At 40.0% G+C, this 57,671-nt stretch carries 51 protein-coding genes, 1 tRNA gene and 2 pseudogenes (1 of these 54 running past the window's edge); 8 read left to right on the forward strand and 46 right to left on the reverse strand.

What is annotated here, in order from left to right; translation table 11 throughout:
* Window positions 1-133: 133 nt before the first annotated feature.
* Both ANG_RS00005 and ANG_RS00010 read left to right on the forward strand, forming a co-directional pair.
* Entirely contained in the window at window positions 134-373 is a 240-nt protein-coding gene (locus tag ANG_RS00005) for a hypothetical protein (RefSeq protein WP_025271517.1), read from the forward strand.
* A 25-nt stretch (window positions 374-398) separates the two neighbouring features.
* Window positions 399-469, forward strand: a tRNA-Cys gene (locus ANG_RS00010).
* A 217-nt stretch (window positions 470-686) separates the two neighbouring features.
* Here ANG_RS00010 and nusG read toward each other — a convergent pair.
* The 4 genes from nusG to pbp2a all read right to left on the reverse strand — a co-directional run bounded on the left by nusG (window position 687) and on the right by pbp2a (window position 3,981).
* Window positions 687-1,223, reverse strand: a complete 537-nt coding sequence (gene nusG / locus ANG_RS00015) for a transcription termination/antitermination protein NusG (protein ID WP_003027329.1) — start codon at window positions 1,221-1,223, stop codon at window positions 687-689.
* Between the two features lie 150 nt (window positions 1,224-1,373).
* Window positions 1,374-1,550 carry a preprotein translocase subunit SecE gene (gene secE, locus ANG_RS00020; protein WP_003027327.1) on the reverse strand — a complete coding sequence of 59 codons (177 nt, stop codon included), beginning with the start codon at window positions 1,548-1,550 and terminating at the stop codon, window positions 1,374-1,376.
* A 9-nt stretch (window positions 1,551-1,559) separates the two neighbouring features.
* The gene (gene rpmG, locus ANG_RS10750; RefSeq protein WP_003027324.1) at window positions 1,560-1,712 is read right to left on the reverse strand and encodes a 50S ribosomal protein L33; all 153 of its coding nucleotides are present in this window, start codon (window positions 1,710-1,712) and stop codon (window positions 1,560-1,562) included.
* Between the two features lie 49 nt (window positions 1,713-1,761).
* Window positions 1,762-3,981 carry a penicillin-binding protein PBP2A gene (pbp2a, locus tag ANG_RS00025; RefSeq protein WP_003036962.1) on the reverse strand — a complete coding sequence of 740 codons (2,220 nt, stop codon included), beginning with the start codon at window positions 3,979-3,981 and terminating at the stop codon, window positions 1,762-1,764.
* Between the two features lie 137 nt (window positions 3,982-4,118).
* Here pbp2a and ANG_RS00030 point away from each other — a divergent pair, with 137 nt between their 5' ends.
* Window positions 4,119-4,979 carry an RluA family pseudouridine synthase gene (locus ANG_RS00030; protein ID WP_003037046.1) on the forward strand — a complete coding sequence of 287 codons (861 nt, stop codon included), beginning with the start codon at window positions 4,119-4,121 and terminating at the stop codon, window positions 4,977-4,979.
* Window positions 4,980-5,252: 273 nt separating this feature from the next.
* Here ANG_RS00030 and ANG_RS00035 read toward each other — a convergent pair whose 3' ends face one another.
* From ANG_RS00035 to ANG_RS10645, 8 genes and pseudogenes are all read right to left on the reverse strand, one after another.
* A complete protein-coding gene (locus tag ANG_RS00035) occupies window positions 5,253-5,462 on the reverse strand; it encodes a heavy-metal-associated domain-containing protein (RefSeq protein WP_003027316.1) in 210 nt (69 codons plus the stop codon).
* Window positions 5,463-5,474: 12 nt separating this feature from the next.
* Complete coding sequence (locus tag ANG_RS00040; protein ID WP_003037036.1) at window positions 5,475-7,727, reverse strand: heavy metal translocating P-type ATPase; 2,253 nt, start codon at window positions 7,725-7,727, stop codon at window positions 5,475-5,477.
* Window positions 7,728-7,730: 3 nt separating this feature from the next.
* A complete protein-coding gene (locus ANG_RS00045) occupies window positions 7,731-8,198 on the reverse strand; it encodes a CopY/TcrY family copper transport repressor (RefSeq protein WP_003036942.1) in 468 nt (155 codons plus the stop codon).
* A gap of 141 nt (window positions 8,199-8,339) precedes the next feature.
* Window positions 8,340-9,842, reverse strand: a complete 1,503-nt coding sequence (locus tag ANG_RS00050; protein ID WP_025271518.1) for a zinc ABC transporter substrate-binding protein AdcA — start codon at window positions 9,840-9,842, stop codon at window positions 8,340-8,342.
* 9 nt (window positions 9,843-9,851) lie between these two features.
* Window positions 9,852-10,658: a metal ABC transporter permease gene (locus ANG_RS00055; RefSeq protein ID WP_025271519.1), complete on the reverse strand. Its 807-nt coding sequence runs from the start codon at window positions 10,656-10,658 to the stop codon at window positions 9,852-9,854.
* Window positions 10,651-11,355 (reverse strand): metal ABC transporter ATP-binding protein, encoded by a 705-nt coding sequence (locus tag ANG_RS00060; protein WP_025271520.1) that lies wholly within the window; start codon window positions 11,353-11,355, stop codon window positions 10,651-10,653. Before ANG_RS00060 ends, ANG_RS00055 begins: the two co-directional genes overlap by 8 nt.
* Complete coding sequence (locus tag ANG_RS00065; protein WP_003037039.1) at window positions 11,352-11,795, reverse strand: zinc-dependent MarR family transcriptional regulator; 444 nt, start codon at window positions 11,793-11,795, stop codon at window positions 11,352-11,354. The genes ANG_RS00060 and ANG_RS00065 overlap by 4 nt, the downstream gene beginning before the upstream one ends.
* A gap of 291 nt (window positions 11,796-12,086) precedes the next feature.
* A pseudogene (locus ANG_RS10645) lies at window positions 12,087-17,941 on the reverse strand (Spy0128 family protein).
* 265 nt (window positions 17,942-18,206) lie between these two features.
* Here ANG_RS10645 and ANG_RS00080 point away from each other — a divergent pair.
* Window positions 18,207-18,833 (forward strand): TetR/AcrR family transcriptional regulator, encoded by a 627-nt coding sequence (locus ANG_RS00080; protein ID WP_003037023.1) that lies wholly within the window; start codon window positions 18,207-18,209, stop codon window positions 18,831-18,833.
* A gap of 185 nt (window positions 18,834-19,018) precedes the next feature.
* Here the strand turns inward: ANG_RS00080 and ANG_RS00085 are convergent, their stop codons facing one another.
* The 19 genes from ANG_RS00085 to ANG_RS00175 all read right to left on the reverse strand — a co-directional run bounded on the left by ANG_RS00085 (window position 19,019) and on the right by ANG_RS00175 (window position 37,798).
* Window positions 19,019-20,596, reverse strand: a complete 1,578-nt coding sequence (locus tag ANG_RS00085) for an ABC1 kinase family protein (RefSeq protein WP_025271521.1) — start codon at window positions 20,594-20,596, stop codon at window positions 19,019-19,021.
* Between the two features lie 109 nt (window positions 20,597-20,705).
* Entirely contained in the window at window positions 20,706-20,984 is a 279-nt protein-coding gene (locus tag ANG_RS00090; RefSeq protein ID WP_006269134.1) for a phasin family protein, read from the reverse strand.
* Between the two features lie 92 nt (window positions 20,985-21,076).
* The gene (locus ANG_RS00095) at window positions 21,077-22,411 is read right to left on the reverse strand and encodes an Nramp family divalent metal transporter (RefSeq protein ID WP_003036944.1); all 1,335 of its coding nucleotides are present in this window, start codon (window positions 22,409-22,411) and stop codon (window positions 21,077-21,079) included.
* A 101-nt stretch (window positions 22,412-22,512) separates the two neighbouring features.
* Window positions 22,513-22,875, reverse strand: a complete 363-nt coding sequence (locus ANG_RS00100) for a DUF1304 domain-containing protein (protein ID WP_003037071.1) — start codon at window positions 22,873-22,875, stop codon at window positions 22,513-22,515.
* A 12-nt stretch (window positions 22,876-22,887) separates the two neighbouring features.
* On the reverse strand, window positions 22,888-23,322 hold the full coding sequence (locus tag ANG_RS00105) for a MarR family winged helix-turn-helix transcriptional regulator (protein WP_003037022.1): 435 nt from the start codon (window positions 23,320-23,322) through the stop codon (window positions 22,888-22,890).
* Window positions 23,323-23,414: 92 nt separating this feature from the next.
* The gene (locus ANG_RS00110) at window positions 23,415-24,026 is read right to left on the reverse strand and encodes an HAD-IA family hydrolase (protein WP_003037044.1); all 612 of its coding nucleotides are present in this window, start codon (window positions 24,024-24,026) and stop codon (window positions 23,415-23,417) included.
* On the reverse strand, window positions 24,023-25,300 hold the full coding sequence (locus ANG_RS00115) for an MATE family efflux transporter (RefSeq protein WP_003036984.1): 1,278 nt from the start codon (window positions 25,298-25,300) through the stop codon (window positions 24,023-24,025). Before ANG_RS00115 ends, ANG_RS00110 begins: the two co-directional genes overlap by 4 nt.
* 135 nt (window positions 25,301-25,435) lie before the next feature.
* Entirely contained in the window at window positions 25,436-26,920 is a 1,485-nt protein-coding gene (gene thrC / locus ANG_RS00120; RefSeq protein WP_003037028.1) for a threonine synthase, read from the reverse strand.
* A 171-nt stretch (window positions 26,921-27,091) separates the two neighbouring features.
* Window positions 27,092-27,715 carry a V-type ATP synthase subunit D gene (locus ANG_RS00125; RefSeq protein WP_020999427.1) on the reverse strand — a complete coding sequence of 208 codons (624 nt, stop codon included), beginning with the start codon at window positions 27,713-27,715 and terminating at the stop codon, window positions 27,092-27,094.
* 13 nt (window positions 27,716-27,728) lie between these two features.
* Window positions 27,729-29,120 (reverse strand): V-type ATP synthase subunit B, encoded by a 1,392-nt coding sequence (locus ANG_RS00130; RefSeq protein WP_025271523.1) that lies wholly within the window; start codon window positions 29,118-29,120, stop codon window positions 27,729-27,731.
* Window positions 29,107-30,897, reverse strand: coding sequence for a V-type ATP synthase subunit A (locus ANG_RS00135; RefSeq protein ID WP_025271524.1), 1,791 nt, complete (start codon window positions 30,895-30,897; stop codon window positions 29,107-29,109). The genes ANG_RS00130 and ANG_RS00135 overlap by 14 nt, the downstream gene beginning before the upstream one ends.
* Before the next feature lie 104 nt (window positions 30,898-31,001).
* Window positions 31,002-31,697, reverse strand: a complete 696-nt coding sequence (locus ANG_RS00140) for a GNAT family N-acetyltransferase (RefSeq protein ID WP_003037064.1) — start codon at window positions 31,695-31,697, stop codon at window positions 31,002-31,004.
* Window positions 31,698-31,704: 7 nt separating this feature from the next.
* Window positions 31,705-32,025, reverse strand: coding sequence for a V-type ATP synthase subunit F (locus ANG_RS00145; protein WP_003036936.1), 321 nt, complete (start codon window positions 32,023-32,025; stop codon window positions 31,705-31,707).
* Window positions 32,015-33,025: a V-type ATPase subunit gene (locus ANG_RS00150; protein WP_003036933.1), complete on the reverse strand. Its 1,011-nt coding sequence runs from the start codon at window positions 33,023-33,025 to the stop codon at window positions 32,015-32,017. Before ANG_RS00150 ends, ANG_RS00145 begins: the two co-directional genes overlap by 11 nt.
* A gap of 11 nt (window positions 33,026-33,036) precedes the next feature.
* A complete protein-coding gene (locus ANG_RS00155; protein ID WP_003037007.1) occupies window positions 33,037-33,627 on the reverse strand; it encodes a V-type ATP synthase subunit E family protein in 591 nt (196 codons plus the stop codon).
* Window positions 33,628-33,673: 46 nt separating this feature from the next.
* A complete protein-coding gene (locus ANG_RS00160) occupies window positions 33,674-34,153 on the reverse strand; it encodes a V-type ATP synthase subunit K (protein ID WP_003027244.1) in 480 nt (159 codons plus the stop codon).
* Between the two features lie 96 nt (window positions 34,154-34,249).
* Complete coding sequence (locus ANG_RS00165) at window positions 34,250-36,208, reverse strand: V-type ATP synthase subunit I (RefSeq protein WP_003036912.1); 1,959 nt, start codon at window positions 36,206-36,208, stop codon at window positions 34,250-34,252.
* Window positions 36,198-36,521: a hypothetical protein gene (locus ANG_RS00170; RefSeq protein ID WP_003036914.1), complete on the reverse strand. Its 324-nt coding sequence runs from the start codon at window positions 36,519-36,521 to the stop codon at window positions 36,198-36,200. Before ANG_RS00170 ends, ANG_RS00165 begins: the two co-directional genes overlap by 11 nt.
* Before the next feature lie 452 nt (window positions 36,522-36,973).
* Window positions 36,974-37,798, reverse strand: a complete 825-nt coding sequence (locus ANG_RS00175) for a MurR/RpiR family transcriptional regulator (protein WP_003037052.1) — start codon at window positions 37,796-37,798, stop codon at window positions 36,974-36,976.
* 118 nt (window positions 37,799-37,916) lie between these two features.
* Between ANG_RS00175 and murQ the strand changes: the two genes are divergently transcribed.
* From murQ to ANG_RS00195, 4 genes are all read left to right on the forward strand, one after another.
* Window positions 37,917-38,843: an N-acetylmuramic acid 6-phosphate etherase gene (gene murQ, locus ANG_RS00180; RefSeq protein WP_003037041.1), complete on the forward strand. Its 927-nt coding sequence runs from the start codon at window positions 37,917-37,919 to the stop codon at window positions 38,841-38,843.
* Window positions 38,833-40,242 (forward strand): PTS transporter subunit EIIC, encoded by a 1,410-nt coding sequence (locus tag ANG_RS00185; protein ID WP_003037038.1) that lies wholly within the window; start codon window positions 38,833-38,835, stop codon window positions 40,240-40,242. The genes murQ and ANG_RS00185 overlap by 11 nt, the downstream gene beginning before the upstream one ends.
* A complete protein-coding gene (locus ANG_RS00190) occupies window positions 40,226-41,281 on the forward strand; it encodes a MupG family TIM beta-alpha barrel fold protein (protein WP_003036992.1) in 1,056 nt (351 codons plus the stop codon). Before ANG_RS00185 ends, ANG_RS00190 begins: the two co-directional genes overlap by 17 nt.
* 231 nt (window positions 41,282-41,512) lie before the next feature.
* Window positions 41,513-42,358, forward strand: a complete 846-nt coding sequence (locus ANG_RS00195) for a MurR/RpiR family transcriptional regulator (protein WP_003036926.1) — start codon at window positions 41,513-41,515, stop codon at window positions 42,356-42,358.
* A gap of 67 nt (window positions 42,359-42,425) precedes the next feature.
* On the opposite strand, the gene ANG_RS00200 is transcribed toward ANG_RS00195, so the two are convergent.
* The 15 genes and pseudogenes from ANG_RS00200 to ANG_RS10755 all read right to left on the reverse strand — a co-directional run.
* On the reverse strand, window positions 42,426-43,310 hold the full coding sequence (locus tag ANG_RS00200) for an ROK family protein (RefSeq protein ID WP_003036920.1): 885 nt from the start codon (window positions 43,308-43,310) through the stop codon (window positions 42,426-42,428).
* Window positions 43,311-43,328: 18 nt separating this feature from the next.
* On the reverse strand, window positions 43,329-44,246 hold the full coding sequence (locus tag ANG_RS00205; RefSeq protein ID WP_003036904.1) for a dihydrodipicolinate synthase family protein: 918 nt from the start codon (window positions 44,244-44,246) through the stop codon (window positions 43,329-43,331).
* A 25-nt stretch (window positions 44,247-44,271) separates the two neighbouring features.
* The gene (locus ANG_RS00210; RefSeq protein ID WP_003037025.1) at window positions 44,272-44,919 is read right to left on the reverse strand and encodes a YesL family protein; all 648 of its coding nucleotides are present in this window, start codon (window positions 44,917-44,919) and stop codon (window positions 44,272-44,274) included.
* A gap of 24 nt (window positions 44,920-44,943) precedes the next feature.
* Window positions 44,944-45,346, reverse strand: a pseudogene (locus ANG_RS00215) (YhcH/YjgK/YiaL family protein).
* Window positions 45,347-45,413: 67 nt separating this feature from the next.
* Complete coding sequence (locus ANG_RS00220; RefSeq protein ID WP_003036967.1) at window positions 45,414-46,244, reverse strand: carbohydrate ABC transporter permease; 831 nt, start codon at window positions 46,242-46,244, stop codon at window positions 45,414-45,416.
* 16 nt (window positions 46,245-46,260) lie between these two features.
* Window positions 46,261-47,148 carry a carbohydrate ABC transporter permease gene (locus ANG_RS00225; protein WP_025271525.1) on the reverse strand — a complete coding sequence of 296 codons (888 nt, stop codon included), beginning with the start codon at window positions 47,146-47,148 and terminating at the stop codon, window positions 46,261-46,263.
* Window positions 47,149-47,259: 111 nt separating this feature from the next.
* Window positions 47,260-48,585 carry an ABC transporter substrate-binding protein gene (locus ANG_RS00230; protein WP_003037061.1) on the reverse strand — a complete coding sequence of 442 codons (1,326 nt, stop codon included), beginning with the start codon at window positions 48,583-48,585 and terminating at the stop codon, window positions 47,260-47,262.
* 46 nt (window positions 48,586-48,631) lie between these two features.
* The gene (locus ANG_RS00235) at window positions 48,632-49,336 is read right to left on the reverse strand and encodes an N-acetylmannosamine-6-phosphate 2-epimerase (RefSeq protein WP_025271526.1); all 705 of its coding nucleotides are present in this window, start codon (window positions 49,334-49,336) and stop codon (window positions 48,632-48,634) included.
* 292 nt (window positions 49,337-49,628) lie between these two features.
* Window positions 49,629-52,280 carry a bifunctional acetaldehyde-CoA/alcohol dehydrogenase gene (gene adhE, locus ANG_RS00240; RefSeq protein WP_003036946.1) on the reverse strand — a complete coding sequence of 884 codons (2,652 nt, stop codon included), beginning with the start codon at window positions 52,278-52,280 and terminating at the stop codon, window positions 49,629-49,631.
* A 371-nt stretch (window positions 52,281-52,651) separates the two neighbouring features.
* Window positions 52,652-54,469 carry an acyltransferase family protein gene (locus tag ANG_RS00245; protein ID WP_003037015.1) on the reverse strand — a complete coding sequence of 606 codons (1,818 nt, stop codon included), beginning with the start codon at window positions 54,467-54,469 and terminating at the stop codon, window positions 52,652-52,654.
* Window positions 54,459-54,872, reverse strand: a complete 414-nt coding sequence (locus ANG_RS00250) for an MORN repeat-containing protein (RefSeq protein WP_003036952.1) — start codon at window positions 54,870-54,872, stop codon at window positions 54,459-54,461. Before ANG_RS00250 ends, ANG_RS00245 begins: the two co-directional genes overlap by 11 nt.
* 8 nt (window positions 54,873-54,880) lie before the next feature.
* Window positions 54,881-55,309 (reverse strand): low molecular weight protein-tyrosine-phosphatase, encoded by a 429-nt coding sequence (locus ANG_RS00255; RefSeq protein ID WP_003036965.1) that lies wholly within the window; start codon window positions 55,307-55,309, stop codon window positions 54,881-54,883.
* Between the two features lie 238 nt (window positions 55,310-55,547).
* Window positions 55,548-56,111: a nucleotidyltransferase family protein gene (locus tag ANG_RS00260; RefSeq protein WP_003036923.1), complete on the reverse strand. Its 564-nt coding sequence runs from the start codon at window positions 56,109-56,111 to the stop codon at window positions 55,548-55,550.
* Between the two features lies 1 nt (window position 56,112).
* A complete protein-coding gene (ruvB, locus tag ANG_RS00265; RefSeq protein WP_003036959.1) occupies window positions 56,113-57,111 on the reverse strand; it encodes a Holliday junction branch migration DNA helicase RuvB in 999 nt (332 codons plus the stop codon).
* 162 nt (window positions 57,112-57,273) lie between these two features.
* Window positions 57,274-57,671, reverse strand: a protein-coding gene (locus ANG_RS10755; protein WP_100207890.1) for an IS3 family transposase (it continues 954 nt past the right edge of the window). Within the gene, window positions 57,274-57,671 belong to an annotated coding region that runs on past the window's edge; the region does not span the whole gene.

Raw genomic sequence — 57,671 nt, forward strand, 5'->3', positions numbered from 1 at the left:
TGATAGCTGGCAACATTTATTTGTTTTTGTTAAAGAAGTTCCCATAGCCAAAAATACAAACATTTAATTTTAGAAATGTCATATGAATGGATACAATTATTAAAAAAGGAAGCAAGTAACGGGAAATTAACTTATGATTTCTTTACTTTTAGGAAGATGGTGGCTGATATTTTTGAAGTCAGTTGGTTCAGCTAAACAAGTTTATCTTATTGTTACCTTATCTAAAACAAGAAAAACTATCAATCCAACCTTTTCTTCGGCTTATCAAAATGATAATTTCACCACTTTAATGACTAAATTTAATCGGAAAACACTAAAATTTTACAAAGAGAAACCAATCTATACTCTTGACGAAAACGATTTTTTAGGATAAAATAATAAACGTTAATAAACGTTGTGGCGGTATAGCCAAGTGGTAAGGCACGGCTCTGCAAAAGCTTGATCGTCGGTTCAAATCCGTCTACCGCCTTTCAGTACCTAATTTAACAGGAATTAACCGAATGAAAAGCCCGTAAAATCGGGCTTTTTTTGTTTTTTTGTTCGGTTAAATCAAGCAAACTTTAAAAATATTTTGGGGCGAATTTGGGGCAAGTAGTTTTAAAATGAATTTATTATTTTTGATAAAAAAACACAAAAAATGAGCTAAAACCAATAACTATAAAAATTGATTTCTAGCTCACTTTTTATTATAATTCAGCAATTTGGTTTAGATTCACTTCGGCAACTGTATCATTCCCGAATAGCGAAATAATCATTTTAACTTTGTTGTTGTCAATTTCGGTGATTTTACCCGTATAATCTGCAAAAGCGCCGTCAATGATACGTACGGTATCGCCAACTTTCACATCAATATCAAATTCTTGAACGGTTTGTCCCATTGAAATCAAGATTTGGCGAATTTCCTCTTCCAAAAGTGGTGTTGGTTTAGAGCGGTTTCCATGTGAGCCGACAAAGCCTGTTACGTTTGGTGTGTTCCGTACGACAAACCATGCTTCGTCTGTCATCACCATTTCTACCAAGACATAACCTGGGAAACGATTTTCTTCAACTTCTTTGGTTTTCCCGTTTTTCTCCACTTGCACCGTTTGCGTTGGGATTTCCACGCGCAAAATATTTTCCAACATATTATAGGTTTGTGCACGTTGTAAAAGATTTTCTTTTACTTTATTTTCATACCCTGAGTATGTCTGCAAGACAAACCAGCCTTTATCAAAACTGTCCATCGTTCTTCCTTTCCTAAATAAAAAAGCCTGAGGGCTTCGATTTCTTTCTAGCCCTATTATACCACAAAAATAGCAAATGCAATCTTTTTACTGCTATTTTTATAATAAAAGATAAAAGCCTACTTGATAAAACAACAAGCAGGCTAAAATTTAAAAGATATTTAACAATCGTACCAAACCTCTTGTGACAAGTAAGTCAAAAAGATAAATAATGACGACAAAGAAAGCTGTGTATTCCATAACTGAGATAAAATCTACCCAGCTTTGCTTTCTAGTTGGCCAAGTTGTATCTTTTAATACTTGAAATGTATCTTTAATGAATTTCACAACTTTCTCCTATCTAGTTTCTTTATGAATCGTGTATTTACTGCAATGTTTACAATATTTATTTACTTCCAGACGTTTTGGTTTTGGCGTACTACTCACTTTGATTGAATAGTTTCTCGATCCACAAACCGTGCACGCCAGACTCGCTTTTTTTAGTGCCATAACGCCTCCATCTTGTTTATTATATCAAGAAAGCCCATTTTTGACAAGTCTATTGGAACCAACTCTTAACCGTGTCCCAAAGATTCTGTGCTTTTTCAGAAATCTTAGCATCGTCAATTGCTTTTTTAGCTTGGTCAACCAAGTTCTTAGCTTTATCCTGCACATCTTTCAAAACATCTGAACGATTGTCACTTTGATTCGTAGTGTTATTTGTACCACTCGTATCAACCGGTGCAATACCATTTTTTGCATAGGCATTTTCATCACCGAACTTCGTACCATTTGTGTACGGTAGGATACTATTTGCCACACTTCGGAAAATAGCTGAAGCTTCATTGGCACTGGTGCCTGTCAGATAATGATTTTCATCTGTCTTTGGAAAACCTAACCACTGACTAATCACCACATCTGGCGTGTAACCAATAACCCATTGGTCTCCTGATAAATCTGGGTTAAAGTCAGTCTCTGTCGTTCCTGTCTTCCCAGCCATGTCATAGCCGTAAGGAGCAGCATAAACACCGGTACCATTGGTAAATGTTCCCAGCATCATACTGGTCATTTTTTCTGTTGTTGAGCGGTTAAGCACTCGCGTTGAAGTTGATTTATGAGTTTTGACTACTTGTCCACTAGCATTTTCGATTTTGGTAATCAAATGAGCATCATTCATAACACCATTATTGGCAAAAGTCGAGTAGGCTTGTGCCATTTGTAGCGGATTGGTTGTTACGCCACTGCCGAGAGCCACCCCAAGAGTCTGATCCACTTTATCCATATTCAAGCCAAATTTTTTACCATATTCAAAAACTTTTTTCAGTCCCAATTCATTAGCAGCAGCAACCGCTGGAATATTTAAGGATTGCGCTAAAGCCTGATACATTGGCACAGTCGGACTGGATTGAATCCCACCATAGTTATTCACGGTATAATTTCCATACGTTGTTGTACTATTATCCAATTCTTTATTGATGGACCAACCTGCTGCAACTGCAGGGCTGTAAACCGCCAAGGGCTTAATAGTCGAGCCAGGACTTCTTGAAGATTGTGTGGCATAGTTAAAACTTCTGAAATTGGCACTGGTACTATTGATTTGCCCAACAAGTGCGCGAACACCTCCCGTTTTAGGATCAAGCGCTACGCTACCCGATTGGGCTCTGGTGCCGTCTGCTGCTTGCGGGAATAAATCTTCGCGATCATAGATGACTTGCATGCTAGCTTGGTAATTTTGGTCTAGCTCTGTGTAAATACGGTAGCCGTTATTGACAATATCAGCTTCTGTTAAGCCATAATCTCGAACTGCTTCATTGATAACCGCATCAAAGTAAGACGGATAACGATAATCTGCTGATTTTCCTGTGTAAGCATCTACCAATTGACTGCCCAAACCATTTGCTGCTGCTTGGTTCGCAGTATTTTGACTGATATAACCTGCTGCTGCCATATTTTGCAGAACGGTATTGCGCCGATTGGTTGCATTTTTGATAGAAGCAAGCGGATTATATAGTTCCGGTCCTTTAAGCATTCCTGCTAAGGTAGCTGCTTGATCTAGTGTCAGTTGGCTAGCAGATACTCCGAAATACTTTTTAGAGGCATCTTCTACGCCCCATACACCATTTCCAAAGTAAGAATTGTTGAGGTACATGGTGAGAATCTGATTCTTACTATATTTCTTGGTTAATTCCAAGGCAAGGAAAAATTCCTTTGCTTTCCGCTCAATAGTCTGATCCTGAGATAGGTAAGCATTTTTGGCTAATTGCTGCGTAATGGTGGATCCACCGCCAGAACGTCCCGCAGTCAAAATCGCCATGATAAAACGACCGTAGTTAATCCCACTATTTTTATAAAAAGAACGGTCTTCTGTCGCAATGACGGCATGTTGTAAGTTCGGGCTAATCTGGGACAATTCTACGTAAGTTCCCTTTTGCCCTGACAAACTTCCAGCTTTTTTGCCGTCCTTATCATAAATAGATGTCGTTGCTTTCAAAGCATTCTGCAAATCATTCACATTAGTAGATTTGGCAACATAAAAGAGATAACCTCCTGTCACCAAGCCAAAACCAAGTCCCAGAATCAAAACAATCTTCGTCAGGTGATAGCGACGCCAAAATCGACGAAATGGATGCTGAGAAATTGGCTTTTTTCGGCTTTTTCCAGACCGGCTCAAATGTGGCTCAGATTCTTCAACTTCTGTCACCTCTTGATGCTTGCGCTCAGGACTGTCCTTTTTAAAATGATTCACTATTTTTTCAAATAATTCATTTAATTTTTTCATATCCTTATTCTATCACCTTCTCCATATCCAGACAAGAAGAGACCTCTTATCAAGCGTTTCGTTTAGAAAACTTTAAGAAATTGTTCAAGAGTTAGCTGACTATTTGCAATCATCTACTATTTTGTTACAATAACTATATGCAATTTACGATTACGATTCCACAAGGTTTGCCAGAGATGACAGTCAAAGAGCTGCTGGAAGAACATTTTTTGATTCCACGAAAGATTCGCCATTTTCTGCGCATTAAAAAACACGTCCTTGTAAACCAACAACCCATTAACTGGCAAAGTCGGATTCATCCAGCTGATGCGATTGCTTTAATCTTTGACGAAGAAGATTATCCAGAAAAGTCTATTTTAATGGGCAAAGCTAATCTTGTGGAAGAATTATACCAAGATGAACACATCATCATTGTCAACAAGCCCGAAGGTATGAAAACACATGCCAATGAACCGACAGAGCTGGCGCTTTTAAATCATGTCTCTGCTTATGTTGGAAATACTTGCTATGTCGTTCATCGCTTAGACAAGGAAACAAGCGGAGCTGTTCTTTTTGCGAAAAATCCTTTTATCTTGCCAATCTTAAATCGATTGCTAGAAAACAAGGAAATTTCGCGTGAATATTGGGCTTTGGTACAAGGAGTATTCCCCAAAAAACGTCAAATCTATACAGATAAAATCGGGCGTGACCGTCACGATCGGCGAAAACGGCTAGTGGATAACAAAAACGGTCAATACGCTGAAACGCAGGTCACTAAGCTCAAAGAAATTGGAAACAAAACACTCGTCAACTGCCAACTTAAAACTGGACGAACTCATCAAATTCGGGTACATCTAGCTCACCACGGATACCCTATCATTGGTGATCCACTGTACAATCTGCAAAATACAGAGCGTCTCATGCTCCATGCTCATCGCTTAACGTTCACACATCCTTTTACACTTGAAAAAATTAGTGTCGAAGCTACCTCTCAAAGTTTTGAAAAAGGATTGATTTAAAAATAAAGGGACTACGAACTAAAAATCAAAAATTTTTAGTTCGTAGTCCCACCCCCGCAAGGGTACTCTTCCGAGCTTGAAAAGCAAACAGCTTTGATACTTGCTTCGCAAGTTTTATCTGCCACCTCAAAGCAGTGCTTTGAGCAATCATAGTGGCTTGCTGTGCAAGGCTGATTTCCCGCCTTCAACAATTCAGTGAATTGTTGAAGCTGCGTTATTCGTTTATTACTAATTCTAATAGAAGCTGGGACACTTTTTGCCCAGCCTCATTTTTTATGCAACAGTAACAACTTTATAAATTGTTTTAGCAAGTGCTGCCTGATAATCTGCTGCGCTGTAAGTGTGATCGGTCGTGACAGTAGCAACCTTTGTATCTAAATCAATTTGGACATCCGATACACCTTCTAATTTTAGGAAGTGCTCAGTGACGTGTTTTACGCAATTTTGACAAGATATATTTTCTAAAGTAACGATTTGTTTCATGAGAAACTCCTTTTATGATTTTATTTTAAAGCGCCGTAAACGCAGTGCATTGGTGACGACAGAAACCGAGCTAAAGCTCATGGCAAGACCGGCTAACATAGGATTGAGCAGCGGACCGCCAAATACATACAGAAGCCCCATTGCAACTGGTATTCCTAGAGTATTGTAGGCAAAGGCCCAGAACAGATTTTTTTTGATATTTTTAATCGTAGCTTGACTGAGGCGAATGGCTGTCACCACATCTAAAAGGTCGCTGTGCATCAAAACAATATCGGCTGAGTCAATAGCCACATCCGTTCCAGAACCAATCGCAATCCCGACTTCAGCTTGCACCAGAGCAGGTGCATCATTGATCCCGTCACCCACCATGGCAACCTTTTTCCCCTGCGCTTGCAAATTCTTGACGATATCTGCTTTGCCGTCTGGAAATACTCCTGCAATGACTTGATTGACACCAGCTTCTCTTGCAATGGCTTGAGCTGTTTCCTCACGGTCTCCTGTCAGCATCACCACTTCTAAGCCCATTTTTTGCAATTCAGCAATAGCTTTCCGGCTATTTTTTTTGATTTGGTCAGCGACTGCTATCATCCCCACCAGTTGTCTATCCAAAGCGACAAACATAGTCGTCTTTCCTTGATGCGATAAGGAAATCAAGTCAGAGATATATTCTCCGAGCTCGACTTGGTATTGTCTCATTAAGTTTTCATTCCCAATTAGAATTTCTTGAGCTTTTACTTGAGCTATAATCCCTTTACCTGAAATCGCTTGAAAATCTGTTACCGATGCTAATGGTATAGCTTCCGCTTGAGCAGCTTCCAAAATTGCCACCGCCAATGGATGTTCTGAATGTTGCTCACTACTTGCAAGCAAATGCAGCAATTCTTCCCGTGTGACATCACCAAAAGTCAACACATCCGTCAAACTTGGCTTCCCTTCGGTAATCGTACCTGTCTTATCCAGAACAATAACATCTACCAAATGAGCCGCTTCAAGAGCTTCCCCAGACTTAATCAAGACACCATTTTCAGCTCCTTTTCCCGTACCTACCATAATAGCCGTCGGAGTAGCTAAGCCAAGCGCACAAGGACAAGCAATGACCAACACCGCAATAAAGATAGAAAGTGAGAATTGCAAACTCTCTCCCGCCAGAAAGTACCACAACAGAGCTGCTAAAACTGCCAAGCCTAAGACAATTGGTACAAAGTAAAGCGAGATTTTATCTGTCATAGCCGCAATAGGCGCTTTTGACCCTTGCGCTTCCTCTACCAAATGAACAATCTGAGCTAAAGTCGTGTCTGAACTGACTTTGGTTGCTTTATAATCAATAGAACCCGTTTGATTCATAGTGGCACTCGTAATCACATCTTCGACATTTTTTTCGACAGGAACGCTTTCACCTGTCATCATGGACTCATCCACATAGGTTTGTCCAGAGATAACCACACCGTCTACTGGCATACGTTCTCCCGGTTTGATCCGCACAATATCTCCAACCTTGATGTCTTCTGTATCAATTGTGACGACTTCGCCATAGCGAATAACGATCGCTTGGTCGGGTACCAAACTCATCAAACTTTGAATCGCTTGTGAGGTTCGACCCTTGGCATTGGCTTCCAGATATTTCCCCAGTAAAACAAGAGTGATAATCACACCAACTGATTCAAAATACAACTGGTGTACAAAAGTATGATGCCCCAGCAAAACTTGAACGACCGAGTACAAACTATACAGAAAGGCTGCACTCGTTCCTACAGCAATCAAACTATCCATGTTCGGATGCCGTTTTGCCAAATTCCGAAAACCACGTACATAAAAACCGCGGCCAACCCAAATCGCTGGCAAAGTAAGGAAAAATTGCGCCAATACAAAGACAATGGGATGCGTCATGTGATCTAAAAAGGAGGGTAACGGCAAGCCAATCATGCTCCCCATTGAAATATAGAGGAGTGGCACGGTCGCTCCTGCCGCAAACCAAATCTGACGCGCCATTTTGCGCACGTTTTCTTGCTTTTCCGCGACTTGCTTCGCATAATCAGACTGCCTTTGTTCTCCCTTTTCTGTCGCTTGGTAGCCCGCTTCTTTCACAGCGTCTAAGACTTGCTCGCTTGCAAATCCTTCTTTGGGAAAAACTGTCAATTTTTCCGTCGCCAAGTTCACCGTGGCTTCTTCTACTGTTGACAAATCGTTGACGACCATTTCAATGGTCATCGCGCAAGCTGCACAGGTCATGCCGGATAATTTATACTCTTTTTTGTCTTTTTCCATTTCTTACTCCGCCATTTTTGATTGATTCGTGTCATCTTGACAATGCGCGCCACAAGTACATTGACCTGGTGGACAATTGCACTGAATCGTCTCCGGCGCTTGAACTTGCTTTTCTTTTACAACATCCAAAATTCGGGACAAATCCATTTGACTGAATTGATTGCTTTCTAGTATTGAAATCACTAAATCACCATGCTTGGTATTGCACATATTGTCAAGTAAGGTTCGCCAACTATTTTCCAAATGCTCATCTTCTAAGATCAGAGCATCATAGTAAAATTTCCCCTCAATCTTTTCCATTGAAATAAACTCTTTGGTTTTCAGACGATTCAGCAAGGTTTTGACGGTAGCCGGTTTCCAATCAAAATCAGCTTCTAAGCGCTCTACCACTTCGGTGCTCCGGCTATGAGGATAGGCCCACAAAACACGCATAACTTGCCATTCTGCCTGACTAATATTTTGTTGTTCCATTTTGTTTCATCTCTTTTCTGATTACGATTGTAATTTTTTATTCTTTTATAGTTTACATCTGTAATCAACAATTGTCAAGCAAAAAATCGAGAAGATTGCTCAACTCGATTTTTCTCTTTCTGTATAGAAATTGTGTCTTTATCAATGCGCAAGCATTTCTTGGGCGATTTCTTGTCCACTCAGCTTAGTTGGGTAGTAAGTTGGCCAATTTTCTAATTCGTTGAAAAGTGCTTCTTGGCTTTCACCACCATAGAAGATATGGAAGTGTGCTGCTTTCGTTGGTGCAATATTATGGTCGCTGAATTGCACATATTTATATTTTCCAGCATCTTTATCCGTTGTTTCAAACATGAAACGCACACCACGATTGCCTTTAGAATAAGTCAATGTATGCTTACCAACGTATTTGTAAGTAAATTTTTTCTTTTGTCCGTTGACTACAAATTCCATAGTCTTATCTGTGATATTGATATGAGACACATCTGTCTTATAGCCTTTTTCATAATACGCTTTGTACTCAGCAGCTGTCATCTTACCGCTTAATTTTGCTTTGTAATCAAAGACTTGGTCTAAAGTTCCATCTTGCAAATATGGATAAACGGATTGCCATTGACCTGCATAGTCAGACAACGTACGGTCTTTAACAGCACTATCTTCAAAGTAGCCATTTTGTACAGTCTTTGTATTTTTTTCTTTTTCAGCAGAAATTTCAGCGCCTGCTTGGTCAGTTGTCTTCTTCAAGGCTTTCAAGTTGGACTTCATGATTGAAATGTAGTCTGCCCCATCTTTTGTTTGCTTTTCAGTCAAACTTTCAAGCGGATTAAGGACATCTAACTTCACACCTGTTTCTTTTGCCAATGTAGAAGCCAATGCTTGAGAAGCATTTTCTTCAAAATAGATATACTTAATATTGTTTTTCTTAATATATTTTGTCAATTCAGCCAAACGCGCTGCTGAAGGCTCACTATCTGGTGAAAGCCCTGAAATAGGAACTTGTTTCAAACCATAATCCAATGCAAGATATCGAAAAGCAGCATGTTGCGTCACAAAACTTTTTTGTTTTGCATTTGCTAAACCAGTTGCATATTCTTTATCCAGAGTTTCTAATTTCTTAATGTAAGTTGCTGCGTTCTTTTGGAAAGTTGCTTTCTTATCTGGATAGCGTTTACTTAAGCTGTCACGAATATTTTCCACCATTTTAATAGCACGTTTTGGTGATAACCATACATGAGGATCGTATTCATGATGATGTCCTTCTTTACCATGATCATGATCTCCTTCCTCTTCTGTACCAGGCAGTAGCAACATCTTCCCAGTCGCCTTCACCACATTCACTTTACCTTTTTTCAAGGTTTTAAGCAATTTTGGCACCCAAGTTTCCATGTTTTCATTTTCATAAACGAAAGTATCTGCATCTTGAATCGTTGCAACCGCCTTAGCAGAAGGTTCATATTCATGTGGTTCTGTCCCTGCACCAATCAGCAACTTAACATTGGCAGTATCACCTGTCACTTGATTAGTAAACTCATAAACTGGATAAAATGTTGTCACAACATTTAGCTTCCCATTTGCGCTTTTTTGATTGGAACAAGCCACTAAAAAGATGCTCAGTAAACTTGCTACTAATAGACCAATTTTCTTCATTTCTTACTCCTATTTGATAAATTTTTTCAATAAATTTACTAGTAAAAATACGCCGACAAAAATAATGGTAATACTTGCACTGGCTGGCGTTTCTGCATAATACGAAATATACAAACCAGCAATCATACCTAAGAAGCCGATGATATTTGCCAACAAGATAACAGTTTTAAAGTTCTTCCCCAACCGCAAAGCAATACTTGCCGGCAACACCATAATGGTTGATACCAGCAAGGCACCTGCCGCTGGAATCATGAGGGCAATGGCAACACCTGTCACAATGTTAAACAGAATAGACATGGTACGAACAGGCAGTCCGTCCACAAAAGCTGTATCCTCATCAAAGGTCAAAATATACATTGGTCGAATGAAGAGAAAAGTCAACACAAGTACGATTGCCGCAATAATAAAGAGTGAAATCACCTGCTCCGTACTAATCGTGACAATAGAGCCAAATAAATACTGATCCAAACTCATAGAACTGGAACTCTTGCCCCTACTCATCACAATCAAAGCAATGGCAAGTCCTGTAGACATCAGAATTGCCGTTCCGATTTCCATAAAATTCTTGTAGATTGTCCGCAGGTATTCTAAGAAGACTGCCGCAATCATCACAATAATGACAGTTGAAATCGTAGGTGAGATGCCTAGCACCAAGCCAAAAGCAACCCCCGAAAGCGACACGTGGCTGAGCGTATCACTCATCAAACTCTGACGACGTAAAATCAAGAAAGTTCCTAAAACCGGCGAAAACAGACTCATAGCAATCACTGCTAGAAAAGCCCGCTGCATAAAGTCATAAGACAATAAATTAAACATGGCTCACCTCCTGATCACTCTCGTGAACATTGAAGCACCGCCATGGCGAATCTTGATTTCGCACCAAATGAATATTGCGGTCCGCATATTTTCTAACTTCCTCTGGATCATGCGTAATCATCAGCACAGCCTTGCCGTGCCGATGCGCACTATGGTGCAGCAAATCATAAAATTCATCCTTGCTACCAGCATCCATCCCCGTTGTCGGCTCATCCAAGACAAAAACATCCGGATCCGAAGCAAACATGCGCGCAATGACCGCCCGCTGCTTTTGCCCACCCGAAAGCGAGCCAATCCGCTTGTCTCGATGTTCCCACATGCCAACGGCGTCCAGACTGACCTTGATATGTTCTTCATCATGCGCATTCAAACGACGAAACCATCCTTTACGCGGATACCGACCTGATTTAACAAATTCATAGACGGTGCTTGGAAAACTCGCATTAAAACTAGCGATTTGCTGCGGCAGATAAGCAATCCGCAACTTCTTGCCAGCTGTATTCGTCTTAGAAATCGTCACCTTACCAAATCGAGGCTGCAAAATCCCAAGACTAGCCTTGATCAAGGTCGTTTTTGCTGCTCCATTTTCACCTGTCAAAGTCACAAACTCACCACTATCCACATAATAGTTAATATGCTCCAACACAGGCTCCTTATCATAATAGAAGGACAAATCTTCAACCGTGATATATCTCATTTTCCGATTTCTCCTACTAAGGTTTCCAAGAATTTTTGAATGGTAGCTTGCTCATTAGGAGTGTATTGATTGGCGATTTTTTCGTAAATTTCCAATGTATGCTGATGATGATGATGATGCTCCGCGGCAACTGGCTTCGCTAATTCTGTCAACCGATAAAAAATAACACGCGCATCTTTCTGATCCTTGAAGGGTTCCAGCATTTCTTGTTTGATGAGCGATTTGATAGCCTTTGTTACAGCTGCTTGACTGACGTTTAAGCGCTTCGCCAACTCTGAGTTTGTCAACGACTCCTCAGACAGCAACATCAAGATGTGCTCTTGAGTATTAGTCAAAGGCATTCCATTTGTACAAGAACCAATCAAAATCTCATGCTGATTCTCGGCTTTTAAAATGATTTCATTTAAGAAATGATCCATTTCATGTGCTAATTGACTCATGTTGCTCCTTTTCTGATTAACCAGTTAATTCTTTACTAGTTAAGTATATCATAAAGAAAAAAAGAGTCAAGTGAAAATTTCAGCATAGTTTCCACGAAAAGGATTAAGTATTCTCTAAATTTTTGTATAACTTTTCTAAGTCCATTTTCTCTAGGAAACAGCTCTTCCTTTTTCTTTTCACATTCTATGCTCTAGGCATCAAAAAGGGGATCTAAAGAGCCCCCATTTCAGAGGAGAATGCTCTCTAGATTCCCAATTTAAACTTATTATTTTTCTGAAGTCTTGATTTTATCAAGATTTCTTCTTGATGAGATAAACTGCACCGACCAAAACAATCAAACCAATGAAAATAGCTACTGTCTGAATGACCGTACCTGTCTTAGGTAAATCTCTCTTCGGTGGAGTATAGCGATTTTCAAATGTCTGTATGTTCTTATCATAACTTACTTTGGCAACCAAATGACCATTGCTATCATCTGTGACGGTGACAGTCACCTTAATCACTTTCTTATCGTAAATGATCCCTTGAAGTTTTGTATTCTTCTCGGTGATTGTGTAATGGTAAGTACCTGTCGCTTTGTATTCAAGAGCATCAAACTTAATGGATCCATCCGCTGTATTTTTCTTAGTTTGGAGTACTCGACCTTTTTCATCCTTCAATACAAATTCAAATTCATTTGCTTTTAAGGCACGGCCGATCAATTTCTTGGTCACTCCAATAGTAGCAGTGACTGGATCTGGTGTATAAGTATTTTTGAAGACACGATCTTCTGTATCATAAGATACAGTCGCTTCCAGTTTTCCTGCGCCATCATCAGTCACAGTAACGGTTGCCTTGATCACTTTGGTGTCATATTTCACACCGCCGAGCTTCGTATCTTTTTCGGTGATCGTGTATTGATAAGTACCAACTGCTGTATAAGTCAGTTTCTTAAAGCTAACTTTACCATCCTTATCATTTGTCACCGTTTCAAGCACTTCATCCTTAGCATTTTTCAGTTCAAAACTGAATTCACCAGCTTTAAGGTCACGGCCGGTTAATTGTTTGTTAGCTGAAAGCTGAGCAGTCGTTGGAGCAGCTTGGTATTGGTTCGTAAAGGTTTGGTCGTTCTGTTCATAGGCAACTTGTGCTACCAATTGACCTTGACCATTATCTGTTACGGTTACGGTTGCTTTAATCACTTTGGTGTCATATTTTACACTACCTAAGTTATTGTCTTTCTCTTTGATGGTGTAATGATAAGTACCGGCTTTCGTGTACTCAATGGTGTCGAAAGTGACACTACCGTCTTGAGCATTCTTCTTGCTTTGAGTAACTTTATCATCTTGGCCTTTCAATTCAAACTCAAACTCGCCATCTTTCAAAGCACGACCTGTCAAGGCTTTCTTAACAGAGAGTTGTGCGTTTGTTTTAGCAGCGGAATAAGTGTTCTTGAAGGTCTGATCATCTTTTTCATAAGCAACTTTTGTTACTAAGCGGCCTTGACCATCGTCTGTAACAGTGACTGTCGCTTTGATCACTTTGGTGTCATATTTCACACCACCGAGTTTCGTATCTTTTTCGGTGATGGTGTAGTGATAAGTACCTACCTTAGTATACTCAATGGTATCAAAAGTGACGCTACCATCTTGTGCATTTGTCTTCGTTTGGCGAACTTGATCGTCTGTACCAGTCAGTTCAAATTCAAATTCCCCTTCTTTGAGGTTACGACCTTCTAATAGCTTCTTAGCAGAAAGTGTCGCAGTGGCTTTATCTGCTGAATAAGTATTCGTGAAGGTGTTTTGGTTGTTTTCATAAGCAACTGTTGTATGTAGTTGACCTTTACCATCATCCGTGACAGTGACTGTTGCTTTGATTACTTTGGTGTCATATTTCACACCGCCTAAAGCACCAGCTTGTTCTTTAATGGTATAAGTATAAGTTCCAGCTGTTTTGAATGTCAACTCTTTAAATGAAATCTTACCATCTTTAGCGTTCTTAACGGTATCCACCACTTTACCGTTTGGATCAATCAAGTCAAAGGCAAATTCATTCGCTTTCAATTCGCGACCAGTTAGCACTTTGTTCGCTTCTAATGTCGCAGTTGTTTCCTTAGCAAGGTAAGTATTGCGGAAGGTTGGATTAGCTGTATCGTAAGATACTTGGGCAACTAACTGACCATTGCCATCATCAGTGACTTTTACAGTCGCCTTGATTTCTTTCTTGTCGTAAGTTACACCGCCTAAGCCATTGTCTTTCTCTTTGATGGTGTAATGATAAGTTCCGACTTTTGTATAGTCAATCGCATCAAAAGTAACACGACCGTCTGCTGCATTTTTCTTCATCTGACGAACATTGTCATCCGATCCAGCTAATTCAAATTCAAACTCTTGATCGTTTAATGCACGACCTGTCAGTTCTTTGGTCACGCTTAGTTGTGCACTAACCTTTTGACTAGAGTAGGTATTGTTGAAAGTTTGGTCATTGTTTTCATAGGTTACTTTTGAAACAAGCTGACCTTTACCATTATCAGTGACTTCAACTGTTACCTTGATGGTCTTGGTGTCGTAAGTCACACCACCCAATCCTGTGTTTTTCTCTGTAATGGTGTACTTGTGGGTACCAACAGTTTGATACTTGATTGCATCAAATTGAACCTTACCAGCTTTATCATTCTTCTTGGTTTGAAGAACATCTGCCTTGCCATCTTCTTTCAGATCAAAACTAAACTCGCCATCCTTCAAAGTACGTCCGGTTAATTTCTTCGTGACAGAGAAAGTAGCATCGGTACCTTTGGCAGTATATTTATTTGTAAAGCTTTGTTTAGAAATTTTATTCTTACCGCTCTCGTCAAGACCGAGGTAGACGATATTGTAAATCAACTGTCCATCATCTTCTTGTTGAACACGAATGGTAACTCTAATTGGTTGTTTATCGTAGCCAACACCTGGAACCTTACCAGCTTTCTCTTTGATAAGGTAGTTGTAAAGACCAGTCTTGGTGAACTTAAGAGCTTTGAAAGGAATCGTACCATCCGCTTTATTTTTAACTGTTTGAAGTAGCTTGTTTTGTCCATCGTATAATTCAAACTCAAACTCGTCATCTTGTAGATTTCGACCCGTTAAGGCTTTTGTCACCTGCAGTGGCACTGTGATTTCTTTTGGTGTGAACGTATTCTTAAAGTTCTTTTTACCACCGTCATAAGTCACAGTAGTACTTAGCTTCCCTTTACCATCATCCGTTACTTTAACTGTGACTTTGACTTTGCTCGAGTCATAAGTAACTCCTGTCAGACCATTATTTTTTTCTGTAATGGTGTAGTGGTACTCACCTGCCTTGTCGTAGTTAATAGCTTGGAACTGAACTTTTCCTTGGGCATCATTTTTAGCCGTTTGAAGAACATCTGGCTTACCATCTTCCTTCAACTCAAACTCAAACTCTTGCGCTTTCAGTTTGCGACCCGTTAACTCCTTGGTTACATCGAAGGTTGCAGAAGTAGCTTGAGTGGTGTAGGTGTTGTTGAAGGTAGTGTCGTTTTTTTCATAGACAATTTCAGAATGTAGTTTTCCTTTGCCGTCATCTGTAATTTTGACAGTAGCTTTTACTTCTTTCGGATCATAAGTAATGCCACCTAACTGACCTTTTTCTCTGTAATGGTGTAGTGGTACTCACCTGCCTTGTCGTAGTTAATAACTTGGAACTGAACTTTTCCTTGGGCATCATTTTTAGCCGTTTGAAGAACATCTGGCTTACCATCTTCCTTCAACTCAAACTCAAACTCGTCTTTTTGTAGCTGACGACCTGTCAGAACTTTGTTCACTTCTAATCGAGCGAAAGTCTTTCCTGGAGTATAGCGATTCTCAAAAGTTGGGTTTTTAGTCTCCTCACCAGCTTTCGAATAAGTGATCTTTGTAACTTCAAGCTTTCCTCCCTCATCTTCGACAGTTACAGTTGCCGAGATAAGATTCGGTTCATATTCAACTCCTGGAACATCACCAGCCTTTTCACTAATGGTATAATGATAGATTCCTGCTTTTGTATATTCAAGCTCTTTGAATTGAACCTTACCATCAGCCGCATTTTTTACAGTTTGGAGAACTTGTCCATTTTCTTTTAAGTCAAACTCAAATTCATTTTTTTGAAGTTTGCGACCAATTAATTTCTTAGTTACAGAAAGTTTTGTGCTTGTCTTCTCTGGAAGGTAATAGTTTGTGAACTTATTCTTTTCTTCTCTACCACCTTGGCCATCAATACCTTCATACTTGACAGTTGACACTAACTTACCAGACGCATCTCTTGAAATAACCACTGTCACATAGATATCGTTCGGATCATAATTAATCCCTTTTTCAGGGTTTACTTTGCGTTTTTCAGAAATAATGTACTTATGCGTACCTTCTTCAGTATAGTTAATTGGATCAAATGTTACTTTACCGTTGACATCATTTGTTTTTGTTTGAATTGGATTTTGGTCTCCCTCTTTCTTCAATTCAAATTCAAATTCTCTATCTTTAAGTTTCCGACCAATTAATTCTTTCTCAATTTGTAATTGTGTAGATACTTTTTCAATTTTTTTATTGACGATATCTTTTGTTATGGATTTAGTTGTTCCAAAGTCTTCAGGTTTAACCTTAATTTCTTTGCCTGTTAACCGATAACCATCCGGCGCTTTAATTTCTTTAATAGTATAATTGTCTTTCAGCAAATTAGGAATCGTGACTTTTCCTGTACTATCCGTAGTGAAGTCTCCTACAACCGCACCATTCCGATCACGTGTCACTCTAAAGACTGCTCCTGCCAAAGATGCTCCAGAGGTTTCATCTTTTCTATGCAAGGTTATAGAATAAACATAGCCTTCTGCACTTCCACCCGCCTCTAGATACATGTTTGGGCGAATCGTTTCTACAATTTTAGTTTGACTTGACCAAAGAGTCGCAGTATTTTTAATAATTTCACCATTTTGTAATTTATAGTTTGGCTTCGCATTATAGATAACATGGTAGCCTTCACCAGCTTTTATATCACCTAACCTGATAGAAAATGATGAATCAGATAGAAACTCTACTGTAAATTGACTTGTAACATCAGTTCTGTTTTGCAAAACCCAACGATTGTTTTCAATAACCCATTTCCCTTTGTAAATTTTAAAACTATTTCTAATATAGGAAATTTTCGGTGTTGTTAAAATATCAGTTACTTTTGCATCCGGAACTTCTTTTCCTGACTGATTTACAGTGATATCATAAGTGATAGTATTGTCTGGTTTAAAATTACCTACTTTTGTCAAATCTTTTTGTGATGGCGGATTTGGACCTCCAAATTCTGGTTCTCCCACCTTAATCACTTTTCGATTAACTGCAATTTCGATTGGAACTTTTTTCTTTTCCTTTACGATATGATGATTAACATAAGTATAAAAATAAAAGCTACCAGAAACATCTGATTTGTTTTCAACATACTTTGTATAGGTCAACTTTAATAGTCGATTCTCTGGATCAATAGTTGCACGAGCTACAACTTGACCATCTTTATCTTTAATATCAAAATTAGGAGTTGACACCAAAACCAGATTTTCTGAAATCTTGAATGTTGTATAATCCCCTTCATGCACATCGTTATTTGGCAACTTAAACTGACCATCAATTTTAAATTGTTCCCATTGTTGCAATGGCTTGTCTAACGGTTTTCCATTATGATCGGTAATGCTAAATTTCGTAATCGCATCTATTTCTTTAGGGGCTCTTTGAGTTTTAGGAGCTGCTTGGGTATCTTTAGTATCTTTAGCAGCAGGTGGAGCTCCTGGCTGAGTCTCACTCTTTTCCTCTACCTTACTAGCTTTTTGTGAAGATGTCTCCTCTTTTACTTGGCTAGCATCAGAGCTTTCTTCTTTTGAGGTGCTTGGCTTATTTTCCTGCTCATTTGAATTAGCTTCCGCTTTATTCTCAGTAGCAGGCTGCTGCCCCTGACTAGAACTAGTATCTGCTGTCTTTTGCGTTGACTCAGTAGGAGACGTTGGCTGTTCAGTCGTTCCTGTTTTCGGAGATGACTGAGTTGTCACTGTAGAAGATTGATTCGACAATGTCTGAGCAACCGCACTAGCTGGTGATAAGATTGTTGAAGCCAGCAATAATGCAACCCCAACAAGATTCATCGCTTTTTTAATCATGACGATTTCCTTTCTATGGTTTTTCAGGACTTTGTACAAAAGTACAAAACTCCACTAATACCATTATATCAACCACCTTATAGTCCTTTCAATCAAAATGCTCTATATTTTAGTTCTATTTCTTGACAAACTGTAAAGTTTTAAACACCCTATTGATATACAACAGGATAGCTCGCAGGCGGTTTACAAAATGTAAACTTTTTCCGATGATTTTGCTAGACTACATATATTTTTTAAATTAGAATATTTATAAGGAGGGAGCAAGATGGTACTTAATACGAGAGAAAAAATTCTAGAGGCTTTTTTTGAGCTTGCTATGGAACATCCAAATAAAATGCATTTTTCTTTAGCAGAAATTGCCAAAAAGGCTGGAATTTCAAGACAAGCCATTTATAAACGTTATTTCAATGGAAATCATGAAATTCTAGACTATATTCATAAAGAACTTGATGCTGAATTTCGAATGATTTTTCAAACTTATGATAAGAAAGTGTATCCTGATCCTTTTGTCTTTTTTGCAGAGGTAGTGATTCCTATCTTATACACCCACCGAAAACAAATCAGCTGTCTTTTTACAACAGCAGCAGATCCATATTGGAGGGAATTTTTACGAAATACCTATGGACAATGGATTGAACAACATATTACGATTGACTATCAAAAATTAAATATTCCAAAAGAAAAGGCTGCTCAAGTTCTTGTTAGAGGAATTTTAATCTTTATCGAAATTTGGATTACCCAACCTGAACCTACCCCTCCTGAACAATTTGCAGAAACCTTTTTAAAGTTGATTCATTTCCCTCTCACAGACTATGTTTGTTTCAAGCAAACTTCCTCTTCTAATGACAAACTGATCGTTACAAATAGTTTAGAAGGTAAAGAAAAAGACTAGGATAAGATTGTACTGCCTCCAAAAGTTAGACATAAAAAATCTAACTTTTGGGGTGCGGTTCATAAGATTCCTAATCTTAGATAATAAGCTTACAACATACAATCGTTGTATAGGCTTTTAATAATGATGAAAACGAGATAGATTGTAATTTTCAATAATTCAAGTTATCTCGTTTTCTTTTTATGTTATTTTTTTGTGGACTGGATAATCAGATAAAAAATCCATATCAACACCAATCCTGCTAAAGCAAAAAGACTTCTCGCTAAAAGCAACAGCTCCGGATTGAAGGTTAACATGCCCCCTGTCAATAATAAAGCCAGAAAGACAAGGCTTAGTACAAGACGATTGGTCAAAGATTCGATACGACGAAATCGTTGATTGTAGTCTATCAAGTCATGATTAACAACCAAGCGACCATTCACCACCTGCTCCACTAGCTGGTGGAGCCGTCTTGGAATGCTTTTCCCATGCCGTAGCAAGTAAAGTAGTTCGATTAAGAAAGAATCGTAACTCAAAGTCTGGTGTAGAATATCTGACTTCATATTTTCAAGGAAATATTGCTTGGCGAGTGTCATCAGATTGATATTAGGAGCTAGCTCGCGAAAGAGACCTTCAATTTGCAAAGCGGCTTTTTCTAAAATTGCCATCTGAGAAGGTACTTGTAAATGATGACGCCTACAAATCGCCACCACATCCTCAAACATATCTGTAATCGACAAGGAGCCCAACTCTAAATTACCGTATTTGGTTAACATGCGCTCAATATCTTGCTCTAATTGCAATTTATTGATTGGTTCACTAGTAGTCGTAATTGTTAGAATAGCCTGTGTCATCGAATCAATGTCTTGTGTCGTAAAACTAGACAGCATGTCGTTTAGAGACGCACGAAAACCCGTTTCCAATTCCCCCATAATCCCAAAATCAATAAAATAAATCTTTCCTTCATAGATCAAAAGATTACCTGGATGTGGATCACCGTGAAAAAAGCCATCTTTAAATACCTGCTTGATAAAGCTCAACATGAGTTTCTGACCAATATCTGCCAAATCGTAACCCGCTTCTTGTAAAACAGCATATTGATTGATGCGGACGCCAGGAATGTATTCTTCCACAATTAAGTGGGGAGTGGTAAAGTCTGGATAGACTTTTGGCACTCCAACACAAGGAATATCTTGATTATATTGGGCGAACTCGTCCATATACTTAGCTTCGTTGCGAAAGTCAATTTCGTTCAAGAGAGTGGTCTGCAACTGTTGCAGAATCTTTGGCAAATCCACCATAGGCAGCAAATGCTTAGGAAAATGACGAGCTAAGCGAATCAAGAGAGCAACGTCTTCTGTAATCTGCTCTTGAATATGCGGACGCTGAATTTTCAGGATAACCTCATCGCCATTTAATAAAACAGCACGGTGAGTTTGCGCCACAGAGGCACTTGCCAAATGTTCCTGTGAAACATCTAAAAAAAGTTGCTCAATTGGGCGTTTTAACTCGTCTTCAATGGCAGCCATAACGGTCTCTTTGTCCAAAGGTTTGACGTCATCTTGCAACTTGCTTAACTCTTTGATATAGATTTCTGGCAATAAGTCACTGCGAGTGGACAAAATTTGACCAATTTTTACAAAACTGGGTCCTAGTTGCCCAAAAGCTTCTCGCAATTGCTTAGGAGCTTTTTTCTCGTCCAGTGGCTTCTTTCGATCTTTCAGATTGGACCAACCAACAGCACTAAAGGCTGTTAGAATCTCTCGTAAGCGTTTGTTTGCCATAAAGTTATCCTCCTTCTATTTATAATTGTCAATTTTTCTTTCAAATCCTGCTTTTAGTTTAGCAAAAAACGCAGTCTTTATAAAGTTGTGACTGCGTTATCATGGAAGACTATTCTTCTGTTTTCGAAAGCCCTTTAAGCAATTGGTCTAGTTTGTCTTCTAATCGTTCAATATCTTGCTTGGTTGCATATACATTATCTATGTGTTCAACTTGACTTTCAGCGGTTTGTTCTTTTGCTTTGCGCTTTAATTCTGACTGAAGTTGCTTGCCTTCATCCACCGTTAAGCGACCTTTGGCAATCAATTCTTTGACAAATTCACTAGATTTATCATAGGTCATGGAAGTCAATCCAATCCCTGCCAGCAAAACTTTTTTCAATTCGTCCATCTTGACACCTCCATATATGCAAATCTTTCCTCTTTCATTATAGCGCTTTTAAGCCATTTATTCTAGAGAAAATTGAACTGATAGACAAATTTTTAAAAAAGATCAACCACAAGTTTTACATTCAAAATAGTTAATAAAATAGAAACGGCATAAGCTAAGTAGGTATTCCATTTACTGTTGACAAATTCGCCCATGAGTTTTTTATTAGAGGTGAAATACACGAGTGGAAAGATTGAAAATGGCAAGGCGACTGAAAGAAAGACTTGGGAATAGACCAAAAGATTGTCTAGCACCTGTTCTTTGTCTCCGTATAAAATAGCAACAATCACAACTGGTAAAAGAGCTAATAAGCGGGTTACCAAGCGGAGAAACCACGGTGGTAACTTCATGTTTAAGAAACCTTCCATCACAATTTGTCCCGTTAAGGTTCCTGTAATAGTTGAGTTTTGACCACTTGCTAACAAAGCCACTGCAAAGAGCGTTGAGAGGATAGGACTAGCAATAGCACCAGCAATTTGAGGATCTTTTAAGGCATTGTACATTGCAGAAAAAGCACCAATTTTATCCGCATGTCCAAAGAATAATGCTGCCCCTAAAATCAACAGCAAAGAATTAACCACAAAAGCCAAACTCAATTGAATATTCGAGTCCCACGTCATAAATCGTACTGCTTCATGCACGGATTGTTTGGCTTTGTAATTAACTTTTCGCGTTTGCGCGATAGAAGAGTGCAAATACAGATTGTGTGGCATGACCGTTGCCCCCACAATGCCCAGTGCTAAGGTCAAAACGGACGTTCCATTTTTACTAGCCGTATGTTGATAAGCTGCCACATTTGGCAAATATCCTGATAAAATATGATGAAGATTGGGCTTTGCAAGGATTACCAGATATAAGAAAATCAATAAAATAGTTAAAATCAGCGTTCCAACGATTGCTTCAATCTTACGAAAGCCTAATTTCATCAAAAAAAGCAACAAGAAAACATCAAAGACTGTAATCAAAATCGAAAATAACAAAGACCAACCAAATAGTAAATGAAGCGCAATCCCTGCACCGATGACTTCTGCCAAGTCCGTTGCCATTAAAGCCAACTCTGTAATAACCCAAAGGAGATAGCGAACTGGCTTTGACGTATGAGCCGCAATGGCTTGTGCCAAATCCATCCTTGTGACAATTCCTAATTTTCCCGCCATTTGTTGTAACTGCATAGCCATTACAGAAGAAACCAAGACAGCTGATAAGAGCAAATAACGATAGGTGGCACCACCTACAACACTTGTAATCCAATTTCCCGGATCCATATAACCAACGGCAACCAACATTCCCGGCCCTGAAAAAGCTAATAAAGTACGAAAGAAACCAGCGTTTTTAGGCGTTGCAATGCTTTGGTTAACTTCACTTAAGGAAACCTTTTTGTCTGACATTTCTATCATTCTTTCTATTGTAGAATTATTTCTACTATATATTATAGCACAAACTATTAACGGTGGTTAATTTATATTTTTATAATGGTTAATATTTGGTGCTATTTAAACAATAAAATGCTTAGAATAGCTAAAATCGCAGGTCCGCCCTGAGTCAAGATGATTTTCTTGTTAGCTGTGGCTGCACCATAAGCTGCGACTCCGATAACAAACAAAACAAAAATGGTCACAATTTCTAAATTATGTGAAATATACAAGCCATATAGTAAGAAAAGAGCTAAAAAGGCATTGTAAACCCCTTGATTTTTAAACAAGGAAGTGACGGACGGACGAGATAATTCTTCCTTTGTCATGTTAAAGACTCGGCTGGTGCTGTCTGATTGGGTAGCGATACTTTCTAGATAAAAGATATAGAGGTGTTCCAGTGCGACAAGTGTAGCTAATATAGTAGTAATGAGTGACATAATTTTTTCTTTCTAATGTTTTTCTACGGTAATCTGATCTAAGCCAGATACAAGTTTTTCTAATAAAGTGCTCAGCGTCCTTTGCTCATCATCCGAGAGAACTTTTTCCATTTGCTTTTTGACATTTACATGATAGGTCGGTGGCTCATGCAAAAGCTGCTCTTTTGCAACATTCGTGACATTCACTAGAACCTCTCGTTGATTTTTGGGATTGCGGCTCCGTTGAACATAACCGCGCTCTTCTAAAATTTTGAAATGCCGAGTTAAGGCTGCAGGATCGATTTTTAAGACCTCTTGCACAGCAACTTGACTGCATGGAGCATTGTCTAATAAAAAGGTCAGTATCTCGTACCGTGTTAAGCTGATTTCTAATTTTTTCTCAAAGAGTTGCGTGATGGCTTGATCGGTTAAATGCAATTGATATAGCAGGTGATGAATGGCAACCATCTTTTCTCCTTTCTGGTTTTGCTTGACTAGTCAACTATTGATAAGTCAATCATAAAACACAACAAAAAGAAAAGCAAGCATTTTGCCTTTCTTTAACGGATTATCTGTTTAATCTCTAGTAAATAGTTGATTTTGTGATTAATGTTTGGTCGATCATCGCAGAAATTGATTGATTGAATACCGCTGTTAAAGGCAACATCTACATCCAACGTCCGGTCACCGATATAGTAAGTGCTTGCCTTATCCAGCTGGTATTTCTCTACAAGATAATTCACACCTTCTGGGTCGGGCTTTCTTGCAAATCCATTAGCAGTAGTCACGATTTCTGTAAAATAATCCAAAATCTCTAAATCCGCCAAAATTTGGTAAGCATTTTTCCCCTTGTGGGTATAGACAAACTGCTGAATATCTGCTTCCTGCGCCCAAGTAAGAATAGCCTTAGCACCATCCATGAGCTGAATGTGAGCATTTTTCTCTTGCAAACTTTGACCTCGAAAACGGTTCATCTCTTCAGCATCTAAACCTTTTTCTGTTGCGACTTTCTCCAGCAATTTCTGAACAGAATGCTGCAAAATATAAGCACGAATGACCTCTCGGTCAAAGTCTAATCCATAATGAGTATAGGTTTCTTCAATCCCCGCCAAAATTGCATCATAGGAATCCAATAATGTTCCGTCCAAATCCCAAATAAAAGCTCTTGTCATGTTTGACTCCTCATTTTCCGTTGATAGATGATTTGTAAAAAAATCCAGCGAAAGGCATTGTCCAAAAGGGTAGCAGTCCAAACTCCGGGCAAGCCCAATCCCAGAGTTACCCCCAGAAAATAGCCCGCCACGATGCGAATCAGCCACATACCAACCGTCGTGGCATAAAAAGGTAACTTCGCATTTCCCAATCCTTGCCAAACAGCCGTGTAGATGACTGTTCCTGCTGTCATAGGCACACACAAAAGTGAAAAAAGAATGACCGACAAGCTAGCTGTTACAGCGCCGCTATCCTTTGTATAAAGACGTGTTAGTGGCTGTCCAAGTGCAAAAATAAGCAGAGCCACCGCTAGCATGAGTCCAAGAGATAGCCAGTAGGTCTGCTTCGTCAGCTTTCTAACTGTTTGAAAATCTGCCTGCCCCACCGCATGAGCCACTAACATAACTGTTGCAGTAGCGACTCCAAAGCCCGGCATGTAGTTAAACTGGGTCAGAACCTCTCCAATTGCATTTCCCGCAACAGCATCTGTCCCGAACTTAACGATAATAGCAATAATCACCACGTCCCCAGCCCGCATCATCAGCCGTTCTCCAGCAGCTGGCAGAGATAAACGTAGCAGTTCCCAGTCCAGCCTCCAACTCCAAGGCGCCAGAGGCAGGGACAATTCTTTCCATAAAATCAATATACCCACCAGACGGGCTAAAATGGTGCCCAGCGCCACTCCAACAATTCCCATGTGGAAAATAAAAATCGCAAGACTGGAAAAAAGGACATTGAGCAGATTGCTTAAAAAACTGATATACATAGGCATGCGAGGGTTGCTAGTTGCTCGAATCAAGGAGCCTAGCGTAGTCATCAGACCCAAAAGGAGAATCGTTCCCCCGATTAAAGCTAAATAAAGACCACCTGCATTGGCAACTGCAGGCTCCGTTCCCAGCCAAGCTAATATCTGGCGTCCAAAAACAAGCGAGAAAAGTCCTAGAAAGACGCTCAAAATCAGAGTTAATTTAATGGCTTCGCTAGTGTGATAAGCCAGATTGTCTCGATCTCCTTCTCCCAAACTCTTGGAAATGAGACTGGATACTGCTGCTCCCAGCGCAATAAAAATGGCTTGGTAAATCGTAATAACATTACCAGCAACCGAAACTCCTGAAATAGCCACGAGACCGAGACTCGCTACCAAATACGAGTCCACCATTCCCATTAGCATCTGCAAAAAGTTTTCGACCATGGCTGGTAGGGCAATATTTAAAATCTTTTTATAAGTGGTCATACATCATGAAACTCCTGCTTTTGATTATACACTTTTCTGCACTTTGCTGGCAATATTTTGTTTACACCCTGTTGCAATCTGAAAACACTCAGCTGGTAGCCAACTGAGTGTTTGTTACAAAAATTTATTAGATTATTAAAGTCCTAAATAGCTTTCTACTGCTGCCTGCATTTGGTCAGCAGCGACAGTCGTTTTATGGCGGACTTGTGCGGTTTCTAGGTTAGCAACTGCAGAAGGCACTGCAACTCCTGAAATCTCGTGGAGTTTTGTTAAGGCTTCAAAGTCACTAAGACCACTTTGTCCCATTACAGCTTCGACTGCCACAACTGGGAATTTGTAAGGACTGGCGGTTGAAGCAATAACAGTTGTAGTCTCATCACCCGTAGCTGTCCGGTATTTTTGATAAACAGCTGAAGCGACCGCTGTGTGCGGATCTTCAATGTAATCAGACGCCTCATAAACTCGTTTGATTTCAGCTGCTGTCTCAACTTCGGTGGCATATTCTGCCGCAAAGAGTTCTAAAATAGCTGGATCAAAATCAGTCAACTCATACTGACCATGCTGATTGAGAGACTTCATCAAATCCGCTGTCTTTTCTGCACTATTTCCTAACAGGTGGAAAATTAAACGCTCTAAGTTTGAAGAAACTAAAATATCCATAGACGGACTAGACGTTACCTTAAAGCTACGCTTTTTATCATAGACTTGCGTCTTAAAGAAATCGGTCAAAACATTGTTTTCATTGGAAGCACAAATCAACTTGCCCACCGGAAGACCGATTTGTTTAGCATAATAGGCTGCTAAGATATTGCCGAAGTTTCCAGTTGGAACAGCAAAATTAACTGCTTCGCCTGCCTGAATCTGACCGGTTTTAACCAATTGTGCATAGGCATAAACATAGTAAACAATCTGTGGCACCAAACGCCCGATATTCATGGAGTTAGCAGAAGAAAATTGCAACTGATGTGTAGCTAAACGCTCCCGAAGAGCCGCATCATTAAACATGCTTTTGACATTGGTCTGGGCGTCATCAAAATTGCCCTCAATAGCCACCACATGAGTATTATCCCCCGTCTGAGTAATCATTTGCAGCTCCTGAACCTTGCTGACACCGTCTTTAGGGTAAAAGACGATGATTTCCGTTCCTGGCACATCGGCAAAGCCTGCCATAGCTGCTTTTCCGGTATCACCAGAAGTCGCCGTCAAAATGACAATTTTATTTTTCAAACCATGCTTTTTCGCTGCTGTCGTCATCAAATGTGGGAGGATAGACAAGGCCATATCCTTGAAAGCAATCGTAGCACCATGGAAAAGTTCCAAATTGTATTGCCCGTTCAGTTTCACCAAGGGAGCTATCTCTAGTGTGTCAAATTTGCTGTCATAGGCATTGTTAATGCAGTCATCCAGCTCTTGATCTGTAAAGTCATCTAAAAAAGCAGATAAAATCAATTTTGCAACTTCCTGATAGGAAGCATCTTTGAGTTTAGTAAAATCCAGCTCTAGTTGCGGATAAGAAATTGGCGTAAAGAGACCACCGTCCGTTGCTAACCCCTGCAAAATAGCCTGACTGGCTGTCACCGTATTGTTTGCGTCACGCGTTGATTGATAAACTAAAGTCATGAGTTTCTGTCCTTTTCGTGTAGTCTGTTCTATTATAACATGATTTATCAGAAAATTCCCGCATTTTATGGGAAATGTGAGAGAGTGGAGTTGGAGATTTTTATTGTTTATATAGCTACCTCAAAAAAACAAACGGACGTGAGTTCATAGAATCCACCATCCGTTTTGTTTTTATTTCACCTTCATTACTCTCACTAGACTAGCGCGCTCGGCTTCTTCTAGCTTCATTTCGATATAATGAATGGTTTCTGTGAGATCTGGAATGGTTGCATACTCTAAGCCATTGACCCGACGGCGGGTCTTTTCAATCTCATCTGCCATCAGCTGGCAGCTCTTTTCAATCTCTGCTAAGTGCAGGAGGTCGGGCAATAAGTTGCCCATATCCTCAATCGTCTCATCCATCTGGCTGTTAGAAGCCACATAGCTATAAACCACATCTCCCTCATCATCACCATAAGGATTATCAATATGAGCATGCATTTTTGGCACCTGCACACTCATGATATTCTCCTGTTCGATATGGAGGTTGACTTCTCGCATAGGGACAGCAAAAATCTCTTCTACCATGAGGTCACTTTCCAAGGTTTTCGCCAATACAAAATCCTGCATGTGACCAACCAGAGCTGTTTCAACTTTTTGGCGAAGGCGGTTGTTTTCGCGAACAGCTTCAATGAAACGACGCATCAGTTCATCTCGCTTATCCTTGAGAAGTTTATGACCGCGAGTAGCTGTTTTCAGGCGCTCTTTCAGGTTGTTCAGCTCCATTCGGGTTGGTTTGACATTTAAACGAGCCATTCAGATCACCTCCCTAGGCTTGCTGCTTGCTTTCTGGCAAATATTGATCAATCATGTCGTCCTTGATTCGTTTAAGTTCTGTCCGTGGCAAGATAGACAACAATTCCCAGCCTAAATCCAAACTTTCTTCAATCGTCCGATTGGTATAAAAACCTTGATTGATGTACTCTTTTTCAAATCGCTCGGTAAATTGAACATAGAGCTTGTCGGTGTCAGATAGTGCGGATTCTCCCAGTACAACCGCTAATTCTTTGGCTTGTTTGCCTTGTGCATAAGCCGCAAAGAGCTGATTCATGGTTGCTGCATGGTCTCCCCGAGTCTTTCCTTCGCCAGAACCCTTGTCTTTGAGGCGCGAAAGAGACGGCAATACGTTAATCGGCGGACGATAACCGCTGTTGTAAAGGTCACGCGACAGGATAATCTGACCTTCGGTGATGTAACCCGTCAAATCAGGAATGGGATGAGTGATGTCATCCTCAGGCATGGTGAGAATAGGAATCTGCGTCACCGAGCCTTTCTTCCCCACCAAGCGCCCCGCCCGTTCATAAAGGGTGGAAAGATTGGTATAGAGATAGCCCGGATAACCTCGACGTCCCGGCACTTCTCGACGAGCTGCGGATACTTCGCGCAAGGCCTCGCAGTAGTTGGTCATATCTGTCATGATGACGAGAACATGCATGTCTTTTTCATAAGCCAAATATTCAGCAGCAGTCAGAGCAATCCGCGGTGTCGCAATCCGCTCAATAGCAGGATCATTGGCTAGATTGATAAAGAGGATAGAGCGGTCAATAGCTCCCGTTTCTCGCAAGTCATTCATGAAAAACTCGGCTTCTTCAAAGGTAATCCCCATAGCCGCAAAGACTACTGCAAAATTTTCTTCTGAATTGAGCACCGTAGCTTGACGAGCAATCTGGGCAGCCAATTCCTTATGGGGTAGACCCGCCCCAGAGAAAACTGGCAATTTTTGTCCTCGAACTAAGGTATTGAGGTGATCAATGGCTGAAATTCCAGTCTGGATAAACTCATCGGGATAATCTCGCGCGACTGGATTGATGGCTTGACCGTCAATATCCAAGTATTTTTCCGGCAAAATATCTGGTCCACCGTCAATAGGCTTGCCCATACCGTTGAAAATTCGTCCTACCATATCTTCTGACACTGGCAATTCAAGCGGTCTGCCGGTGAAACGCACCTTGGCTTTTTCTAGATTGATACCGCTGGAACCCTCAAACAGCTGCACCATCGCCTTGTCTTCTTGCACTTCCAAAACCTGCCCCTGACGCTTGGTTCCGTCATGGAGCTGGATTTCCACCAGCTCATTAAAATGCACGCCTTCTACTTGCTCTACAATCATCAAAGGACCAACAACTTCACTAACAGTACGGTATTCTTTAATCACGTTCATTGTCTGCTCCTCCTTGTGCAAGAATCTCATGCAAGTTTTCTCGAATAGCAACATCCAAATTACAAATTGCATCCAGCTGCTCTTCTGGGATAAATTTAGAGCGGGCAATCCGATCGCGTAGCTCTACAGTACCATTCATGACTTCAGTAAAGTAAGCACCTAAATTCAAGGCACGATTGGCTTCCTCATCAAATGTTAAAATATTAGTGAGCAGAGCTACTTGTTTTTTAAAGGAAGCGTAGGTGTCAACCTCATCAAAAGCATTTTGTTGCAGGTAATCCTCACGAATCATTTTAGCTGTATTCATGGTGAGACGATCCTTTTCAGACAGAGAGTCCAGACCAACCAGCCGCACGATTTCCTGTAGCTCACTCTCTTTTTGGAGAATGTTCATCGCCTTGGTCACTTTTTCCGACCAAGCCAACTGCTCATGCTGATTGATATATTGGCCCACCTCATCTAGATAAAGCGAGTAAGAGCTAAGCCAGTTAATCGCAGGGAAATGGCGACGTTGTGCTAACTGAGCGTCTAAGCCCCAGAAAACTTTGACAATCCGCAGGGTATTTTGCGTGACTGGCTCCGAGATATCTCCACCCGGAGGGGAAACGGCACCGATTGCGGTAATGCTTCCCTCACGCTCGTCACTCCCTAAGGTTTTAACCCGACCAGCTCGTTCGTAATATTCAGCAATTCGGCTGCCCAGATAGGCTGGATAACCTTCGTCACCTGGCATTTCTTCCAAACGCCCTGACATTTCCCGCAGAGCTTCTGCCCAACGCGAAGTCGAATCCGCCATGATAGCGACAGAATAGCCCATATCTCGGAAATATTCAGCAATCGTAATTCCTGTATAGATAGAAGCCTCACGCGCCGCAACTGGCATATTGGACGTGTTGGCAATCAGAACAGTTCGCTGCATGATAGACTGACCAGTCGTTGGATCAATTAGCTCGGGAAATTCATTGAGCACATCGGTCATTTCATTGCCTCGCTCGCCACAGCCCACGTAAATCACGATATCCACATTGGCAAATTTAGCGACCTGGTGCTGCACAACGGTCTTGCCTGCTCCAAAAGGACCTGGAACAGCAGCCGCCCCGCCCTTGGTCACAGGGAAAAAGGTGTCAATCACTCGTTGACCCGTCACCAAAGGCTCCTCTGGAATCAGCTTTTGATCAAATGGACGACCTCGGCGAACCGGCCACTTCTGCATAAGACTGCCGACAAAGACGGAGCCGTCTGCCTGTTCAATCTCATAGGCAGGCTGATCGACAGTATAGCTCCCCGCTTCTATCTTAGTCACACGACCGCTGACACCAATCGGCACTAGAATGCGGTGAGCTACTAATGTGGTTTCTTGAACCGTTCCCAGAATATCTCCAGCGGTCACCTCTGTTCCAATCTCCAGACAAGGCACAAAGTCCCACTTGGTCTCTCGATTCAGATGAGGCAACTGCACTCCGCGCACCAGGAAATCACTCTGCGTCACCGTTTGAAAGCGCGCCAAAGGTCGCTGAATTCCGTCAAACATTTGCGAAATCAACCCCGGTCCCAATTCAACCGACAACGGACTCCCCGTCGTTTCCACCGGCTCTCCTGGTCCAAGCCCAGAGGTTTCTTCATATACTTGAATGGAGGCCTCATCTCGACGCATCTCAATGATTTCCCCAATCAAGCCCAAATTGCCCACACGACAAATATCCTGAATATTCGCTTCCTGCATCCCAGAGGCGACCACCAAAGGACCTGAAACTTTTATAATCTTTCCTTGACTCACAATCTTCCTCCATTCTTTGGGAGATTTTTGCTTATTTTCTATCCTTGCCGTGAGCTTGAAACCCTTCTTAGCTATCTCTACAGCAAAAATTGATACTTCTTATTTTAAAAATCAGATAAGGCTTTTATTTGTTGCCCATTTTCATCAAAATTATCTGGGCTTAGCCATTTTTCTAAACGGGTTTTGACCGCTGGCCAGTCCCTGTCAATCATGGCTAGCCAATCAGTATCTCGGTTGCGCCCCTTATAAACAACTGCCTGACGAAAAGTGCCCTCGTAGGTAAAACCAAGCCTTTCTGCTGCGCGCCTTGAAGGCTGATTGAGTGCATCGCATTTCCATTCGTAGCGGCGATACTCCAACTCTTCAAAGACATAGCGCGCCAGCAAGTGCTGGGCTTCCGTAGCCAGTCTGGTGCGCTTCAGCTTGGGCGAATAGGTCACAGACCCCACCTCAATGACACGGTTGCCTCGGTCAATCCTCATTAAAGCGAAGGTTCCCAGCGCCTTGCCACTCTCCTTGTCCACAATGGCATAGTAAAAACGATCTGGAGCTGCCAGCATCTGATCTAGCAAGGCCGACCACTCATCCTGACTTTGAACAGGATTTTGAAAGAGATAAGTCCACATGTCAGCAGGAGAATCCGAACCATACACTTCATATAAATCCGCTCCATGCTTGTCCTTGGACAGACGCTCAATAACAGCATACCGCCCTTCTATACGCTCCAGGTTGGGCAATTCCCCCGGCTTAAAATGCGGCAGAGCATCCCCGATGGGCTGGCCTAATTCATTTATTTTCATAAAAACCTCACAATATATCCTGTCCAACTGCTTTTTCTACGTTCTTACGAATACGTCTCTGTCCTAATCCTGTTACTCCTTTATGATTCGGGATTAAGATAATCGCTGGCAACACTTGCTTATCATAGTAAGCCAGCGTTTCAGGGATTTCAGCAGCCATGTCTTCTGTCAAATAAATAATAGCAAAATCTTCTCGGCTCAGTCGTCGTAAAGTATTCACCACATCGGTCGCTTCGGTGACTGGAAAAGTCGGAAAACCAATCAGGCGAAAAGGCAGAATGGCATCGCGGTTCCCCACCACACCAATTTTATAAGTTTTACTGGCCATAAATCGGTCTCATCCTTTCTTTGATAATCTCTACTGGAAGTTGGTTCGTCAAACCAGTCAAAATAAGTCGAAGATTTTTCACTTCTAACTCTTTTCCCAATAAATAACGAGCGAGCGGAAGCGGACCACTTGTTTCAAATCGCCCTTGCTCTAAGAGCTTAAACTGAACCAAGTCTGCTAGATACTCCAGTTCAAGATTTGTCAGTTTACCCGAACGCAGTTTTTCTTCATAAATGCTTAGTTCTGCGTCAAATTCTAGTGGATTAACTTTGGAAAACCAGCTAGCAAGATGACCTTTTTCTGCCAACTCAATCCATTCTGCACTCGTCAAAGAGCCGTCATCTGATAACAACTGTGTCATAAAACTGTGCGGTTTTTGGTGCCGAATCGCTCGCTGCACCGTTACTGCATTATAAAAATCAATTGTCAACCGCACCAGTTGCTTGAGCCGCTCATCTTCAAATGCAGACTCCAAGCTTTTTAAGTGCTTGAAATAAGCCAGATCCATTCCAATTTCCAGAACGCGTACATCTTGATAATCTTGATATTCCGCCCAAGTCGCCGCCACTTCATCCGCCATAAATTTAGGACAATGTTCAGCAGAAAAGGTTGCAACCAAATGCTCCAAAATATCTAAAGGATAAGGTCCAACAGAAATCAACAGATGCTTTAAATTCAAACCTGTCGCCTTGTGCTTAAGCAACACCTTAAGATTGTGATAGGTATATTTGAGCGTAAAAAACTCCACCAAAGCAGATTCTGGACTAACTTCAAAAGCCCAAGCATACTCTGCAAACAAATGTTTCATGAGAAACCTCTCAATCGCATTTAAGTCTGTTAGTTGCTCATGATCCAGATTATAAACCGTTCCTTCCAAAGCTGCTGATCGACTTTCAGAAGTGAAAGTCCGCAACAACTGCTCGTATTGCGCTAGGCTTAAAAAGCTACTCTCATGAATGCTAATTTCTGTATTCACTTGAGCGAAGGTCTTTTCATTCATAGAACGCCTCCTTAGTCTGCTTCATCTTGGAAAATCGTCTGAGCAAGCTGATAACTCTCCTCCTGCCACAAAGAATCCACCAAACTGCGGTAGAGGTAGTTATCGTCAATATTGCCTCGCGAAAGGAGAAAACCTGCTTCTCCACTCACAGGAGAGGAAGCCAATCTTACGTGCGGATAGTGCTCTAATAATCGTTCCAATTGTCCAGCCGAATATTTAACCAATGTCCGTGAGCCAACTGTCAAAACAAGCTCTTCTTGCGGATACTTTTTTAAGACCTGCTCCAAGAAAGCCTGCTCCTGCTCGATCGACCAGGCCGCCATTTGCTCATAAGCCCCCGCAAATAATTCTTTCAAAATCCCTTGCTTAGTCGCCAAAGTAGACTGACGTTTTTCATTTTCAAGCTGCTGCACTTCACGCTGTACCTGACGATTGATCGCTTTTATTTCTTGCTCACGCTGTTGCAGTTTTTCTTGTTTCAACCGTGCTTCTTGCTCTTTAGCTTCATGCTCAATAGACTCTTTAGCATCGGCTAATAGCTGCCGCCCATTTTCATGCGCCTGCTCCAAAACCGAATCCCTCAAATGAGATTCAAATTCCATATCTGCCTCCTTCTATGACATCTTGTTTCAAGACATTGAATCTGTCTCATTTCACATTTAAAACCATCAAAAGAGATACAACAAAGGCAAGGATAGCATAAGTTTCTACCATGGCAGCAAGGATAACCCCTTTCATGACATCTTCAGGTCGCTTTGCCAAAATCTGCATGCCAGCTGTCGCGACATTTCCTTGGTATTTAGCAGAATAATAACCAACGATTCCGATTGGAAGTGCGGCAAAAAAGAGGGCTAGACCTGTTTGAAGAGCCATCTCAGGTTGAATTTTAAAGAAAATCAAAATCCCGATAACAAAACCATACAAACCTTGCGTACCTGGCAAAAGTTGCAAAATCAAAGCACTGACGAATTTCTCAGGTTGCTCTTTTAACAGGGCTGCCGCAGCCTGACCGGTTGATCCGACATTACGCGCAGAGCCAATACCGCTGAGGAAAATCGCAAAAACCACACCGAGTGCTGCGAAAAAGGCACCACCGTAAGTTGAAAAGTAAGATGAAAAAGCTTGCATGAATAAACTCCATTTCTAATAGTAAATATTATTTATTTGGTTATTTTGTCAATGACATAAAACTTCTAGCTGAGTTGCTAAAATAATTTAGCTGTGCTATTTTTTGTAGTGGACATATTTCTCTACTGGCTTCAAAGGTTTAAAAGCTTTTCCGCCACCGTCATAGAATTTCCCAAAAAACTCAACGAAAATCAAACGCGCTCCGTGCACATAGCCTGATAAAAAGGAGAGAAACATATTGATACCGTGAAGGGCGAGAAACAACACAATGCCAATACTGAAGCGAGCAAAAGGTGGAAAGAGACTAACAATTAAGTTAAAAGCTGAGCCAATGCTTGCACCAGCAAGCCCCAAAGCCATAAGTCGCGTAAAGCTCACCAAGTCTCCCACATAGCTGCTGATATTATATAGATTAAATAGTGCAGGACCCAAGCCTTTCAAACTTTTAGCGCTGATAATAGAAACCAGTACAATGCCCACAGCATTTACAATAGCCAGCCATTGCCCAATAAAGCCGACCATAGCAAGAGCTGGGAACAGTCGTCCCGCCGCTAGCAAAGCCAACCCGATGAGAATCAACATCCAGGCAAAACCCGAATTATAAGCTGCCGCATAATCCTTCATGCGAATATTCTTTTTGCCACTGAGGTAAAGTCCTGTCATGACTGTCACAAAACCAATCACGACCGAAATAATCAAAATAGTGATCACATCTGTGCTAGTATCAATGAGCGCAAAAGGCAATTTGAAGCCAAAGAAAGAACCATAAATCACTCCCCAGAGTGCAACGCCAATTCCTAAAATTCTAAAAAAGCGTAAATTCTTTGCTAGACTTGGCTTGACATGTAAAGTCTTCAAAGCCCAAGTCGTTCCGCCAAAAAGCAACAGACCATAGCCAATATCAGCCGCCATCATGCCAAAAAAGATAAAGTAGAAGACCGAAACAACGGGCGTTGGATCTTTATCTTCGTATTTCGGCAGCGAATACATCTCTGTCACCAGCTCAAAGGGCTCAATCAGAGCATTATTTTTAAGTTTTGTCGGGACTCGCTGTCGATCAGCCACCGTCATTTCATGGATTTGAAGCAAGACAGCCCCACCAAATTGTTGCGCAAGACCCATTTTCAAATCTTCTATCTGCTCTTGCTCAATCCAGCCCTCTAAAGCAACCAAATTCTGCGTACTGGCAAGATCTCCCTTGATTTCTTGGCGAGAGGTGAGATTCAAAATATAGTCCAATTGAAGCTTGAGCTGTTGCAGTTCCTTACTGGAAGCTGCAAGCTGCGTTTGCGTTGAGCTGATAACCGTTTCTTGCTCCTTTATCGTTTTTTTTAACGATGTCAAACGCTCTTTTGGTAATTCTTCAAAAGCATATTCAAAAGGTTTGAAACCAAGCTCTGTCAAGAATGCTTGCATTTCCTTAGCTGTTTCTGCTTTACATAGCACAAGAATTCCACTTTCTGTGGTACTGGTAAAAATCTCTTGGACTTCTAGATTAGGATAGTCCCGTAATCGAGCATTGAGCTGATTGTTCTCATTGCTTGGAATGCTTCCCACAAACGCACGAAGATGTTTAAATTGCTTAAGTGCTACTGGAGTAACGTCTAAACTTGCCCATTTTTCCAACTCCGCCACTTCCGACTGAGCCGTTTCTTTGACTTCTTGTGCTCTTGCCAACACTTGAAATTGTTGCTGAATATTGGCAAGAAGCGCTTCTTCATCACGCGCCTGCCCCGCTTGCTCTAAATCCACAAACGTTATTTCCAAAGGCGCTTCCTTTAACGACTCCAGTAATTTTTTCTTGGGCACAAACGCCTGCAAACGTTCAATCATATTGGCAAGTTTTTCCTGTCGCCGAGTCAAAGTTTGAAGATGTTCCGAGAAAGACTTATCAGGATTCCACACCAACTCTTGCTCAAAAGCTCCCTGCCAAGTCTCTTTTGCTTGCAAATCCTGAATTTCAACCGATTGGAGATTTTGCAAATAGGAGAGGACATCATCCAACAAATCTTTTGGCAATAGCAACGACAACTCTTGCATGTGACTAATGGCCATATTTTTCTACCACCCTGTCCACAATCATTTGCAGCAGTACCTCTTTTTTATTTGACAAAGCCGCTTGGGCTTTTTCTTCGTTCTCTTGTCTCGTTTTTTCCAAGTCTTGTGTCAAGCTAACAATCTCTTTTTCAGATTGTTCCTTTAACTCAATAAGCAACTGTTGTTTTTCTTCATCATAGACTCGCCCTAGTTGCTTCAAATCGCTGGCAGCTTGGTTTTGCAACTCCCGAATCTGATGTTGATAACCAGCTAGCACTTCATCTGCTGCTCGTTCAATTTCTTGCATTTGCTCAAGAGTAGCGTTCATCATATCTTGCACCTCCTTTGTATCATACAATGGCTGTAACGTTTACTTGTGTAAATTATAACACATTTTCAAATCATTCGTCACAGAGTTTTATTCCTTTTCTTTGCAAACAAGAATTATTTTACACGAAACACTACCATTTGTTAGACTAGTCTTATTTCCTTTTACTTTTCATCTGCTTGTATCATTTCTGAAAGCTTCGTTAATTCTCCATCACAACCACTTACTCAAAATACGGCATCATAGCAAAAAAATAACCTAAAATATTTGACTATCTGAATAGTCAAATATTTTAGCCCTCTTCTCTTGCTTATTTTAGTTAAAATAAAGAATCTAATATTTACCCCTAGATTCTCTAATGTCAAAAACAATTATTCCTTCAGTAATTTTTATATCTTAATGCATCCATCAATAACAATCTTTTACAATGATGGCACAAATAGCCTAATTATCGTCTAATATTTCAAAGACTTGGTTAATAATTGTGTATCTTCTAATAACCTTCCTAACTGCTCACTATCCTTTTGAATCATAGCAAGATACAGCAGGTCTGTTAAAAATAAAGTATTGTTTCTAGAGTCAATAGCTCCCACTCTCAACTCTTGTTCATGTTTAGGGACACGAAATACAAGATCCCCTAACTGCGTCAGCGGATTTATCCCAACACCTGTAATGGCAATCGTGAATACTCTTTGTTTTTTTGCAAATTGTAGTGGAGCAACAACCTCCTTTGTCAATCCACTATAGCTTATTCCAATTGCTAAATCTTTACTACTTGCTGAAGCAATACTGGCCATTTGAACATGACTATCCTGGACATACACACAGTTTTTTCCAATCCTATTTAACTTATAATAAAAATCACTACATACTGTTCCGGATGCACCTACCCCAAACAGATAAATTTTACTTGCTTGATTTAGTAAAGTACTCGCTTGTTCCAGCTCTTCGATTTTTAGAAGCTCCACTGTCTGCTTGATTGATTCTGTGTAAGAACTTGCTAATTTTAGCACTAAATCACTCAAACTATCATTGGACAGAATACTACCATTATACAAATTATCATACTTGGTTTTTGATAATTCTAATTTAAACTTAGCAAAATTTGAATAGCCGAATTTTTTCGCCAATCTACTCACTGTAGCAGTCGACACTTCTGCTTGTTCTGCTAAATTCCGAATAGTTAATTCTTCAATGTGCAAAAGGTTCTTTTCTATATAGTTTAACAACTTTTGTTCTGCTTTTGTTAAACCGCTTATTTGATTATGTATGATTGCCATATAATTTCACTTCCTTTGTTACTATTTTACATTTTTTTGGATAAATATTGAAATTTTATAACTTTTGTTTTATAATATGATTGAAGTAATCGTTTACAAAAATGAAAGGAGCTTATAAATGGATATTGACCAGCTCAATACTGAACAAGCAAACCCTGATTCGTTCGAGATTGAAAAAATGACTACCAAACAGATTACATCTTATATCAATCGAGAGGATCAAAAAGTACCTTTAGCAGTAGCACAAGCCCTACCGGCAATTAATAACTTAATTGATGCTACTATTTCTCAATTGCAGCAAGGAGGTAGAATCATTTATGTAGGAGCTGGGACATCTGGACGTTTAGGAATTTTAGATGCTTCAGAATGTCCGCCTACTTATGGAGTAGAAGCTGACTTAGTTCAAGGGATTATAGCAGGAGGAAACAGAGCTATTCACCTTGCTCAAGAAGGAGCAGAAGATGATAGGCAAGCGGCTAAAATAGACTTAAGTAAGCTCAAATTATCAGATAAAGATATGGTTATCGGATTAACAGCTTCAGGTCGGACGCCTTATGTAACAGCAGCACTCAAGTATGCCCATGAGCAAAATGCCCAAACAGGTTCCATCTCCTGTGTAAAAAATGCCGAAATTTCTACTATTTCAAATTATCCCATAGAGGTTTTAGTCGGTCCGGAAATAATCACTGGATCAAGTAGAATGAAAGCAGGAACTGCACAAAAATTAATTTTAAATATGATTTCTACTACTAGCATGATCCGTCTTGGTAAAATATATAAAGGTTATATGGTTGATGTGAAACCAACAAATGAAAAACTTGTGGAAAGAGCCCAGAGAATTATTCAGAAAACAACCGGTGCCAACTCACAGGAAGCAAGAGATATATTTGAAAAAGCGAAAGGAAACGTAAAACTTGCGATTTTGATGCAACTAGGTCATTTAACTACAGAGCAAGCGGAAAATATGTTACTTGAAAATCACCAAAACATTGCGCTGTCTATTGAGACTTTATTACAAGAAAAGGAGAATACCCATGAATGTTGAACAAGTGGCAACTGAACTTTTAAACAATGTTGGCGGATCCAATAATATAAAAAGTAATGCCAATTGCATGACTCGGTTAAGACTAGGACTTAAAAACCCTGAATTGGCTAACATTGAAAAATTAAAGAAAATTGATGGCGTTTTAGGAGTTGTAGAAGCGGATACTTTGCAGATTATTTTTGGGCCTGGCATTGTTACTAAAGTAGCTCAAGCATTTGCGGAACTCTCTCATCTTCCTCTCGGAAGCATAGACGAAACTATCGATGTTGAAAATCTCACCAAAATAAATAAAAGTGCTAATAAGCAGAAGCATGACAAACCACTACAACGCTTTTTGCAAAAAATAGCCAATATTTTCATCCCTTTATTACCAGGAATCATCGCTGCAGGAATGATTAATGGCATCACCAACATCATCAATGTTTCAACGGGAAATGCCTTTGCCATGGCATGGTGGTATCAATGTATTCGGACAATGAGTTGGGGATTATTTACGTTTCTACCAATCTTTGTTGGCATGAATGCTGCAAAAGAATTTAAAGGTAGCCCAATTTTAGGTGCAATTGCTGGCGCTATGTATGTAAGTGTTCCCTCTATGCCATTACTAACAAAAGGGATTTTACTTCCTCTTGTAAACAAAGCTTATTCAACCGGAATCGGTGGGTTATTAGCGGCTTTATTTGGCGGTATTTTATTTGCTTATTTAGAACGCACCATCAGAAAATTTATGCCAGATTTTCTTGATACATTTCTCACACCACTGCTGACAGTCATTATTGGTGGGTTTTTAGCTTTGCTGATCATTCAACCACTTGGTGAGTTGATTACGGGAAGTATTTTTACTACTTTAAACTTCTTCTATGAAAAATTAGGTGTCCTTGGAGGTTATCTCTTATCAGCAGGATTTTTACCTCTTGTTTCAGTAGGACTACACCAAGCACTCACCCCTATCCATGTTCTCCTTAACAATCCATCTGGACCAACATCAGGGATTAACTATCTACTTCCAATTTTAATGACAGCTGGGGGCGGACAAGTGGGGGCAGGTCTTGCTCTTTATCTGAAAACGAAAAACAAAAAATTAAAACAAATCACGCGCGACTCTTTACCAGTTGGAATACTAGGAATTGGTGAACCACTAATGTACGCTGTCACTCTACCTCTTGGGAAGCCATTTATCACAGCATGTCTTGGTTCTGGCTTTGGTGGTATCTTAGCTGTATTATTCCACTTAGGTACTGTCACTCAAGGGGTATCAGGCTTATTTGGTTTGTTAATAATGGTGCCTGGTACACAAATCCAATTTGTTATTGCAATGCTTGGTGCCTACTTAGCTGGCTTTGTAATCACCTGGTTCTTTGGTGTGGACGAGGAGCGAATCAATGCAATATACAACTGACCAGATGTTTAACACTTCTTTAGGCTTTTCCCTTTATACATCCAACAATTTAGAAGACAGCAAACAGTGGATAAGAGATTATAAAAAGGCAGGTTTCTCATTTGCTTTCACATCATTAAATCTTCTTGAAGAGGCAGACCAATCGAATAAAATACGTCCACTGCTTCAAGAATGTCAGAAACATTCTATTCATACCTTTGTAGATATTAATCGTCAAGTTTTAGATAGCTTCGGAATTGATGGATTAAAGAAACTCGGAATTGTTGCCCTGCGGATTGATGATGGCATTATTGATTCTGAGATCGTAATATTATCAAATCATTTTAAAATTGTTTTGAATGCATCCACTCTTACATCTCAAAAAATCAGTCGTCTAAAAATACAGGGACTAAAAACAAGCCAGTTAATTGCCTGCCATAATTATTACCCCAAACCATATACAGGATTGAGCCTTCACAAAGTGAAACAATTCAATCAGCAATTACACCAGTATAATATCCCTGTTGTTGCGTTTATTCCAGGAGAAATAAAAAGATTACCGATTTTTGAAGGTTTGCCAACTATTGAAGAACAGCGCCATATAAAACCTCTGCAAGCTGCTCTTGAATGCTTAGTAGCTGCTGAATGCGACTACATTTGTATAGGGGACAATGCACTCTCGGCCTCCTCACTAAGTAAATTTTCTTTCCTAGCAAAAGAGGTTATTCCATTAGAAGCCGCTGTCCCTTCTCCCTTGTATCATATGATTTTTGAAAATCGACTAGATAGTAGCGATTATGTTATTCGAGCGGCTTATTCGCGGCAACAACTAAAGCAATTTAAGCTATCAGGAACAATTCGGCAACGATATCTCGGCGATATTGTCATTGCCAATGAAAAATTTTTACGCTATGAAAAAGAATTAGAAATTTGTCTTTGCAACCTTCCATTAGACGAACGACAGACTATAATTGGAAAAGTCCGAAATGAAGATTTAGCTTTATTACATTATATTCAACCCCCATTTAAATTTTCTTTTGTGAAATTGAATGTCAAATAGTTTTTTATTAGTCGTTGGAGACAAGATCTATCAACTACTAATTTTTTAAATCAACCTCCTCATTTATGCGCTTACATTTATTATATCATTAATTTGGTTTACACATCACTTCGATAAAATCTTTCAATAAATTTACAATTCCAATCCAGCCTTATCTTAAAAAAGCATGTTATAATATAACTACATAAATAACAAATTGTTATATAGTAATGCAATGGAGATAGTGTTTGTATGAAAAATACGCAACGTATCATGGCGAGGATTGAAAGCCATTTTGATAGTATGACCGAGTTAGAAAAGCGGATTGCAAACTACTTTTTAAACCCTTCTAGTATCTACGACGATCTTTCCTCACAAAAAGTTGCGAAAACTCTCTACATCTCCCAAGCAGCATTGACTCGCTTTGCAAAAAAATGCGGATTTAAAGGCTATAGAGAGTTTAATTTTCAATATATTCACCAATTGCAAGGTAGTATTGAGCAAACAGAACATTTACAAAACGACCTATCTCGTAGAGTTCTACGAAACTATGCTCAAATCCGTCAACAAACTGAGGAATTGGTTGATGAAGACAAATTGCTACGCGTTGCCAATCTTATTGAAGCAGCTGACCGCGTCTATTTCTTTGGAACGGGAAGCTCTGGTCTTGTCGCACGCGATATGAAATTGCGCTTCATGCGGATTGGTGTTATCTGCGAAGCTTTGACAGATCAAGACGGCTTTGCTTGGACAACCAGTATCCTAGATGAAAATTGCTTGGTTATTGGATTTTCTTTGTCCGGAGGAACGCAATCTATCATCAACAGCCTCATCGACGCTCAAGCAATGGGCGCTAAAACGGTGTTAGTAACAGGGCACCCCAACAAAGTCAAAGAAACCTTCACTGAAATCATCACTGTTGCCATTCAAAGCAAACCAGAGTATATTTTACGCATTTCAGCACAATTTCCTATGCTACTTATGATCGACCTCCTTTATGCCTTTTTCCTAGAAATTGACCGAGAAAGAAAAGAAAAAATCTTCAACAGCTTTTGGGAAAATCAAAAATTAAACGGCTATTACAGACGACACAAATAAGGCACCAAATAAAAATGAGCATCTCCTCACTAAGGATTTGCTCGTTTTCATTATAGAAGGCTTTTCGTTAATGATGTTTATTTTTAAAGTGATAATAAGCTCCAAACATCCCCGCAGCATTTTGATGATGAGCGAAAGCGAGCTTGGTTTTTTCAGCAATACTTGGCACCAAACAGGCTTTCATAGCAGCCTCAATTCGAGGACGAAGAATGGCCTCTTGACCCATAATGCCGCCACCTAAAATCACCACTTCTGGATTGACCACATAGCAAATATTCGCAATCCCTTGCCCCAAATAATTGACCATGCGGTCGATTCCTTGGATACACAGTGTATTTCCTTCTGTTGCTTCTTTGAAAATGCGGCGGCCATTCCACATAGTAGGATCTTCTCCGTGAAGCTCTGCTACATAATCGACCAAGGCAGTCGTTGAAGCCACATCTTGGAAAGCACCGTCTGGCAGATACACATAACCGACTTCACAGGCCGAATTACTAAAGCCGTGAAAAACCTGACCATCCACCAGCAAGCAGCCACCGATACCCGTTCCAATCGTCAAACAAATCGCAATGTTCGCTCCCTTGCCACTTCCTGACATAACTTCCGCTAAGCCAGCACAATTGACATCATTTTCAATCTCACAAGGAACGGCAAATGTTTCTTCTACCACTTTCTTGAACTGAGTACCTGCATAGTTCGGAATCTGAGGACCAGCATAAAAGATTTCTCCTTTATCTGGATCGACCATTCCAGCTGAGGAAATACAAATCCCAGCAACCGAAGTCTGCTCTAAATAACTTGCTACAATCCCCTTCACCTTACGCAAAATTTCTGGACTGCCTTTATGAGCCTCTGTTGGTATTTCATGCGCTTCCAGCAAGGTGTCGGTATCATCAATCAGACCATATTTGATATTTGTTCCACCAATATCAATGGCAATGTATTTTCTCATAATCCACCTCTTTTTCTATTATAGGAATGCTTCCTTAGCTGCACAAATCAAGCGCGCCGCTTCTTCTACAATCGGACGATCCGCGCCTGTCACTGGTGTTAATGGAGAACGGACAGAGCCGATATTCAGATTTTCATTGATTTTCAAGACTTCCTTGATGACGGAATACATATTCCCATGAGCAGCTGTTAATTTCCCGATGATAGCATTAATGGTAAATTGCAGTTCTTTTGCTTTTTCCAATTCTTTGTCCGCAATCAATTGATTGAGCTTCAAGAAAAGTTCTGGCATTGCGCCATACGTTCCGCCGATACCTGCTCTTGCTCCCATCAGGCGACCGCCTAAGAATTGCTCATCTGGACCATTAAAGACGAGGTGGTCTTTCCCACCAAGTGCTGCAAAGGTTTGAATGTCTTGGACAGGCATGGAAGAGTTCTTCACACCAATCACGCGTTCATTTTTGAGCATTTCTGCATAGAGACTCGGCGTCAGAGCTACACCTGCCAACTGCGGAATATTGTAAATCACAAAGTCTGTTTGTGGTGCAGCTGCGCTAATGTCGTTCCAATATTGGGCAACCGAGTATTCTGGCAAGCGGAAGTAAATCGGCGGAATAGCCGCAATAGCATCCACTCCCAAACTCTCTGCATGACGCGCCAACTCCATACTATCCTTGGTGTTGTTGCAAGCGACGTGAGCAATAATAGTTAATTTCCCTTTTGCCACCGCCATGACTTCTTCTAAAATCAATTTTCTATCAGCAACACTTTGGTAGATACATTCACCAGATGAACCATTGACATACAATCCTTGAACTCCTTTTTCAAGAAAATATTCTACCAAAGCTCGCACGCGCTCTGGATTAATCTCGCCTTGATCATCATAGCAAGCATAGAAGGCCGGAATGACCCCTTCATATTTTTTTAAATCTCTCATATTTTATTCTCCAAGTTAATTGGTTTTATCGTTTATACTTATTAAAAATAGTTTCCATAATAGGCAATTGCAAAAAAACTAAGGCTGCAAAGCCAACTAATACAAAAAGAGTAAAGCCCAGTAGCAATACAAATCCTGAACTAGAGAGGAAAAAGACAATTACAGCTAATAAGGCTATCATCAAAAAGAACCACAGAAAATGCAAACTCACCATGATCAGTCCTGTTTGTAAGAGATCTTTTACCGTCATTTCAAACTTAGCTGCCAAAGGATAGACACATAAAAATAGCAAACTAGCAAAAATGATGACGCCGATACAGGTTGCTTTTAACATTTGAAACGGCATGGTTTCCTGCCTCCAAAAAAGCAGGAGGTCAAATAGACTGATTCCTACAATCAGCAGCTCTAGCAAACTAAGTTTTAAACCGACCTTCCAATTTTTCCTAAATGCTTGCACATACGTTGCTGTGACTTTTACACGACGTGCACCCTTGATTGCAAACAAGGTCTGATACAAGCTAACTTTTGCAATGCCAATCGTGACAATCGGTAGACAAGACAAAAGAAAGATGAGGTTCACAGTCACCAAATCTAATATTTTCTCACATATTTTCATAAAGAAATTATCTGTATCAAATATACTTCGTATTAACTGAGAACCTCTCTTTTCCATGGTTCTACCTCCTAATCAACTAGTTTAATCATTGAGCAAAACTTTTACGACACATTTTTTGACCTTATCACCTTTAGCAGCAAATCTATTGGGCTGATGTGGTTCGTTGGGCAAAAATGCAGCCAAAATTCTGCTTGTCCAAATAAAGTGGATAGAGCTGCTCACAAATCACAAACCCAATATCCTTCTTTTTATCATACGATTCTCTTACTTCTTTTACTCTTGTGCCATATTGAATGACTTCATGCCCTTCCAAAAGAAAATGCAAATCCATATAATCTTGATGAAATTCACATTCATCTGTCACTTCGGAACTCAATTCATTTTCCTGTACAAACAGAAAGGCTTTTTCTCCGTCAATCTCATACCGTCCCGAATCATAATCGTTTAAATCGTGCGTCAAGAGATAATCAATGGCACAATCCAAATTCTAATGGATACCTTTGTAGTGGGCGAGATTTTCCAATTCATCGAAAATCATTTGGTCAGCCTCCTTATCCTTTCACAGCTCCCATGGTAATACCTTGCGTGAAGGATTTTTGGAATACCAAGAAGACAGCTACAATCGGAACAGCTGCCATAGCAGCACCAGCCATAATCAAACCGTAGTTGGTCGCCATTTCAGCCTGCATCGTTGCTACCCCTAGTGAAATCGTTAGATTCTGCCGCGATGTCAGCATGACCAATTGCATAAAGTAATCATTCCATGTGTTGATAAAGGTAAAAATGGCAAGGGCAGCAAAACCTGGTTTTACAATTGGAAAAGCTACATTCCAAAAAGTCCGAATTTCACCACAGCCATCAATCTTAGCAGATTCCAACAATTCCGTTGGGATATTTTCACTAAATTGTTTCATGAGGAAAACTCCAAAAGGCCAACCGACAAGAGGCAAAATAACCGCAGCTAGTGTATCATGAATTCCCATAAAGTTGACAATACGGACCAAAGGAACCAGTACTACTTGTTTAGGCAGAGCCATAGCCGCGATAAAAGTTGCAAAAAGGATTCGTTGACCATAAAAGCGTTTCTTCGCTAAAACATAACCTGCTAAAGAAGATGTAATGCAGACCAAAAACATGGTCGCTAGCGAGATAAAGACACTATTCCACATCCATTGCAAGGCTGGGTTTTGCACCATTAACTGCTCAAAATTTTCTAGTGTTGGCATTTTAGGCCACCATTGAGGTGGAATGACAATCGTGTCTGGTTGAGACTTAAAGGCTCCGGTCAAAATCCAATAGAAAGGGAAAACAAAGAGAACGGTCAACACCAATAGAATAATCGTTGAAATAACCGTAAAGGCACTGATTTTTTTCTGTTTCATCTTGTCTCTCCTTTCTTTAATATTCGACATCATTTCCAAGAATCTTGAATTGGGCAAAGCTAATCAAAGCAATCATGACAGCTAAAAATACTCCCATGGTATTAGCATAACCATATTCAGATAACTTGAAGGCTTTTTCATACAGGTAATACATCAATGTACTGGTTGAATAGTTTGAACCTCCGGATGTCAACAGCTGAATCAAGGCAAAACATTGGAAGGAATTGATTGTTGTAATGATCGCAATATACAGAGTTGTTGGCAAGAGACTTGGCCATTTAATCTTCCAAAAAACTTGCAGCTCTGTCGCTCCGTCAACACGCGCAGCTTCCACTAATGAATTGTCAATGTTTCCCATAGCAGCAATATAGAGAATAATAGGCTGTCCGACAGAAGTTGTCAACAAAATCACAATAATCGCCATCAATGCCCAATGCTTATCTCCTAGCCAAGAAATATTCTGGTTGATAACATGCCCCGACTTCAGTACGAAATTCAAAATCCCTGACAGCGGGTCGTAAATCCATTTCCATACAACCGTTACAGCTACACTGCCTGTTACTACCGGCAGGAAGAAGACGAACCGATAAAATGACCGTGCAATCGCATTCTGACTATAGGTTTGAGAAGCCACAAACAAAGAGAACAACACAACAATTGGTACCGAACCAATAACGATAATCACCGTATTAATGAGAGATTTAATAAAGACTAGATCTTTAAACATTCGCGAGTAATTGTCCAATCCAACGAATGAAAAGGAAGTCATAGAATAATTAAAGAAACTCGTTACAAATCCCATCACCATCGGTGCCAATACAAAGACAATAAAGAATAATAGAACTGGTGCCAAAAAAGCATAGGAAATCACCGTTTCTCTCATTCTTATTTTATTCACTTTCACATTCAACACCTCATTTAGCTAGAGGAGATACTGACCTCCTCTTTTTGATAAAAAATTCCCTTTTCCTATTTTATGAAACCAACAACAGAAAAAGGGAAATCGTTACATTATTTATTTTTTACTTTTTTTAATGGTTTTATTTGCTTTTTCTGTAAAGGTCTTCAAAGCAGATTCAACTTTTTCATCGCCATTTGAAACAGATTGCAACATTGGGAACCAGAGTGTTCTCATTTCTGCAAATCCATCAATCGTGTTGTAATATGGTGAATAATATTTTGTCCAAGTGCTGATTTTTTCCATCCGTTTGTCATTATATAATTTTCCAAATGAGGAACGGACTGGGAAGGCACCTGTACGAACAACATTTTTTGGCCCCCACTTTTTATCATCCGCAATAAATTTGACAAACTTTTTAGCAGCTTCTACTTTCTTTTTATCTTTATTGTTAAAGATACCAAAACCATTTACAAGGTATTCCAAAGCTGGTTTTCCGTTATCTGATGGGAATGGCACTTCCACAACTTCGACGCCACTGGCTTTCAAGAGTTTAGCTTGGATGCCTTTTTGCGCAGGTGCCCAAAGAACAGTATAAGAAGTTTGTCCATTTGCAAAGTTTTGAATATCTGCTCCACCATCGAATTGAGAGCCGTTTGTCATCAAACCATCTTTAATCCAACTAACTGCTTTATTTAGCCCTTTGACAAAGTTTGGACTGTCTGTTGTATATTTTGTCACTTTATCATCTGTAACAGAACCACTATACAAATTAGCAATGAAAGCACGTGTTCCTTGGTCACCACCTTGACCATTACTGAAGAGCGAGCCAGGAGTATACCCTTTAGCTTTCAATGCTTTTAATACTTTTTCAAAGTCAGCAGTTGTCCAGCCCTCTTTAACAAGGTCTAATACACCAGCTTCTTTCAGCATTTTCTTGTTCAATGCCATGTAAAATGGCGCAGAGCTAATTGGATACATATAGGCTTTGTCACCAGCTTTGCTGGCCTGAATGATTTGATTGTTATTGACATCTTTGACAAAATCATTTGTAAAGAGATCGTTCAATTCTGCCAATTTACCATTTTTACCATATTGAATAATCCGACCCGGTGCGTCAAAGAGGACATCTGGTGCTGTTCCTGCTTCAATCGCCGTTGTGATTTTTTCTGGACCAGATTTGAAATCAATTGTTTCTAGTTTCACTTTAATATCTGGATTGGCTTTTTCAAATGCTTTGATAATTTCTTTTTCATAAGTTCCAACACCATCGTTTGCTTTTTCTTGCGTGAAGACTGGGAAAGCCCACCAAGTAATCTCTGTCTTACCAGAAGAATTACCTGAATCAGCTGACTTGTTTGAACCACCTGAATTTCCACATGCTGCCAAAGATAAAATTGCAGCTCCTGCAACTAACGAACAAAGTATTTTCTTCATCCTCATATTGTTTCTCCTTTTGTTTTATCCTTCTATACGGATAGAGTTGTTCCTAATTTTCACGTACTGCTGCAACAAAACGCTCTGTGATTTCTTTTGGACGCGTAATGGCACCACCTACTACAATTCCTCTAACACCTAAGTCATGAATCGTTTTAGCTTCACTTGGATAATGAATTTTTCCTTCCGCAATAACATCCAAACCTGCATCACATAAATTTTTTATCAGATCAAAATCCGGCCCCTCACATTGCAAACTATAAGAAGTGTAGCCCGACAAAGTTGTCCCTACAAAGTCCACACCCGCTTCTACCGCAGCAGTTCCCTCTTCAAAGGTGCTCACATCTGCCATGAACAATTGATGAAGATATTTCTCCTTCACTTGCTTGATGAAATCCACAATCTTTAAACCATCAAACCGCTCCCGCTTTGTACAATCAAAAGCAATCACTTCAATATCAAGAGCTGCCAGTTCATCAATTTCTCGCATCGTTGCGGTAATAAATGGCTCTTGAGGTGGATAATCTCGCTTGATAATACCAATAATGGGTAGCGAAGTGACCTCTTTAATTTCCTTAATATCCCGCACGCTATTCGCTCGAATACCAACAGCGCCTCCTTGTTCAGCCGCTTTCACTAAAAGAGGAATAACCCCACCTGCATTAGTATAAAGCGGTTCATGTGGCAGAGCTTGACAGGAAACAATAATGCCATCTTTTATTTTGGCAATCAGCTCGTCTTTTGTCATTTTTGCCATAGACAGCCTTCTCCTTTACTATTGTAGATCGATTTTTAAAGCGCCTTCAATCTCACGATGTTATTATAACTATTTTTTAAAGCGCTTTCAACAATATCTGAATTTTAGGTTTTAATTTCTGTAAACGCTTACTTTTTCTTAAATTCTGAAAGTAGTTTCAACAAAAACACCCCAAATGTTAGACATAGAATCTAACATTTGGGGTACTGTTCTACGATAAGCGGAAGAAATACTCTTCAACAATTGAAAAACCTCCCTACTTTTTTGTAGGGAGGCATGACTGATAAACAACTTATTTCCGACGTCCTGGACGTTCTTTGTATCCATAATATGCATCTTCAATGATTTCTTGCATATGGTCAACCATTGGAAGACGAGGATTCGCTGGTGAACACTGATCTTCATAAGCTAAGAATGCTAACTCACGAGAATGTTCTTTCCATTCTTTCTCATCGATTCCTTGATCACGGAAGTTCATTTTAATTCCTACACGCTCACCAAGTTCGTAAACCGCTTTGGCATATGATTCAACGCCTTCTTCTGGAGTAGAAGCTGGAAGACCGAGCAATTTAGCAATATCTTGGTATTTTTCATCAGCACGGTAGTAGTTGTACTTAGGCCATGTAGCTGCTTTAGCAGGGCGAGTACCATTATAGCGAATAACATACGGCAACAGGATGGCATTTGTCCGACCATGAATTGTATGGAATTGTGCACCAATCTTGTGAGCCATTGAGTGAGAAATTCCAAGGAAAGCATTGGCAAACGCCATACCCGCCATAGTTGAAGCATTGTGCATCTTTTCACGAGAGTGGAAATCAGCATTCTTCACAGAATTTTCAAGATGTTCAAAAACTAATTTAATCGCTTGCAATGCCAAACCGTCTGTAAAGTCATTTGCCATTTGAGAAACATAGGCTTCTGTCGCATGTGTCAATACGTCCATACCAGTATCAGCTGCGATAAATCCTGGAACAGTCAATACCAGCGCAGGGTCAACAATAGCAACTGTCGGCGTCAATGAATAGTCTGCAATTGGGTATTTACGGTTATTAGCTTTATCAGAGATAACAGCAAATGGAGTAACTTCTGAACCTGTACCTGAAGTTGTCGGAATACCGATAAATTTCGTTTTTCTGCCAAGCTGAGGGAACTTGAAGGCACGTTTACGAATATCCATGAATTTTTGAACAAGGTCATGGAAGTCTACTTCTGGTTGTTCATAGAAAAGCCACATAACTTTTGCCGCATCCATTGGTGAACCACCACCCAAAGCAATAATTGTATCCGGTTTGAAGGTACGCATCAAATCTGTTCCCTTCATTACAGTCGAAATATCTGGATCTGGTTCAACCTCTGCAAAGATTTGATAGGTTACTTTATTGCGACGAAGTTCTAACTGCTCAATAATGCGGTCAAGGAATCCTAATTCAACCATTGAGTGGTCTGTGACAATCATGACACGCTCTACATCACGACATTTTTGTAGATATTGAATTGAATTGCGTTCGAAGTATGTTTTTGAAGGAACTTTAAACCATTGCATATTATTATTACGTCTTCCTACTTTTTTGATATTCAAGAGATTTACAGCACTGACATTATCACCAACAGAGTTGCGTCCATAAGAGCCACATCCTAATGTTAATGAAGGTAAAAATGCATTGTAAACGTCCCCGATACCACCGAAAGTAGAAGGTGAATTGCAAATCACACGAATCGCTTTTACAGCTTTACCAAATTCTTTTGTCAATTCTTCATCTGCTGTATGAATAGCCGCTGAGTGACCAAGTCCATGGAATTCAACCATTTGACGAGCCTTGTTAATGCCGTCTTCACGAGATTCTGATTTCAAAACAGCGATGACTGGTGACAATTTTTCACGTGTCAACGGTTCTTTTTCGCCAACTTCCTTACATTCTGCAGCCAAAATATTTGTATCTTCTGGTACAGAGAAACCTGCTTGCTCCGCAATCCAAACAGCTGATTTACCAACAATATCTGGATTTAATTTAGCACCTGCGCAATTTTTGCTGTTGGCTTTCACACCAAAGCAGAAATCTTCCAAAAGAGCTTTTTCTTTCTTATTGACAAAGTAAGTGTGATAAGATTTAAATTCTTCAAGAAACTCATTGTAGACTTCTTTATCAATGATAACAGCTTGCTCAGAAGCACAGACCATTCCGTTATCAAATGATTTGGACATCACGATATCATGTGCTGCTTGGCGGATATTTGCTGATTTTTCAACGTAAGCTGGAACGTTACCAGCACCAACTCCAAGAGCAGGTTTGCCGCATGAATAGGCAGCTTTTACCATGGCGTTCCCACCAGTCGCAAGGATTGTTGCAATCCCTTCGTGGTTCATCAAAGCTGTTGTTGCTTCCATAGATGGCTGTGTAATCCATTGAACACAATTTTCAGGTGCACCTGCTGCAATCGCTGCATCACGTACGATTTGTGCCGCATGAGCAGAAGATTCTTGAGCTGATGGGTGGAAAGCAAAGATAATAGGATTACGCGTTTTCAAAGAAATTAATGATTTGAAAATTGCTGTTGAAGTTGGGTTTGTTGTCGGTGTGATTCCACAGACAACGCCGACCGGTTCTGCAATAAGTGTCAAACCAGTCACGTCGTCTTCATCAATGATTCCAACAGTTTTGGTATGGCGCATATTGTTTACCACATGTTCACAAGCAAAGAGATTTTTGGTTGCTTTGTCTTCAAAAACACCACGCCCAGTTTCTTCTAGAGCATGTAAAGCCAGTTGACCATGTGCATCAAGCGCAGCAACAGAAGCTTTCGCAACGATATAATCAACTTGTTCTTGATCTAATTTACGCATTTCCTCAAGCGCAACAAGACCCTTTTGAACAAGTTCATCCACGTGTTTTTGAGCAGCTAAGACTTTGTCTTCTTTTGCTACAGTTTTTTTATCAGCCATATCTTCCTCCAATGGTTCTTAGGATTTTAAAACCCTTGTTAATTTTTTCACAAGATTATTATACCCTATTTTCCTGATATTGTAAACACTTTCACTTAAAATTCACAATCTTTTTATTTTATTTTGTGAAAACCTTTTAAAAACGCCGCTCTAATCACGTTTTTACAATCTATATTGTGAAATAAATATAAAATATTTATTTCACATACTTTCTCTGAAATTTGTTGAAATACAGCAATCAATAAGAAAGCGCTTTCTTGATTTAGGCCTTCATTTTTTGCTGTAAAATCACCAAATAATATTTAATATGAAAAAACTCTATGAACACTAAATCCATTCACAGAGTTTCGACTGTTATTCAAAATATAAAGCTACTTCTTTACACTTCCTTTTTTCGTTGCCTCATCAATCGTTTGTTTGATTGTTTGAGCATAGAGCTCACCGCCCTTGGTGATTGTTGTTGTCTCTGAGCCAAAGTGTACATAATCAGTTCCGTACCAAATTTCTGGGTGTTGGATAGCAGTTTGATACCAATCCGCCACAAATACATAATCGTATTTTTTCGCCAATTCCAATTCATACTGACGTGTCTTAACTGCCAGGCTAGAAGCATTATGTGCTGTCCGACCATCATACGGCGTCACTAAAACCAAACGATGTCCTTTCGGTAGTTTCTCAATAAATTGATTGAGCAAACTTTCGTAGTTATCAACCGTATTAGTTCCTAAGGCTAAGACCACTGTCTCCAGAAGTACTTTGTTTGAAATATCAGTTTGATAGACTTGCAAGCCCGATTCTAAGTTTCGACTGACTGCTGCATCCACTTGAATTCCCGGCATAGCCTGCTTGAGCCATTCACTTGCTCGCAAAGCTACCGAATCTCCGATAACTGTCGTACCCTTTGCTACGTTGTATTGACTGGCACTCACATTATCAGCTTGGGTACGAGTGATCTGCATTTTACTGTCAGCTTGATTTAACCCATTGACGAGCAAATTTTCTTCAAAGGCACCAATTTTCGGAGCAGTCATGATCATGACAAAAGCAACCAGTGTTAATGGAATCAAACTATAAAATACAGGCGTTGTGATTTGCTTGATGTCCATCTTCAAGCCAAATATTTTTGGCTCCCTACCTGCTAATGTTGGCTCTAACAGATAGAAAGAGAAAGCCGCCAAGGCAAAGGAAAGCACGGTTGTTAATAGAACTGCCCATCCATTGCCCATCAATTGGGAAAAGATGATGTAAAACGGCCAATGGAACAAATACACGCCATAGCTCGTATCCGCAATAAATGTGATAACGGGCGGCTCATCAACATGCGGCGTTTTATCGTGGAGCACACGCGTTGCTAAAATCATCACGACTGAAAATACCGTTGCCAAAAGGAAACCAAATAGATAAGTCAATAAATTATCAAATCTCAAGAGGAACGTTAGTAACAGCAAAGCTGCAAAACTACCACCAAGTAGATAAAAGGTCTTTTTTAAATCAAGCGCCTGCTCCATTTTACGAAAAGGTGCTCCCAAATCACTCACACCCGAAAGTGTCGCTAGGATACTTCCTGCAAAAAACGGGAAGATATGCGTGAAACTTGAAAAGTAAATCACAGAAAAGTTTGAAGAGAAGAAGCTTCTGACAAACATAGAAAGAAAACTAATCAAGAATAAAGCAGATGATAAAAGAAAAATCATTCCACGAAATTGCCCAACGGTTTTACTTTTTTTCGCTAAAAACCAAGTAGCCACACCCCACAATAGATAGTAGTGCATTTCCAAGGCCAAACTCCATGTATGTACAAAAAGATGCGGGATAAACTGACTTTCATAATTTCCGCCAGATAAAATTTCAAAAAAGTTTGTCACAAACCCTAGAGCCGCAGCAATCTGTGTGCCAATACCAGCTACAAAATCTTTCCGAATCAACACTGTAAAAGGCATGACAATCAAAACCATCAACACAAGCGGTGGCACAATCCGATAAAAGCGACGTTTCAGAAAGCCTCTGAGATCAATTGCCTTACTTCTAGCAAATTCATCAATCAGGAGTGATGTAATCAAAAAGCCTGAGAACGTAAAGAATATATCCACACCAATAAATCCACCAGGAAAAGCCTTCTGAAAGAAATGATAGAGTAAAACTAGGAGTAATCCTGTTATCCTCACTAATGAAAACCATTTAATGCGCATTTTGATAAATCCCCTGTTTAAACTTTCCCTTGTAAACAACATTATTTTCTGTTGTTAATTTACCTTGTCCTTCAGGCTGACCGTTAACAAAATTACCCTCATATTTCCAGCCAGTCTTAGCAGTAAATGTTCCTTGTCCATCAAAAGTGCCATTTCTAAAATGACCTTTATAGACATCACCATTCTTAAAAGTCAATGTTCCTTGACCATTCATTTTCCCACGGACGAGACTGCCATTATATTTGATTGCTCCTTTATCCAAGGTCAATGCCCCTTGACTGGGAATACCTGATGTAAAAGCCACCATCGCTGATAGGACAATAACCGTTACTGCTAGCAATTCCAAGTTATGCCTTGTGAGATAAATTTTGTACTTTTCGTAAAATTCTTTTAATGTGTCCATTCTCTCCACTAATCTTCGCTCTTTATGCGCTTAATCCATTTCTGACAACCTGCCAAAACAAGCCGGTAAGTCTCGTCAAAATCACCTGTGTACCAAGGATCTGGCACACTTCTCTCTTCAAATTGAAATACTTTCTCCAGATATTTTCCCGGTGCGATTTTCCTCAAATCTTGAAAATTGGATTCGTCCATTCCTATAATATAATCAAAGTCTACAAAATCCTGCTGTGAAATTTGTTGAGAAGTTTTGCTTTGGTCGTAAGGAATGGCATATTTCTTAAAAATCGCCTGCGTTCCCGAATGGATTGGATTCCCATGTTCCCAATCCGAAGTCGCACGACTTTCAACATAAACACCATCTGTCAAATCTTTCATCACAAATTCTGCCATTGGACTGCGACAGATATTTCCCAAGCAAACAAACACAATTTTTTTCATAGCATAGACCTCTTTACTATTATAACAAAATCTAAAAAAATAGGAATTTAAACCCCTGAGAATTTTTGAATTCTTTTAAAAGCACAAAAAGCCGCCGATTGGGCGACTCTTATAGGGAGATTATTATGAAAAAGAAAAGTTTTTAGGAGTTCAAGTTAAGTTCTTCTCAACTTGTAATTATAGTATACCGATTCTGACTTAAATTTTTCTTAAAGATTTTACTTTTTTCCAAAAAATTTTAAAGAAATTCAATTTGAAGATTGTTCCACTTCTTCTGCCAATCTTTTTTCTGTATTCTCATATTATAGATCTGTCTCCTGTCTGCATCTTCTAGGAAATGCGGAGTGGGCTGAACACGAAAATGGAGAATATCGTCTAAACCATAGGGAGCAAAGAATTCCAGCTGTCCATTATCCAACAAACGTAAGCCTACAGCTGTACAGCGCTCTGGATATTTACTCATGGCATCTTGCGAGCTAGTATAAGATTGGGTATTTGGACTGTGGATATGCATATAGACTTGATTCTTGACTTCCCAATGGTAATGTGGAAATTCTCGCTTGAGCCGATTTTCAATGTTGAGTGTTTCCTCATAAGAAACATCTGGGTCAAAGAAAATCACATCCACATCCGTCTCTGTATCAAAGCCGGGCTTGTCCGACAGGATATTCCAGATGAAATTTCGCACCGAACCAGCACAAAGCCAGCTGTCTTTCAATTGCAAGTCATAGATAATCTGTAAGATAGTCATCATATCTCGGTCTGATGAAAACGCATGTAAAATCTCTTTTTCGGACAGCATGTTATTTCTCCAAATATTCATAACCCAAATGCTCGTAAGCTTTACGAGTTGCCACGCGCCCTGTTCGAGTTCGCATAACAAATCCTTTCTGGATTAAATAAGGCTCATACATGTCTTCTACCGTTTCCTGCTCTTCTGCGATATTGACAGACAGAGTCCCCAGACCAACTGGCCCGCCGCCATAAACCTCAATCATGGTCTTGAGAATCTTCTGATCCACATAATCTAAGCCTTCTTGATCCACATCCAGCATCGTCAGCGCTTGATCAGTAATTTGGTCATCAATTAGTCCGTCACCCATAATCTGAGCAAAATCTCGTACACGCTTGAGAAGTCGATTGGCAATCCGAGGCGTGCCCCGGCTACGCAGTGCTAATTCTTCAGCTGCTTCATGAGTAATGTCCATTTCAAAGATTTCTGCCGTTCGCTCCACAATCTCGGTCAAATCTGCTTCTGCATAATATTCCATGTGACCAGTAATGCCAAAACGAGCCCGTAAAGGATTGGACAACATACCAGCTCTGGTCGTAGCGCCAATCAAGGTAAACGGTGGCAAATCCAAGTGAACACTACGACTGGTCTCGCCAGAGCCAATCATAATATCAATGTAAAAATCTTCCATAGCGCTATAGAGCACCTCTTCAACAGACATAGGCAAGCGGTGAATCTCATCAATAAAGAGAACATCTCCCGGCTCCAAATCGTTCAAGATTGCCACCAAATCGCCCGCTTTCTCAATAACTGGACCCGAAGTTTGCTTGAGATTGACTCCCAGTTCATTGGCAATGACAAAAGCCATAGTGGTCTTTCCCAACCCTGGAGGTCCAAAAAGCAACGTGTGATCTAGCGCTTCATCTCGCATTTTAGCTGCCTCAATGAAAATTTTCAGCTGATTTTTGACCTTGTCTTGCCCGATGTATTCTCGTAAATACTGGGGACGCAATGTGCGCTCAACGAGCTCCTCGTCTCCCATCAATTCATTATCCAAAATTCTACTCATAAATACTATTATAACAAAAAATCAGATTAGTAAGTTGGTTTGACCTTAGATTTTACAAATAGAAATCGAAGGGAATGAGATTATGATAATGTTTGATGATACTAAATGTCTTAAATCAAAAACGACAGAAATGTACTGACCCCAAAAAGTTAGACCATTAATTTATCCGAAGGATTTAGTTCTGTATTGCACAGGACTAAGTCCTTTTAGTTTTACCTTAATTCGTTTATTGTTGTAGTAATCAATATAGTCTACAATAGCTTGTTTCAATTGGTTAAGCGACTGAAACGACTTCTCATAACCATAAAATATTTCGGATTTCAGAATCCCAAAGAAGGACTCCATCATACCGTTGTCTGGGCTGTTGCCCTTGCGTGACATGGATGCTTGAATTCCCTTACTCTCTAGGAACCGATGATAAGAATCGTGTTGGTATTGCCAGCCCTGGTCGCTGTGTAAAATGGTATTTTCATAGTATTTCTCTGTAAACGCCTGTTCCAACATACTCTTCACTTGTTCTAAATTAGGAGAACAAGAAAGATTAAAAGCAATAATTTCGC

Source organism: Streptococcus anginosus subsp. whileyi MAS624, assembly GCF_000478925.1.
In the GTDB taxonomy this organism is placed as follows: Bacteria; Bacillota; Bacilli; order Lactobacillales; family Streptococcaceae; genus Streptococcus; species Streptococcus whileyi.

Bases quoted from the DNA above. Each gene is read 5' to 3' on its own strand.
- ANG_RS00255 (WP_003036965.1), bottom strand. From the start codon at position 55,309: ATGAAAAAAATTGTGTTTGTTTGCTTGGGAAATATCTGTCGCAGTCCA.
- ANG_RS00085 (WP_025271521.1), bottom strand. From the start codon at position 20,596: ATGGCAAACAAACGCTTACGAGAGATTCTAACAGCCTTTAGTGCTGTT.
- ANG_RS00210 (WP_003037025.1), bottom strand. From the start codon at position 44,919: ATGGAAAAGAGAGGTTCTCAGTTAATACGAAGTATATTTGATACAGAT.
- ANG_RS00100 (WP_003037071.1), bottom strand. From the start codon at position 22,875: ATGTCACTCATTACTACTATATTAGCTACACTTGTCGCACTGGAACAC.
- murQ (WP_003037041.1), top strand. From the start codon at position 37,917: ATGGATATTGACCAGCTCAATACTGAACAAGCAAACCCTGATTCGTTC.
- ANG_RS00115 (WP_003036984.1), bottom strand. From the start codon at position 25,300: ATGACCACTTATAAAAAGATTTTAAATATTGCCCTACCAGCCATGGTC.
- ANG_RS00050 (WP_025271518.1), bottom strand. From the start codon at position 9,842: ATGAAGAAAATTGGTCTATTAGTAGCAAGTTTACTGAGCATCTTTTTA.
- ANG_RS00190 (WP_003036992.1), top strand. From the start codon at position 40,226: ATGCAATATACAACTGACCAGATGTTTAACACTTCTTTAGGCTTTTCC.
- ANG_RS00195 (WP_003036926.1), top strand. From the start codon at position 41,513: ATGAAAAATACGCAACGTATCATGGCGAGGATTGAAAGCCATTTTGAT.
- ANG_RS00260 (WP_003036923.1), bottom strand. From the start codon at position 56,111: ATGCTGTCCGAAAAAGAGATTTTACATGCGTTTTCATCAGACCGAGAT.
- ANG_RS00155 (WP_003037007.1), bottom strand. From the start codon at position 33,627: ATGGAATTTGAATCTCATTTGAGGGATTCGGTTTTGGAGCAGGCGCAT.
- ANG_RS00175 (WP_003037052.1), bottom strand. From the start codon at position 37,798: ATGGCAATCATACATAATCAAATAAGCGGTTTAACAAAAGCAGAACAA.
- ANG_RS00090 (WP_006269134.1), bottom strand. From the start codon at position 20,984: ATGGACGAATTGAAAAAAGTTTTGCTGGCAGGGATTGGATTGACTTCC.
- ANG_RS00150 (WP_003036933.1), bottom strand. From the start codon at position 33,025: ATGAATGAAAAGACCTTCGCTCAAGTGAATACAGAAATTAGCATTCAT.
- ANG_RS00055 (WP_025271519.1), bottom strand. From the start codon at position 10,658: ATGTTTAATTTATTGTCTTATGACTTTATGCAGCGGGCTTTTCTAGCA.
- ANG_RS00170 (WP_003036914.1), bottom strand. From the start codon at position 36,521: ATGATGAACGCTACTCTTGAGCAAATGCAAGAAATTGAACGAGCAGCA.
- ANG_RS00145 (WP_003036936.1), bottom strand. From the start codon at position 32,025: ATGGCCAGTAAAACTTATAAAATTGGTGTGGTGGGGAACCGCGATGCC.
- ANG_RS00160 (WP_003027244.1), bottom strand. From the start codon at position 34,153: ATGCAAGCTTTTTCATCTTACTTTTCAACTTACGGTGGTGCCTTTTTC.
- ANG_RS00230 (WP_003037061.1), bottom strand. From the start codon at position 48,585: ATGAGGATGAAGAAAATACTTTGTTCGTTAGTTGCAGGAGCTGCAATT.
- ANG_RS00095 (WP_003036944.1), bottom strand. From the start codon at position 22,411: ATGTCAGACAAAAAGGTTTCCTTAAGTGAAGTTAACCAAAGCATTGCA.
- ANG_RS00235 (WP_025271526.1), bottom strand. From the start codon at position 49,336: ATGGCAAAAATGACAAAAGACGAGCTGATTGCCAAAATAAAAGATGGC.
- ANG_RS00035 (WP_003027316.1), bottom strand. From the start codon at position 5,462: ATGAAACAAATCGTTACTTTAGAAAATATATCTTGTCAAAATTGCGTA.
- ANG_RS00165 (WP_003036912.1), bottom strand. From the start codon at position 36,208: ATGGCCATTAGTCACATGCAAGAGTTGTCGTTGCTATTGCCAAAAGAT.
- ANG_RS00080 (WP_003037023.1), top strand. From the start codon at position 18,207: ATGGTACTTAATACGAGAGAAAAAATTCTAGAGGCTTTTTTTGAGCTT.
- nusG (WP_003027329.1), bottom strand. From the start codon at position 1,223: ATGGACAGTTTTGATAAAGGCTGGTTTGTCTTGCAGACATACTCAGGG.
- ANG_RS00200 (WP_003036920.1), bottom strand. From the start codon at position 43,310: ATGAGAAAATACATTGCCATTGATATTGGTGGAACAAATATCAAATAT.
- ANG_RS00250 (WP_003036952.1), bottom strand. From the start codon at position 54,872: ATGGACACATTAAAAGAATTTTACGAAAAGTACAAAATTTATCTCACA.
- ANG_RS00040 (WP_003037036.1), bottom strand. From the start codon at position 7,727: ATGGAAAAAGACAAAAAAGAGTATAAATTATCCGGCATGACCTGTGCA.
- ANG_RS00140 (WP_003037064.1), bottom strand. From the start codon at position 31,697: ATGAAAATAAATGAATTAGGCCAGCCCATCGGGGATGCTCTGCCGCAT.
- ANG_RS00065 (WP_003037039.1), bottom strand. From the start codon at position 11,795: ATGAGTCAATTAGCACATGAAATGGATCATTTCTTAAATGAAATCATT.
- ANG_RS00110 (WP_003037044.1), bottom strand. From the start codon at position 24,026: ATGACAAGAGCTTTTATTTGGGATTTGGACGGAACATTATTGGATTCC.
- thrC (WP_003037028.1), bottom strand. From the start codon at position 26,920: ATGACTTTAGTTTATCAATCAACGCGTGACGCAAACAATACGGTGACA.
- ANG_RS00045 (WP_003036942.1), bottom strand. From the start codon at position 8,198: ATGGAACAACAAAATATTAGTCAGGCAGAATGGCAAGTTATGCGTGTT.
- rpmG (WP_003027324.1), bottom strand. From the start codon at position 1,712: ATGGCACTAAAAAAAGCGAGTCTGGCGTGCACGGTTTGTGGATCGAGA.
- ANG_RS00185 (WP_003037038.1), top strand. From the start codon at position 38,833: ATGAATGTTGAACAAGTGGCAACTGAACTTTTAAACAATGTTGGCGGA.
- adhE (WP_003036946.1), bottom strand. From the start codon at position 52,280: ATGGCTGATAAAAAAACTGTAGCAAAAGAAGACAAAGTCTTAGCTGCT.
- ANG_RS00245 (WP_003037015.1), bottom strand. From the start codon at position 54,469: ATGCGCATTAAATGGTTTTCATTAGTGAGGATAACAGGATTACTCCTA.
- pbp2a (WP_003036962.1), bottom strand. From the start codon at position 3,981: ATGAAAAAATTAAATGAATTATTTGAAAAAATAGTGAATCATTTTAAA.
- ANG_RS00205 (WP_003036904.1), bottom strand. From the start codon at position 44,246: ATGAGAGATTTAAAAAAATATGAAGGGGTCATTCCGGCCTTCTATGCT.
- ANG_RS00125 (WP_020999427.1), bottom strand. From the start codon at position 27,715: ATGGCTCGTTTAAATGTCAAACCAACCCGAATGGAGCTGAACAACCTG.
- ANG_RS00060 (WP_025271520.1), bottom strand. From the start codon at position 11,355: ATGAGATATATCACGGTTGAAGATTTGTCCTTCTATTATGATAAGGAG.
- ANG_RS00030 (WP_003037046.1), top strand. From the start codon at position 4,119: ATGCAATTTACGATTACGATTCCACAAGGTTTGCCAGAGATGACAGTC.
- ANG_RS00005 (WP_025271517.1), top strand. From the start codon at position 134: ATGATTTCTTTACTTTTAGGAAGATGGTGGCTGATATTTTTGAAGTCA.
- ruvB (WP_003036959.1), bottom strand. From the start codon at position 57,111: ATGAGTAGAATTTTGGATAATGAATTGATGGGAGACGAGGAGCTCGTT.
- ANG_RS00130 (WP_025271523.1), bottom strand. From the start codon at position 29,120: ATGAACGTGATTAAAGAATACCGTACTGTTAGTGAAGTTGTTGGTCCT.
- ANG_RS00220 (WP_003036967.1), bottom strand. From the start codon at position 46,244: ATGAAACAGAAAAAAATCAGTGCCTTTACGGTTATTTCAACGATTATT.
- ANG_RS00105 (WP_003037022.1), bottom strand. From the start codon at position 23,322: ATGGTTGCCATTCATCACCTGCTATATCAATTGCATTTAACCGATCAA.